This is a genomic window from Marinifilum sp. D714 (assembly GCF_030851345.1).
Taxonomy (GTDB): Bacteria; Bacteroidota; Bacteroidia; order Bacteroidales; family Marinifilaceae; genus Marinifilum.
The window spans coordinates 1-57,671 of sequence record NZ_JALPNU010000009.1; the positions used below are offsets into that span (position 1 = coordinate 1).

General features: G+C 36.1%; 48 protein-coding genes and 2 tRNA genes (1 of these 50 running past the window's edge). 30 read left to right on the plus strand and 20 right to left on the minus strand.

What is annotated here, in order from left to right:
- Window positions 1–213 precede the first annotated feature (213 nt).
- Window positions 214–287, minus strand: a tRNA-Arg gene (locus tag M0051_RS10220).
- A 200-nt stretch (window positions 288–487) separates the two neighbouring features.
- A tRNA-Arg gene (locus M0051_RS10225) sits at window positions 488–561 on the minus strand.
- Window positions 562–894: 333 nt separating this feature from the next.
- Between M0051_RS10225 and M0051_RS10230 the strand changes: the two genes are divergently transcribed.
- The 3 genes from M0051_RS10230 to M0051_RS10240 all read left to right on the plus strand — a co-directional run bounded on the left by M0051_RS10230 (window position 895) and on the right by M0051_RS10240 (window position 3,450).
- Entirely contained in the window at window positions 895–1,494 is a 600-nt protein-coding gene (locus M0051_RS10230; protein ID WP_306741436.1) for a YceI family protein, read from the plus strand.
- A 162-nt stretch (window positions 1,495–1,656) separates the two neighbouring features.
- Window positions 1,657–2,841 carry an alpha/beta hydrolase-fold protein gene (locus M0051_RS10235; RefSeq protein ID WP_306741437.1) on the plus strand — a complete coding sequence of 395 codons (1,185 nt, stop codon included), beginning with the start codon at window positions 1,657–1,659 and terminating at the stop codon, window positions 2,839–2,841.
- Window positions 2,842–2,895: 54 nt separating this feature from the next.
- Entirely contained in the window at window positions 2,896–3,450 is a 555-nt protein-coding gene (locus tag M0051_RS10240) for a heme NO-binding domain-containing protein (protein ID WP_306741438.1), read from the plus strand.
- Here M0051_RS10240 and M0051_RS10245 read toward each other — a convergent pair.
- The 6 genes from M0051_RS10245 to ligA all read right to left on the minus strand — a co-directional run bounded on the left by M0051_RS10245 (window position 3,442) and on the right by ligA (window position 9,713).
- Window positions 3,442–4,854, minus strand: a complete 1,413-nt coding sequence (locus M0051_RS10245) for a COG3014 family protein (RefSeq protein WP_306741439.1) — start codon at window positions 4,852–4,854, stop codon at window positions 3,442–3,444. The genes M0051_RS10240 and M0051_RS10245 overlap by 9 nt on opposite strands.
- Window positions 4,855–4,902: 48 nt before the next feature.
- Complete coding sequence (lpoB, locus tag M0051_RS10250) at window positions 4,903–5,487, minus strand: penicillin-binding protein activator LpoB (protein WP_306741440.1); 585 nt, start codon at window positions 5,485–5,487, stop codon at window positions 4,903–4,905.
- A gap of 70 nt (window positions 5,488–5,557) precedes the next feature.
- A complete protein-coding gene (dapA, locus tag M0051_RS10255; RefSeq protein ID WP_306741441.1) occupies window positions 5,558–6,451 on the minus strand; it encodes a 4-hydroxy-tetrahydrodipicolinate synthase in 894 nt (297 codons plus the stop codon).
- A 1-nt stretch (window position 6,452) separates the two neighbouring features.
- A complete protein-coding gene (locus M0051_RS10260; protein ID WP_306741442.1) occupies window positions 6,453–6,995 on the minus strand; it encodes a hypothetical protein in 543 nt (180 codons plus the stop codon).
- Window positions 6,996–7,101: 106 nt separating this feature from the next.
- Window positions 7,102–7,689, minus strand: coding sequence for a 3'-5' exonuclease (locus M0051_RS10265; protein WP_306741443.1), 588 nt, complete (start codon window positions 7,687–7,689; stop codon window positions 7,102–7,104).
- A gap of 14 nt (window positions 7,690–7,703) precedes the next feature.
- Window positions 7,704–9,713: an NAD-dependent DNA ligase LigA gene (ligA, locus tag M0051_RS10270; RefSeq protein WP_306741444.1), complete on the minus strand. Its 2,010-nt coding sequence runs from the start codon at window positions 9,711–9,713 to the stop codon at window positions 7,704–7,706.
- Window positions 9,714–10,011: 298 nt separating this feature from the next.
- Here ligA and M0051_RS10275 point away from each other — a divergent pair, with 298 nt between their 5' ends.
- From M0051_RS10275 to M0051_RS10335, 13 genes are all read left to right on the plus strand, one after another.
- A complete protein-coding gene (locus tag M0051_RS10275; protein ID WP_306741445.1) occupies window positions 10,012–10,350 on the plus strand; it encodes a hypothetical protein in 339 nt (112 codons plus the stop codon).
- Window positions 10,351–10,382: 32 nt separating this feature from the next.
- Complete coding sequence (locus M0051_RS10280) at window positions 10,383–11,111, plus strand: LiaI-LiaF-like domain-containing protein (RefSeq protein WP_306741446.1); 729 nt, start codon at window positions 10,383–10,385, stop codon at window positions 11,109–11,111.
- A 5-nt stretch (window positions 11,112–11,116) separates the two neighbouring features.
- On the plus strand, window positions 11,117–12,172 hold the full coding sequence (locus tag M0051_RS10285) for a sensor histidine kinase (protein ID WP_306741447.1): 1,056 nt from the start codon (window positions 11,117–11,119) through the stop codon (window positions 12,170–12,172).
- The gene (locus M0051_RS10290) at window positions 12,169–12,915 is read left to right on the plus strand and encodes a LytTR family DNA-binding domain-containing protein (protein WP_306741448.1); all 747 of its coding nucleotides are present in this window, start codon (window positions 12,169–12,171) and stop codon (window positions 12,913–12,915) included. Before M0051_RS10285 ends, M0051_RS10290 begins: the two co-directional genes overlap by 4 nt.
- A 257-nt stretch (window positions 12,916–13,172) precedes the next feature.
- Window positions 13,173–15,614, plus strand: coding sequence for an outer membrane beta-barrel protein (locus M0051_RS10295; protein WP_306741449.1), 2,442 nt, complete (start codon window positions 13,173–13,175; stop codon window positions 15,612–15,614).
- A 161-nt stretch (window positions 15,615–15,775) separates the two neighbouring features.
- Window positions 15,776–20,437, plus strand: a complete 4,662-nt coding sequence (locus M0051_RS10300) for a hypothetical protein (RefSeq protein WP_306741450.1) — start codon at window positions 15,776–15,778, stop codon at window positions 20,435–20,437.
- 17 nt (window positions 20,438–20,454) lie between these two features.
- A complete protein-coding gene (locus M0051_RS10305) occupies window positions 20,455–24,618 on the plus strand; it encodes a hypothetical protein (protein WP_306741451.1) in 4,164 nt (1,387 codons plus the stop codon).
- A gap of 9 nt (window positions 24,619–24,627) precedes the next feature.
- Window positions 24,628–25,335 carry a DNA alkylation repair protein gene (locus tag M0051_RS10310; protein WP_306741452.1) on the plus strand — a complete coding sequence of 236 codons (708 nt, stop codon included), beginning with the start codon at window positions 24,628–24,630 and terminating at the stop codon, window positions 25,333–25,335.
- A 40-nt stretch (window positions 25,336–25,375) separates the two neighbouring features.
- The gene (locus M0051_RS10315; RefSeq protein WP_306741453.1) at window positions 25,376–26,035 is read left to right on the plus strand and encodes a DNA alkylation repair protein; all 660 of its coding nucleotides are present in this window, start codon (window positions 25,376–25,378) and stop codon (window positions 26,033–26,035) included.
- Window positions 26,036–26,064: 29 nt separating this feature from the next.
- Window positions 26,065–26,397: a cupin domain-containing protein gene (locus M0051_RS10320; protein ID WP_306741454.1), complete on the plus strand. Its 333-nt coding sequence runs from the start codon at window positions 26,065–26,067 to the stop codon at window positions 26,395–26,397.
- Between the two features lie 166 nt (window positions 26,398–26,563).
- Window positions 26,564–27,922: an MATE family efflux transporter gene (locus tag M0051_RS10325; RefSeq protein WP_306741455.1), complete on the plus strand. Its 1,359-nt coding sequence runs from the start codon at window positions 26,564–26,566 to the stop codon at window positions 27,920–27,922.
- Window positions 27,923–28,043: 121 nt separating this feature from the next.
- Window positions 28,044–30,659: a T9SS type A sorting domain-containing protein gene (locus M0051_RS10330; protein ID WP_306741456.1), complete on the plus strand. Its 2,616-nt coding sequence runs from the start codon at window positions 28,044–28,046 to the stop codon at window positions 30,657–30,659.
- A gap of 390 nt (window positions 30,660–31,049) precedes the next feature.
- Window positions 31,050–32,075: a lactonase family protein gene (locus M0051_RS10335; RefSeq protein WP_306741457.1), complete on the plus strand. Its 1,026-nt coding sequence runs from the start codon at window positions 31,050–31,052 to the stop codon at window positions 32,073–32,075.
- Between the two features lie 2 nt (window positions 32,076–32,077).
- Here M0051_RS10335 and M0051_RS10340 read toward each other — a convergent pair whose 3' ends face one another.
- From M0051_RS10340 to M0051_RS10360, 6 genes are read right to left on the minus strand one after another with little or no spacing between them, the layout of a single operon-like run.
- Window positions 32,078–32,383 (minus strand): ASCH domain-containing protein, encoded by a 306-nt coding sequence (locus M0051_RS10340; protein ID WP_306741458.1) that lies wholly within the window; start codon window positions 32,381–32,383, stop codon window positions 32,078–32,080.
- On the minus strand, window positions 32,384–32,950 hold the full coding sequence (locus M0051_RS19785; protein ID WP_373568312.1) for a YIP1 family protein: 567 nt from the start codon (window positions 32,948–32,950) through the stop codon (window positions 32,384–32,386).
- Window positions 32,934–33,389, minus strand: a complete 456-nt coding sequence (locus M0051_RS10345) for an NUDIX domain-containing protein (RefSeq protein WP_306741459.1) — start codon at window positions 33,387–33,389, stop codon at window positions 32,934–32,936. The genes M0051_RS19785 and M0051_RS10345 overlap by 17 nt, the downstream gene beginning before the upstream one ends.
- A 9-nt stretch (window positions 33,390–33,398) precedes the next feature.
- On the minus strand, window positions 33,399–33,824 hold the full coding sequence (locus M0051_RS10350) for a VOC family protein (RefSeq protein ID WP_306741460.1): 426 nt from the start codon (window positions 33,822–33,824) through the stop codon (window positions 33,399–33,401).
- A gap of 2 nt (window positions 33,825–33,826) precedes the next feature.
- Entirely contained in the window at window positions 33,827–35,254 is a 1,428-nt protein-coding gene (locus tag M0051_RS10355) for an SDR family oxidoreductase (RefSeq protein ID WP_306741461.1), read from the minus strand.
- 4 nt (window positions 35,255–35,258) lie between these two features.
- Window positions 35,259–36,278 carry a hypothetical protein gene (locus tag M0051_RS10360; protein ID WP_306741462.1) on the minus strand — a complete coding sequence of 340 codons (1,020 nt, stop codon included), beginning with the start codon at window positions 36,276–36,278 and terminating at the stop codon, window positions 35,259–35,261.
- A 266-nt stretch (window positions 36,279–36,544) separates the two neighbouring features.
- Between M0051_RS10360 and M0051_RS10365 the strand changes: the two genes are divergently transcribed.
- The 4 genes from M0051_RS10365 to M0051_RS10380 all read left to right on the plus strand — a co-directional run bounded on the left by M0051_RS10365 (window position 36,545) and on the right by M0051_RS10380 (window position 42,966).
- A complete protein-coding gene (locus tag M0051_RS10365) occupies window positions 36,545–38,728 on the plus strand; it encodes a GH92 family glycosyl hydrolase (protein WP_306741463.1) in 2,184 nt (727 codons plus the stop codon).
- A gap of 52 nt (window positions 38,729–38,780) precedes the next feature.
- Window positions 38,781–39,605 carry an endonuclease/exonuclease/phosphatase family protein gene (locus tag M0051_RS10370; RefSeq protein ID WP_306741464.1) on the plus strand — a complete coding sequence of 275 codons (825 nt, stop codon included), beginning with the start codon at window positions 38,781–38,783 and terminating at the stop codon, window positions 39,603–39,605.
- A 95-nt stretch (window positions 39,606–39,700) separates the two neighbouring features.
- Window positions 39,701–42,250, plus strand: a complete 2,550-nt coding sequence (locus M0051_RS10375; protein WP_306741465.1) for a phosphoenolpyruvate carboxylase — start codon at window positions 39,701–39,703, stop codon at window positions 42,248–42,250.
- 98 nt (window positions 42,251–42,348) lie between these two features.
- Window positions 42,349–42,966, plus strand: coding sequence for a hypothetical protein (locus tag M0051_RS10380; protein ID WP_306741466.1), 618 nt, complete (start codon window positions 42,349–42,351; stop codon window positions 42,964–42,966).
- An 81-nt stretch (window positions 42,967–43,047) separates the two neighbouring features.
- Here M0051_RS10380 and M0051_RS10385 read toward each other — a convergent pair whose 3' ends face one another.
- Window positions 43,048–43,260, minus strand: a complete 213-nt coding sequence (locus tag M0051_RS10385) for a hypothetical protein (RefSeq protein WP_306741467.1) — start codon at window positions 43,258–43,260, stop codon at window positions 43,048–43,050.
- Window positions 43,261–43,398: 138 nt separating this feature from the next.
- Between M0051_RS10385 and M0051_RS10390 the strand changes: the two genes are divergently transcribed.
- A complete protein-coding gene (locus M0051_RS10390) occupies window positions 43,399–44,103 on the plus strand; it encodes a Crp/Fnr family transcriptional regulator (protein WP_306741468.1) in 705 nt (234 codons plus the stop codon).
- Between the two features lie 120 nt (window positions 44,104–44,223).
- The gene (locus M0051_RS10395; RefSeq protein WP_306741469.1) at window positions 44,224–44,931 is read left to right on the plus strand and encodes a hypothetical protein; all 708 of its coding nucleotides are present in this window, start codon (window positions 44,224–44,226) and stop codon (window positions 44,929–44,931) included.
- Here the strand turns inward: M0051_RS10395 and M0051_RS10400 are convergent.
- Window positions 44,883–45,557, minus strand: a complete 675-nt coding sequence (locus tag M0051_RS10400; RefSeq protein WP_306741470.1) for a Crp/Fnr family transcriptional regulator — start codon at window positions 45,555–45,557, stop codon at window positions 44,883–44,885. The genes M0051_RS10395 and M0051_RS10400 overlap by 49 nt on opposite strands.
- A gap of 187 nt (window positions 45,558–45,744) precedes the next feature.
- Between M0051_RS10400 and modA the strand changes: the two genes are divergently transcribed.
- The 3 genes from modA to modC are packed head-to-tail and all read left to right on the plus strand — an operon-like array spanning window position 45,745 to window position 48,321.
- The gene (gene modA / locus M0051_RS10405; RefSeq protein WP_306741471.1) at window positions 45,745–46,515 is read left to right on the plus strand and encodes a molybdate ABC transporter substrate-binding protein; all 771 of its coding nucleotides are present in this window, start codon (window positions 45,745–45,747) and stop codon (window positions 46,513–46,515) included.
- A complete protein-coding gene (modB, locus tag M0051_RS10410) occupies window positions 46,508–47,203 on the plus strand; it encodes a molybdate ABC transporter permease subunit (protein WP_306741472.1) in 696 nt (231 codons plus the stop codon). Before modA ends, modB begins: the two co-directional genes overlap by 8 nt.
- Window positions 47,204–47,226: 23 nt before the next feature.
- The gene (gene modC / locus M0051_RS10415) at window positions 47,227–48,321 is read left to right on the plus strand and encodes a molybdenum ABC transporter ATP-binding protein (RefSeq protein WP_306741473.1); all 1,095 of its coding nucleotides are present in this window, start codon (window positions 47,227–47,229) and stop codon (window positions 48,319–48,321) included.
- Window positions 48,322–48,370: 49 nt separating this feature from the next.
- Here modC and M0051_RS10420 read toward each other — a convergent pair whose 3' ends face one another.
- Both M0051_RS10420 and mnmA read right to left on the minus strand, forming a co-directional pair.
- A complete protein-coding gene (locus M0051_RS10420) occupies window positions 48,371–48,613 on the minus strand; it encodes a DUF3820 family protein (protein WP_306741474.1) in 243 nt (80 codons plus the stop codon).
- Between the two features lie 56 nt (window positions 48,614–48,669).
- Entirely contained in the window at window positions 48,670–49,767 is a 1,098-nt protein-coding gene (mnmA, locus tag M0051_RS10425; protein ID WP_306741475.1) for a tRNA 2-thiouridine(34) synthase MnmA, read from the minus strand.
- A 178-nt stretch (window positions 49,768–49,945) separates the two neighbouring features.
- Here mnmA and M0051_RS10430 point away from each other — a divergent pair, with 178 nt between their 5' ends.
- From M0051_RS10430 to M0051_RS10445, 4 genes are all read left to right on the plus strand, one after another.
- Complete coding sequence (locus tag M0051_RS10430) at window positions 49,946–51,985, plus strand: M13 family metallopeptidase (protein WP_306741476.1); 2,040 nt, start codon at window positions 49,946–49,948, stop codon at window positions 51,983–51,985.
- Between the two features lie 379 nt (window positions 51,986–52,364).
- Window positions 52,365–53,153, plus strand: coding sequence for an RNase H family protein (locus M0051_RS10435; protein WP_306741477.1), 789 nt, complete (start codon window positions 52,365–52,367; stop codon window positions 53,151–53,153).
- Window positions 53,154–53,611: 458 nt separating this feature from the next.
- Window positions 53,612–54,037 carry a DUF3859 domain-containing protein gene (locus tag M0051_RS10440; RefSeq protein WP_306741478.1) on the plus strand — a complete coding sequence of 142 codons (426 nt, stop codon included), beginning with the start codon at window positions 53,612–53,614 and terminating at the stop codon, window positions 54,035–54,037.
- A 133-nt stretch (window positions 54,038–54,170) separates the two neighbouring features.
- Window positions 54,171–54,896, plus strand: coding sequence for a hypothetical protein (locus M0051_RS10445; RefSeq protein WP_306741479.1), 726 nt, complete (start codon window positions 54,171–54,173; stop codon window positions 54,894–54,896).
- Between the two features lie 83 nt (window positions 54,897–54,979).
- Here the strand turns inward: M0051_RS10445 and purU are convergent, their stop codons facing one another.
- Window positions 54,980–55,843, minus strand: coding sequence for a formyltetrahydrofolate deformylase (gene purU, locus M0051_RS10450; protein ID WP_306741480.1), 864 nt, complete (start codon window positions 55,841–55,843; stop codon window positions 54,980–54,982).
- Between the two features lie 230 nt (window positions 55,844–56,073).
- Between purU and M0051_RS10455 the strand changes: the two genes are divergently transcribed.
- Window positions 56,074–57,024, plus strand: coding sequence for a radical SAM protein (locus M0051_RS10455; RefSeq protein WP_306741481.1), 951 nt, complete (start codon window positions 56,074–56,076; stop codon window positions 57,022–57,024).
- Window positions 57,025–57,402: 378 nt separating this feature from the next.
- On the opposite strand, the gene M0051_RS10460 is transcribed toward M0051_RS10455, so the two are convergent.
- Window positions 57,403–57,671 carry the end of a 6-phosphofructokinase gene (locus tag M0051_RS10460; protein WP_306741482.1) on the minus strand. It continues 973 nt past the right edge of the window, so only the last 269 of its 1,242 coding nucleotides appear in the window; its start codon lies beyond the right edge, outside the window; its stop codon occupies window positions 57,403–57,405.

Consider the following 57,671-nt stretch of genomic DNA (forward strand, 5'->3'; position numbering starts at 1 on the left):
TCGTAGGTTTCGTGATCAGTCATCTTTGTGTTTCAATTTTACTCGTACAAAGATGTGTGTTTAGAAGTTTCCCCACAAGTTTTTTACTTGATCCTAGCTATGCACGATGATGATATCAGCAAATAGCAAAAAAAAATCGCCACCGGATGAAGGGTGACGATTTCTTAACCTGGAAGGGTGGAAGCCCCTTTGCTCCAAGAAAGATTTTTAGAGTGAACACGGAGGGAGTCGAACCCCCAACCTCCACAGCCGTAATGTGGTGCACTATCCAGTTATGCTACGCGTCCGTTGGTCTCTTAAAAAAGAGGCTGCAAATATAGCAGTTTAAATTTTATTGATGCAAACGAATTTGCATTTTTTTTGTCATTACATTTCAGAAATGACTTCTTTCAAAAAGAAAGATTTAAAAATCGTTACCGGATGAAGGGTAACGATTTCTTAACTTGGAAGGGTGGAAGCCCCTTTGCTCCAAGAAAGACTTTTAAAGTGAACACGGAGGGAGTCGAACCCCCAACCTCCACAGCCGTAATGTGGTGCACTATCCAGTTATGCTACGCGTCCGTTTTCCTTAAAGGCGCTGCAAATATAGGGGTTTTAGCTTGTTTTATGCAAGCCTTTTTTCTCTTTTTTTTGAAAGTTTCTTTGGTAAATATTCTAAGCGGTTTGTAAGTAGAAACTTACAAAATAAAATATTTTTTCAATTGACGCCTTATTCTGTATTTACTTTCATTTTTAACATGCCTTTAACAAGAATTTATGCTAGTTGCTCGGGAATATTTCCTTAAATTTATTTGGAATAAAAACAAATAGTGTATTGAGATTGTATTCCATACTGTGAATCTCTCATTCAAATCGATTCAATAATTTTAAATTATCAAATAAAAAACGGAAAATATGAAACGAACCATTTTAAGAAAAACAGCATTCCTTGTGGTATTGGCTTTTGTTTTTACAATTAGTGCTAGTGCTGATGGTGGAAGCAAGAAATTAAATAGTGAAAAAAGTAAGGTTGAGTGGTTGGGTAAAAAAGTAACTGGTGAGCACTCAGGAATCATAAAAGTGTCCGAAGGAAGTTTGATGCTAAATGGAGACAAGCTTGAAAAAGGGAGCTTTGTGGTTGACATGACATCAATTGAAAATACCGATATTAAAGATGATGGCTATAAAGCCAAGCTGGAAGGACATTTAAAATCGGATGATTTCTTTGGTGTAGAAAAATATCCCGAAGCAAAATTTGAAATGCTGAAGGCTAAGAATTTGGGCGATGGAAGTTATGAAGTACATGGTAATATCACCATTAAAGGCATTACCAAGCCAATTAGTTTTAATGTACATATGCATCATCATGGCAACGATTTGCACGTTAGTGGTAAAATTGTGATTGACCGAAGCCAATTTAATGTGAGGTATGGATCGGGAAGTTTTTTCGATAATTTGGGAGACAAAACCATATATGATAATTTTGAATTGACCTTAGATCTGTATTTACAATAAGCGTTTGATAATAATTAAAACCGAATTCAAAATGAATTCGGTTTTTTCTTGATAATATCTCTGCATTAATCATCTTAAATAATTAGTTAATAAAGGAATGCTTTTTTCATATTGTAAATAATTGTATTTTAATAAGGTTAAATCCACTTAAACCCTACTTGTATGAAGCGAAGTATATTTGCTACATTATTATTGATTTTTTGTGTGAGTAGTTTATTTGCAAAGGTTAATCCTAAAAACCTTATTAATGCCAATGTATATTCTACAATTTTAAAGGAAAATAGAGACTTGCAAATTCTATTGCCAAATGAATTCAAAGATACTTATTTTAGTTACCCGGTTATTTATTTGCTGGATGCTGAGTCTAACTTTGCCACAGGTGTTGAGGTGCTGAGTTTTTTGATGGACAATCATTTTATTCCCCCTCATGTTGTAGTTGGCATACCCAATACAGATCGATTTAGAGATATGACACCGGTAGATTCGGTTTTGAATAAAACCATATTTCCGAGCAGGGGTGGAGCCGATACCTTTTTGCAAGTTCTCGAAACGGATATCTTTCCATTTGTAGCAAAGGAGTACCGAGGCAGTTCTCGTCGTTTGGTAATGGGGCATAATTATAGCGGATTGTTTGTAATGCATGCCTTTCTCTCACGTCCCGATATGTTTGATCGATACATGGCTTTTAGTCCAATTCTATGGTGGAATGATACGGCCATGCTTCATGATATGGACCTGTTTTTTACGAAAAACTCCAGCGTACGCAAGCATTTGTTTATGAGCTTTGCCAAAGAGGCTAAAAATATGCTGGAAGCTTGTAAAGAGCTTACCAAATTATTGGAAGAGAAAGCACCTGTAGATTTAAAGTGGAAATATGAATGGATGCCCGATGAAGATCATTACAGCTTGTATAGAAAAAGTTTAATGAGAGGGATGGAAGTGATCTTTAAGGATTACAAATACCCAAGTGTTGAAGATTTGGCAAATGGTGGTGTAGGAAGTGCAAATGGTTTTTTACGAGATGTTATGCTGAATTATGGTAGAAAGGAAAAATTACCATACTCTTTGCTGGAAAGCGTTTGTTTGCAATTAAAGCAAGAAGAAAGATATGATGAAGCCATAAAGTTTTTAACCTACACATCGGTTAATTATCCTGAAAGGGCAGAACCATACTTTTATGCCGGTGAAATTTATGAATCTACAAATAAACCAAAGCAGGCATTTAAGTTTTATGAAGCAGCACATCAGAAGGATAAGGGAAGATGGGATTATGAGCAAAAGTACCTGGCAATTCAAAAACTATTGAAAGAATTGCGTAACAAGGAACAAAACAAAGCTTCACTTTAATACTTTGGATAATAAAAAATATATACTCTCGTTGTAGTAATTAAATTGGATTGAATGAAAGGAATATTTTTTACTGAATTGCTGGAAATGGCAGAAAGAGAGTATGGCTCTCAGGCGGTAGACAAAATCATTCCATTTTTGGAGGTTGGAGATCATGGTGTGTTTAATGCCAATATGGATTATCCTTATACACAATTTCATGATCTAATCCATCGTCTGGCGAATGAAGTTCGAATTGCTTCAACCGATTTGACCAAGCTTTACGGAGAGTATCTATTCAGTCGCCTGATTATAATCTATCGTCCACATTTTGCAGGAAATTCGGATATTTTCGAATTCTTAGAACAGATCGACTATTTTATTCATGTAAAACTTCAAGCCGATTTTCCTCACCAAGGCATTCCTGGCTTTAAGGCAGAAAGGATCAGTCAAAACAAATTTGCAGTAAGTTACCAGTCGAAATATGATCTTATCGATCTGGCTATCGGGTTATTTATGGGCTGTCAAAAGTTCTTTAATGAAGATCTAACGGTTAGCGCCGAAATAAAAACCGAATTCGAAAAGGAATGGGTCTATTTTACCTTAAACAAATCAAATGTCCTAGTTTGATTCCATATTGTGGAAAGTATAGAAGCTGGTTTTTCCCGCTTTTATAATCACCTGTACCTTGTGATTGTTCACGGAACCATCTGGAGAGCTAACTTGTAGGTTTAAGTTGTTCTCACCTTCTTTCAATCTTATTCTTTTGTAATGGATACTATGAGGCAATGTTTGCCAGTTTCTGGTATCGGCTTTCTCGGTTACTGCATTTAAAAGGCCAACAAACATTCCTAATGTGTCATCTTTGCTGCGGGCATAATTTTCCAAAGCTTTTTTAGTTGCCAGGCGCAATAAGGAATTTGCCATTTCTCTTAGCATTCTATCGCGAAGAGATTTAAAGGCAATGGCATTAATATCCTCTGCTTTTTCCAATGGATAATGGATTGTATCGTTCACCAGAATAGAAGCATTGGTATATATTGGCATTCTTTCCCGGTATTTTGGGAATGCGACTCTAACAAATTCCAAATCGTTTAATGAATTTCTCTTGTCGCTGTCCATATTGCCAACATAGAAAGGAAAACTAACATCTTCCCCTTCGTTTACCATGGTAAGGTATCCATCTCTGCTATTTAGCGCACTAAAGTTAATGCTCCATTCATCTTTTACCGGGCCCAAACCTGTAAGCCAAATAAAAATTAAATCCCCTTCATCTTTATTGCTTTTAATAAAATCGAAGCCAAATTTTTCTTTGTAAAATTCGTACTCCTGATTTAAACCGGTTAGGTAAGCAGTTCTTAGCATATCCTCTTTAAGTTGTTGAGGAGCAGGAGTGCCAAAGTTTTTGGTGTAATTTTCTTCGTAAATCTTAAAAGCATTGCGATATGCAATAAAGGCATTGTTATAATCCTTTGAAGAATCATAAATTAAGCCCATTAGAATGTGAGCAAAAGCATCATCGCTGTAGCGGTTTTTATAGTTTCTTGGGTACTTGTCATTTAAAGCATAAAGCTTTTCGTTTACCCTTCGGCATTCAATTAATGCAGATTCGGTATTGCCCAATTCCAAATAGCTTAAAGCTTTGTAGAAATTTAGCATTACATTTTCGAAATCTTCAGGGATGTATGGTTTTGTTGCCGGATTGGTTAGCAATGCCAAGGCTTCGTTGGCAATGTTTTTTCTCTGGTCTTCAATGAACAGGTCAGCTTGATTAAAATAATCCGTAGCCTTTTGGTAATCTTGTTGCATCCATGCAAGAGTACCCTTATTCAAAAGGTATAGAGAACGATTTTTATTTCTTTTGTTTTTTGGATCCTGATCAAGTGTTTTTTCGGCATTGGCAATATCTCCATTAAGGAAGTACTGATTGAATGCCTCGTTTTGTGCATAGTAAGTTGCACATCCTGAAAAGAATAAACTGCTAACAAATAGAATTAAAATAAAGACCTTGTTTGTAGGAAGCATATTGTTCATTGCCGAAGTAGAGAAGAGAAGGGAAGACGAATCTTCCCTTATTAAACTTTATCGATTAACGTATTTCTTGATTTTTTTATCACCCATCCAAACCAATTCGTTTGTTTCAAGATTAGTTAATTCAAGATTTAATTGGTAATATCTTACCTTTTCTTTCTTGTAACTATCAATAATAGAGGTGATGTCTCCTTGAAGGATAAAGTCAGCTCCTAATTCACGTCCCCATTTTTTAATGGTTTCCTTAGAAGCGAAATCTTGTTGATCTGCTCTTTCTTGTCTCAATTCTTCTCTTTTAGCACCAGCTTGAACCAAGCGCACACGGCCGTCGTTCAAAATTGCTTTTTCAATGTCTTTGATATAAGTATCAGCATCGATATGCTCAGAGCTTTTGTTCATGATTAAACCAACGGTTACCACTGGTTTTTTATTGAACTCTTTTTGATAATCAGAAATCCAACCTTGATTAAGTACCTGATCAATTAAAGCTTCGGCAGCCAGTTTGGAATCGGTATCGTTCCAACGGCCACTTAAATCAATTTGCTGATCTGGAGAAACTCTTGTTACTTGTCTTGAACATGAAGCAAAGCTTATCACTGCAAGAGCGAAAACAAATAGGCGAAATGAGTGTTTCATATAACTAATCATTTTTGTTTGTAAAATTCAATTTAAGTGTAACTATTAAACTTTTTTTAGAAAACAATATTTATGCCATACTATTAATCTCTTCCTTTAAATTATTTAGTTTTTTGTAAAGTGATTCGCTTACCGGAACCAGAGGAAGTCTTAAGTTGTTCAATATAATTCCTTTTTGATGAAGTATGGCTTTTACACCTGCAGGATTACCTTCTTCAAAAATACCTTTAATGATATCGAAAAAAAGATAATGGGTTTGTAAAGCTTCGCTTTTTCGTTCTAATGCTTGTGTCACCATGCTGCTAAACTCATTCGGAAAAGCATTACCAATAACCGAAATTACTCCTGAAGCACCCAATTGAATCATTGGATAAGTAAGCGCATCATCGCCTGATATTAGCATGAAATGATCAGGTTTGTTTTTGATGATTTGCATGATCTGTTCCATATTACCAGAAGCTTCTTTAACTGCGATAACATTATTCAATTCATTGGCAATACGAATGGTGGTATCGGCATTGATGTTAACACCAGTTCTGCCCGGAACATTGTAAATGATTACAGGCACCGGACTTGCTAAAGCGATTTCTTTGTAATGTTGGTAAATTCCTTCTTGACTTGGTTTGTTATAGTACGGCGCAACCGATAAAATTGCATCGATTTTGTCAAAAGAATTGAATTGATTGATTTGTTCAACAACTTCTCTGGTATTGTTGCCTCCAAATCCTACCACCAATGGTACTCGATTGTTATTGATTTCAATTACAGAGTTGATTACAGCTGCTTTTTCATCTTTAGATAAGGTTGCTGCTTCTCCTGTAGTTCCCAATACTACCAAATAGTTTACCCCATTGGTAATTTGAAAATCTACAAGCTTGTGTAAAGAATCGAAATCAACATCACCATTGTCGAGAAATGGGGTAATAATGGCAATTCCTGTTCCTTCAAATTTATTAAGTGTCATCTTAGTCTTTTTTTATTAGTGATAGGTAGTTAAGGCTTTCTGTTATTAAATTATCAATGGATTTATTATTTCCCTGATTAATCATTAAATCCAAACGACCACTTTGATCCGATGCAGCACCCACTTTACAAGCCGCAGCGGACAATTCTGCCAGGTATCTAAATGAAATGTGATCCGAATCAGACAAGATAAATAGCAGATCGAATCTTTGGTTCATAAAGTTGATTAACTCTTCAGAAATTGGATGCCCCGACCATTTTACATCCTTATTGGTATAAAAAATGATCTTTTGAGCTACACCAAAATCAGGTAATTCATTTGCATTTATCCAGCCAACAGCTTGAACGTCATACCCTTTTTTGCTTAAATCATCGGAAAACTTCTTCACCCTTGGATAATTCTTATCATCGAGAGTATCGAATAGAATTCCAATGTTTTTTGCACTTTGCAAATTATGAAATTCTTTTTTTCTTGGATTTTTGCTTAGTTTATTATTAATAATACGATTAGCAAGCTTTTCTTTGATATTTTGGATAAAACTCATTTTCAGAATACTAGTTTAAATTCAGACTTGTCGTCAAGAGGCTTTAGTTTACAAACTTATTTGAAATGACAAGTTATGAAAAATTTTTAAGCCTAATTTATGTAGCCTATTTATATTTTTTAGGAGATTGATAACCACCGTTAAAAACTTTCCCAGGCTTTATTTTTATCTCCTTTGCAAGATCATTCATGTTTTTTGCACTAATGCTTTTACAAGCTTTAATTGCAATTTTTGCACAAGCTAAAGTGTCCTCAAGTGCATCATGATGCTTTAAGGGAATATCAAATAGATGTGCTAGAGTATTGAGTTTATGATTGGGCATGCTTGGCCACAAATACTTGCTTATTTGAACGGTACACATGTAATCAAAGTTTGGATTTGGAATCCCATAGGTTTCCAAACAGGCACGTAGTACGGAAACATCGAAACTTGCATTGTGTGCAATTACCATACTATCTTGTAAGTAATCCTCCATTTCGTCCCAAATGTAATTAAAGCTTGGTTGGTTGGCTACATCATCTTCAGTAATGCCATGTATGCTAACATTAATGGGATGAAAGTACATTTCAGGAGGTGAAATTAACCATTCCCGACTGTCAATAATTACACCATTTTCAACTTTAACCAAACCAAGCGAACAGGCAGAATTTCTTTTGCCATTGGCGGTTTCAAAATCAATTGCGGTAAAATTCATATGCTATACCTGACTTAGGATTTGATCTTTTCTAAAAATTCGTCTTCGGAAATCATTGGTATACCAAGTTTTTCAACCTTTGCCAATTTGCTAGGGCCAATTTTTTCACCAGCCAGTAAAAAGCTTGTTTTTTTAGAAATCGAACCAACATTTTTACCCCCATGCAATTCAATTAATTCTTTCAATTCATCACGTGAGTGCTTTTCAAAACTTCCTGAAATAACAATGGATAGGCCTTCCAATTTATTGCTGCCTCCTTCGGAATCAGAAACTTCTTTTTCCAACTGAAGTCCATAAGATTTTAGTTTGCTGATTAATTCCTGATGGTATTCATCCGAAAAATATTCAACAATGCTTTCGGCAATTTTATTCCCGATTTCGTCTACTTCTATCAACTCCTCTACAGTTGATGATGCCAATTGATCAATGGAAGGAATGGCTTTGGCCAGTTTTTTGGCAACAGTTGCGCCAACATATCTTATCCCTAGTGCATACAATACTCTTTCGTAAGGAACTTGCAGTGAGTCTTTAATACTGTTTAATATTCTATCAGCCGATTTATCGCCCATACGTTCCAAAGGAACAATATCTTCCTTCTTTAGGATATATAGATCAGAAATATCCTGAATCAAGTTTTCTTTAAACAGCAGATCAATGGTTTCTTCTCCCAGACCATCTATATTCATCGCTCGTCTGCTAATAAAGTGTTCGATTCTACCTTTAATTTGAGGAGGACAAATTCTGTCATTCGGACAGTAGTGATTTGCTTCTCCATCTTTGCGAACTAGTTTGCTATCGCATTCAGGGCAATTTTCGATGAATTCTATTTTGTCTGCCCCCTTAATTCTACTGGCTTCATCTACACCAACAATTTTGGGAATAATTTCTCCACCTTTTTCAACATAAACGGTATCGCCTTCATGTAAATCCAAATTGTTAATGATATCGGCATTATGAAGTGATGCACGTTTTACCGTTGTTCCTGCCAAAAGTACAGGTGCTAAATTGGCAACAGGTGTAATTGAACCTGTTCTTCCCACCTGGTAAGTAACTTGCTTCAATTGAGTGGATACTCTTTCAGCTTTGTATTTGTACGATATTGCCCAACGTGGTGATTTTGCTGTAAAACCTAATTCTTCCTGTTGGTCAATTGAGTTTACTTTTATAACAATTCCATCGATAGGAACTGGCAAGCTATCACGTTTTTCATCCCATGATTTTATAAAGTCGATTACTTCATCGATATTGTTGCAAAGAGCAGTGTGAGATGGAACTTTAAAACCCCATTTTTTAGCTGTCTGCAGATTGTCAAAGTGTTCTTTTTTAGGATTGTTTACGCCCAATAAATAGTACAGGTAACAATCTAATTTTCTTTTAGCAACAATAGCTGAATTTTGCATTTTAAGTGTTCCCGAAGCTGCATTTCTTGGATTGGCGAATGGTGTTTCTCCGATTTCTTCGCGCTCCTTGTTGAGTTCTTCAAATACTGAAAAAGGCATTAAAATTTCGCCTCTAATCTCAAATTCTTCAGGATAGTCGTTTCCGCTTAACTGCAATGGTACCGATCGAATGGTTTTTACATTTGCTGTTACATCATCACCTCTTACTCCATCGCCTCGGGTAACCGCCTGAACCAATTTTCCATTCTTATAGGTTAAGGAAATGGATGTGCCATCGTATTTTAATTCGCATACATACTTTATTTCATCATCAATTAATTTCTGAATTCTGGTTTCAAAATCGCGAATTTCATCTTCGGAATAGGTGTTCCCTAATGATAACATTGGGTATTTGTGTTCTACCTGATTGAATTCAAGGTTGATATCGCTACCAACACGCTGAGTGGGTGAATTTGGATCCTTAAATTCAGGATACTTTTCTTCCAGCTCCATCAACTCTTTCAATAGCATATCAAAATCGAAATCTGATATGCTTGGTTGAGATAAAACGTAATAATTGTGATTGTGTGTATGTAATTGATTGCGAAGTTCGTCAATACGAAGTTTTGCTTCTTGTTGGTTCATAATCTAATTGTGATCAATTTGTGAATAGCCTTAAAGAATAAATCATCTTCAGGAATTGTAAAAATAGTAAACCTTAAGCTTAATTTTACATGCTTTTGGTGGAATCTTTTATTGGTTGAATTAATGAATTGATGCACAGTTGGGAATAATATCAAATTTGTTGACACAATTAAATTATCTGAAATGTCATTTACCGATTCACATGTTCCATTAACCGATTTGCTATGAAATTAAAAGAACATTTGTAATAATTTAGTGATACGATAAAATTATTGATGTGAAACCTTAATCAAACCATATGGATGAACATAGAAGAAATAAAAGCCTTTTTGTAGGCATTGGATTAATAATAGTTGGTTTAGTTGTTATGCTTGAACGACTAAATTTTCATTCTGATTTTATTTGGACCTGGTTGTATCGTTGGGAGTCTATACTGATTTTAGTAGGCTTGCTATCAATTGTTATCAAAAGGAAAATTTTAGGTGGTTTTGCAGCTATTGCAGTTGGGGCTTATTTTCTGTTGGATGAAATGATTTTTATGCCAGTTAATTGGGAAGTTTGGTTTTTACCGATAGCTTTAATTGTAGCGGGAGTGGCATATATATTCCAACCTGTCTCAAAAGAATGTAAGAAATAAAGTATAAATTAACAGTTTAAAAATATAAAGTTATGAAGCATCATTATCATCATAAAGATCAAGAATCAAAACAAAATAACAGAATAATTTTTGGTGTTTTTCTAATCCTGTTTGGCTGCCTGTTGGTATTGAAAAATCTGGATATCTTTCCTTATTACATGAAGGATGTTATTTTTTCGTGGCCAGCATTGTTATTTGGACTGGGAGCACTCTTTTATGCTGGAAAAAAGGATAAAACTACTGGATTAATTTTAATGGGAGTTGGTGGAGTTTTTCTATTGCCAATTATCTTCGATTGGGGATTCCATTGGAAGGGATTATTCTGGCCGGTAATTCTTATTGTTGTGGGAATCTTTATCATCAGAAAAAGAAATGAATGTATGCCTGGCGGTAGAAATATTGATAGTAATGATACAGGGTATATTGATGAGTTGAATGTGTTTGGTGGAGGTGAGAAGATGATCAATACCAAAAATTTTAAAGGAGGTAAAATTACTTGTTTGTTCGGTGGTTCAGAAATTAACCTAACCAATGCAGATTTGGCAGAAGGAACCAATGTTATAGATGTTTTTGCCATGTTTGGTGGTTGTGTTTTAATTGTTCCTTCCGATTGGGATGTTAAAGTTGAAGTTTCGGCAGTTTTAGGAGGAGTTGCAGATAAAAGAATGCCAACTACAAATTATGTGGTAGAGCCTAAAAAAGAACTGGTTATTAAAGGATTGGTTGCTTTGGGAGGCTGCGAAATTAAATCGTATAAATAATAAAAATGAGGCATCCATTATTACGGAATTATTATGGAATACCAATTTATATTGGTGCGTGGATTTTATTCGTGTTACTTCTCTTTATAATTGGGTGGTATTTTGATGGAAATGACTTATATTCCTCCTTTGTAAACTCGTTTAGCTTCTCGTTGCCTTTGTTTATTCTTGGGGCATGTGTTTGGTATGTAGTTCGTTACATTAGTATGGATGAATCCGGAATTTTGGGTTTTATACTTCATCATTTAACTGCAGGTGCGATTGTAGTTGGGATTTGGGTTTCCGCGGCATATCAAATTCGAATTGGCTTTTTTGGTGAAGATCCAGATGGAATTAACTATTTTATACCAATACATTGGCAGGTGTTTTTCGCATTATGTGTATACGATTATCTAATATTGGTTTATTATTTGATCATTTATTACAGAAACTTTCAGGATAAAACCATTCAGGAATCGGAACTTAAAAACCTGGTGAAGGAAGCTGAATTAAATGCCCTAAAATCACAGATAAATCCACATTTTTTATTTAATAGTTTAAATTCGGTCAGTTCACTTACATTATCAAGTCCGAAATTATCGCGGGAAATGGTTGTCAAATTGTCTACTTTCTTAAGATATTCCTTAGGGCAAGATTTAAAAGAGTTAAATAGTTTATCAAATGAGTTGAATAATATTCGTCTGTATCTTGATATTGAAAAGGTGAGATTTGGTGAGAGATTATTATTAGATTTTAATTCTACCTCTGATTGTGAAAATTTGAAGATACCAAATTTAATCTTACAACCTATATATGAAAACGCAATTAAATATGGGGTTCATGAAAGTATACAGCCTGTTACAATACTTACTAATTGTGAAATGATTGATGATGTACTTAAAATTACAATTAGCAATAATTTTGATCCGGAATCCATTCCTCCAAGAGGCAATGGTATTGGATTAAGAAATATACAGGAACGATTACGTTTAATTTATGGAAGAACTGATTTGATGAAGATTGTTAAAACCGAAAATCAATTTACCGTAAATTTAGAATTCCCACAAAATATACAAGCATGATAAAAGCAATAATTATAGATGATGAATCCCTTGCCAGAGATTTGGTGTCTAACTATTTGGATTCTGAAAGCGATATTAAAATTATAGGAGAGTACTCGAATGGTTTTGAGGGATTAAAGGCGATCAATGATTTACATCCAGACTTGGTGTTTTTAGATGTGCAAATGCCTAAATTAACTGGATTTGAATTGCTGGAATTACTGGATAGACCTTGCAACATCGTATTTACTACAGCTTACAACGAATATGCAATAAAAGCATTTGAACACAATGCCATTGATTACTTGTTGAAACCATTTTCGGAGGATAGGTTTCTTGCTGCTTTGGCTAAAGCAAAAGAAAGAATTTTGAATTCTACTGACAGTCAAGACCAGATTGAAAAAATTAAATTACATAACGATGAATCAGAAGAATTAATCAATAGAGTTGTTATCAAATCAAGAAACAAGATCGATGTAATTGCAGTTGATAAAATTAAATATTTTGAAGCTCAAGATGATTATGTAATGATTTATACAGCTGATGGGCGATACCTAAAGCAAAAAACAATGAAGTATTTTGAATCACATCTGAATTCCAGTGAGTTTTGTAGGATTCATCGATCATATTTGGTTAAAATAGATCAAATTTCACAATTGCAACCATATGAGAAAGACAATTGGGTTGTGATCTTAAAATCAGGAGAAAGTTTAAAAGTTAGTCGTAATGGATTCAAACTTCTTAAAAAACAATTTGAGATTTAATCTGATGAGGACGAAGAAAAATTCGCTATTACATAATTGTAGTAGCGTTTTTTATTTATACCCACAAAACAGCAACAATAAGTGCCTTTTGCTGAATTTGTAATTTTATAAAATTTAAGTGAAATGATTTAAATAATAGATAAGAGTATTTGTTTTTATTATAAATATTAAAAATATTTTTAGATCACTGTTTTCATTTTCAACATAATCATATATATTTGTGTTGCCCAACTACAATTAACTAATCTATAACTACAATGAACCTAAAATTTACTTACGCCAAGAGTGCGTTCATTATTATTTTGATTTGTGTTTTTACTTCTCATTTGGCTTTTTCACATAACCAGCCAAATGAAAAAAGGAATTCGTCACTAAAGGGAAAAATAGTTGAAAACCAATCAAACAAACCATTAGAATTTGCAACCATTTCCATTTACTCTACTGATAGTTCAAAGCTTGTAAGTGGAACAATATCTAATAAGAGAGGCGATTTTTTACTGGAACAATTAAATGCTGGATCCTATTACTTTAAGGTTGAGTATATGGGGTATTCTACTTATAAAAGTAATCTGTTCGATATTAAGAATGGAGAAATTAAGGAACTAACCAATCCTGTGAAGCTTGAGATTAGCACAAAAGCCATTTCAGAAGTTAAGGTTGAAGGAAATAGAGAATTTTCCAAGGTTGAACTTGGTAAAACGGTTTACAATGTTTCCAAATCTCCAGTTGCCGATGGTGGAACCATAAATGAAGTTTTAAATACTCTTCCGAGATTAAGTGTTGATGCTGAAGGAGCTATTCAATTTAGAGGAAGTTCAGATGTTAAGATTTTAATTGATGGTAAAATCAGTGGTCTTCTAGGTATGAATCCTGCAGAAGTTTTAAATAGTATGTCTGCTCATGATGTAGATCGTGTTGAGGTAATTAGTACATCTTCAGCCAGATATGATGCCACGGGGGCTGGAGGAATCATCAATATTATCATGAAAAAGGACAGGGTAAAAGGCTTTAATGGTAGTGTTGCTGCAACGGTAGGCACCAAGGATAAAAAGTCAGGTGGTTTTAGCGGAAACTATCGTACTGGAAAAGTGAACTTCTTTGGTTCCTATAATTATAAAGATGATTGGGCAGGGCGAGATTACAATGTGCAAAGAGAAATTAAGAAGGAAGATGTACATACTCTTCTATTGGAAAATGCAGATGTTGATTTTGGGAATCGATATCATATTGGAAAACTGGGTTTGGATTATTTGATCAATAATAATAACACCCTAACTTTTTCAGCCAAGTACCAAGACGTTCTTCAAAATTGGAATGGAAACTATGATTATACTCGTACAAATGTTATAAGTAGTGCAATGCCAATTGTTGATTATAGAACCAGTGCGGTTGATTTAGATATGAATTCTTGGGTTTACAACGCTTCATATATCCACAAATTTGCCAAGAAAGGGGAAACACTTTCGATAGACCTGGCTTATACTGATAATGCTGCAGATAATTCTGGTAATTATGCAGAGTATCTTAACATCCAATCTTTTGGGCAGGATCTATTATTTGGATCAGATGTGAACGCGACTAGCTTGTATTCAGATTATTACAAAACAGCAAGAAAAGAGGCTGTTGCTCAGGTAGATTATGTGCTTCCAGTAGGGGATAAAGGTAAGTTTGAAACAGGTTACCTATATCGTAACAATGAAATAGATTACAAGGTTGGATCAGCTACTGATGATTTTAATTACGAAGAAAACATTCATGGTTTGTATGCCATGTATTCTGGTTCGAAAGGAAAGTTTGCCTACGAATTGGGTCTTCGTGCAGAATATTCAGATATAAATACCAATAAAGAATTTAAGGATGATTATTTGGATCTTTTTCCGAGTGTTCACTTGTCGTATCAGATTTCGGATAAGAAGCAGTGGCAATTGGCTTATAGTAGAATGATCTATCGACCTAATTCAGGAATGTTAAATCCTTTCCAAAATCTTCGAGATCCTGAAAATCAAAGATATGGTTCGCAAAATATTGAAGCATATTACAATCACAACATTGAAATGTCGATGGCTTTCGATAGAGAAAAGGCCAGTTACAAAACAACTTTATATGTGAATTATTATAAGAATCTAATAAATCAATATCGCTTTATTGATGATGAAACCAATGAATCTATTGTTCAATTTGGTAATTTCGATTCAAAATTTTTCTCTGTATTAGAGTTTGAAGGATCAACCAAGCTAAATAAGTGGTGGAGTTTGAATGGATATGTGGCAGGTATTTATGAGGAAACAAAGCCAGGAGAAGGATATAAATTTGGTACACGAGATATGTGGGAGGTTACTGGAAAAGTAACATCAGTTATGAACTTTAAAAAGTGGTTTAAACTTCAAGCAAGTTTCCGTTATCAATCTGAAATATTGGTTGCGCAAGGAAAATACCAAAACCTGTACTATGTAGATCTAGGCTTAAGTAGAAAAGTCTTAAAAGGAAGAGGACGTTTGTCTTTTACGGCTAATGACATATTTAATACTTTCAGATTTAAGGTTCATACTTCAGATCCTGAGTGCTATAATAAGGAAATTAAATACAGAGAAACTCAAATTGCCAAATTAAGTTTTAGATACTTTTTTGGTAAGCGATATAGAATCATGAGAGCTAAACCGAAAAAATCAGGAATGCGACATTCCGAAAATGACATTTAATACGATTACAAATCAATATAAAGCTTCATCATAAGGTGAAGCTTTTTTTATCATTACTTTAATCAAAATTTATTTATACTCAATAAAAATAAATCTGTTTTCTGCTTGACATTCAGCTCTGTCTTTCTTAATTTCTATTCTATTGGATAAACCGGAGGGATATGAGCTTGAAGTTATTGGATATTAAGAAGCTGAAAAATGCTAGAAGTATTGACAAGAACAATAAACCCAAATCAAGAAGCAGAAGAAATTTTCTGAAAGGTTTGGGATTTGGATTTCTTGCTTTTCAACCTTCTTTAAAGGCATTGGGAAAGGCTGTTGGGAATGATATACAATACAGAAAGAATGGAAAATCGATTACTTTATACTCTCAGGAAGGAAATTCTTGGAATATCAATTTGAATTCTTTTGATGGTAATCCAAAATTGTATTTTCGAAAGAAACAGGAAGATTATTATTTAATTCTTCGTAATGCTTTTTATCCAGGGACCAGTTTGCCAATGGATTTTAAAGCCATTCTCTACAATGATTTATCGTGGAGAATAAAAATCACTTTTACAAAACTTAATATATCGGAAGATCTAAGTCTGACGGATTGGATCAATGGTAATACTCAGCTGAATTCATTTGTTTATCTTCATCAAAGAATAGAATTGAATAATCGGTATTCTTTGGATATTGAAGATCATTATCATTTTATCATTGATAAGTTTTGGAAAATAACTTTACGTGGAAAAGATCTGGCAAATTACAAACTCAATGATTTTTCTGGTACTGCTGAACGAATTTGTTTCAGTTTTCCTGTTAAGGAAGATCTTAGTTATTTTAACTCCAATTTTGAACCAAAACTGAAATTGAGTATCACAACTCAAAATGTAGAACCATTTCTTTCAAATTGGAAAATTATGAATGGTTCAGAATTGAATAGTTGTAGGGATGTACAGCATCATGTTCAAATATTAAAATCTGTGAGGCTTTCAGAAAGATCTTCATCAGTGATATTGCTTGATGAAGAGGATGTTAAGGAGGCAAATGGCTTTTTATTTCATAAGAAAGTAAAAAATGATCTAGAAGAAACTCTTAAACTTTATCGTTCACAACTTGCAATTGAGTTCAATCATGATTTAGAAAATTTAGTTTTCATTGCCAGTATTGCAAATCATGGAATTTGGACAAAATCCTCCGAGGCTTCATACCAACTAATTAATTCAAATGAAAAAGCTGCATTTGAAATGCATGGTACAAATGGTAGAATAAATTCTGTAAACGGATTGGCACATGTAGCTGCTACCAAATACCTCTTACCTGATGCCATTAGTTTGGCAGTTGAATATCCGGAGAAGCCAGTCATTGAAATAGAGTATCAGGATCAGAAATTGCAATCGAAAAAGAAGATTGTAATTGATTCCCGTTTGGGAAAGATTAAAATTAAAGAGAAGGAAATCATACGATTGAGTGTTCTTCGACCTGAGGATATGCTTTTTCTTCAGTTTGAGTTTTACAATTTCAAATACATAAAAAAGGATCAACAAAGCTTTTTAGAAATTAACAATACGAAGAAGCCAGCAACTATGGTGGTGGTTTTTCCTCCTCAACATACATTGGAGCAAGCCTTTTGGGAGAACAATTCATTGCCGGGAGGAGAGGGAAATGAAAATGTAATATTACCTGCAAAATATATACGTAGTGGTAAAAGTAGATTGGTATATTCAGTTCCTTCCAACTTTAAGGGGATGCCAATTATTATGGAGGAATTGTTAAACTGGTCACGTTTTAAGTTAAGGGTAAATTATCGTGCAAGGGTATTGGAGCCAGTTAAACTAGTAATTAATAAATTTCAGAATCTTGGTTCTTTTATTGATAAGAAAAGTACTAGCAAACCAAAAACGATTAGCAAACAGAGCTTAAACATTGCGAAATATTCAAAGAATCGTTTAAGTAGCAGATCTCTTTATAGTAAAGATCAGTTATCAAAGAATTTACCTGCTGAAGTAAGTGGGCAGCTGTATGCAAAGATTAACTATGCAGCATTGAAAGCCAATTTGTTGGAGATGAGAAAACCAAACCTGTTGGAAACCTCTATTGAGGCGCCAACCAGACTATTCATTTCGCCCAATCAATTGGCTGGTTTTGCTCATCAGCAGAGGATTCATTTAAAGGATCATAAAGAAATCCCAAAAGGAAAAATTCAGAATCTACAATTCAATAATCCATTAATAAGCAATAAAGGGGAGTTGTCGGAACTGTGGCATTCACGCATGGGTGTGCGCTTAAAAAATGGGGAGATTGATGAAGATGGAATGGAAGGATTTAGAAGCATTCGTGCACTTTGGGCCAGGGATGCATTCAAAAAATTAACTCCTAAGCCACAAAGAAATAAGCCGTTCCGAACAGCCTTAGATGGTAGGGATCGACACAATATCGTTCATCAGACTTCGAATTTTACCATCAAGTCTTACACGCCAAGAGCTGTGAAGGCCAAGCAATTCATGATGTCATCCTTAGGCGCATGGATTGATTTCAACGCAAACTTTAATTACCCGGATTTTCATGCACAGCCTGATTTGGAGCTTTTGGAATGGGAACATCTTTCCACTTTAGGGAGAGATCACTATGTAAAAGTGGTGGAGGCAGGATTTCTGTTTCCATTTGGGCATACAGCAGCACTGGTGAAAATTACAGAGAGAAAACCAGATAAAGCAACAAGAGCAGCTGTGAATCGACAAAGAATGTACATTGTCATTCTTGAGCCTGTTGTGTACTACCAAATGAGAGATCAGCAGAATGGATTTATTCCTTTTCCTTTCCAAACCGTTGAGTTGCCAGCTACACGCACACCAGATTTGGATGCTCCTGTTGATTTGGTGAATTTGGGTGGTGATTATAACTTCTTGATTCGTAGCGGAGGTACGGATTTAATTTTTGATTTGCTATTGGTTGATCAGGAAGGGCGAGAGCAGAAAATAAAATTGCCATTGATATTTATAGGCAAGTCGGCTGCTTATAATGAAACCAAATCAGAGCAATTGGTAGATGTATACAACGCTGAGATGAATCGATTCAAGGCCGATTTCAACTTGCAAAAGGTGGCCTATTCTCCTTCATTGATAGAAGATGATACAACATTCGAGACAAGAGGAATCGATTTTGGAGCTTTGTCTCTTGAAAATAAAGCAGCTACAGTGCTGAAGTTTCATCCTAAGGTGAAGACTGCTTCGGTTAAGGTAAAGGCAATCGAAGAATTAACCGGAAATCCTGACCCTGTGAATATTGAGTTGCAAGATGATGAAAATGCAGCCAAAGTATTTGCCAAGGTTCTGGACAATTTAAAAGCTGATTTTTCAAGCGGATCAGATAAGTCCGGTGGATTTATGTGTCCCAATACACAGGTTACCTCCCTTTCGAAGTTGAAAGGACCTTTGGGAGGAGCAGTGGATAAGTTACAAAAACTGGAATTTGATCCGGCAGAGTTTTTTGCCTCTTCGGGTGATATGCCTGTTGCCAAGCTGTTTGGTGTGGTGTCCATTTTCGATTTACTATTGGGCAATTTGAATTTTGGGGATCAAGGGAATCAACAGTCTGAAGCCTTAAGTGGAATCAGTCAGCAAATGGAATCCTTAAAGGAGGACATCCTGGAACAGCAAGCCATTTTGGAGACAGCTGCTGAGGATGCTCAGGCAGCGATTGAACAGGAGATTCAGAATTTGAGAAATCAATTGGAGTCGAAAGTCAATGAATTGGAACAGCAATTGACCAGTCAGATTCCTCGAATCCCAAATTTTAATGCATACAAAACCGATAAGGCATTTGTGGTAGAATATCGTTGGATACCGGAAATGGAAGCCAGTAAGTCTTTATTTGGAGGATTTCTAACGGTAAATGTTCAAAAACCAAGTGAAGCATTGCAAGTGTTAAGTAAGCTAAGTAGGCCTTTCGATACTTCACAAAAAACACAGTTTGGTGTAAATGCATCTTTCACTGATTTTTCTGTTGAGATCAAAGAATTGATTCGGGTTAGTTTTAAATCTCTGAAGTTTGGAGGAGGATCGGGTAAGAAAGCTGATGTGAAAGTGGAAATGGCGGAAGACGATTCAATTCTCTTCCTGGGGCCATTGAGTTTTGTAAATCAACTGCAGAATTTGATTCCTTCCAATGGATTTGCTGATGGACCATATATGAAATTATCACCTGCAGGAGTTAAAGCTGGCTTCGATTTGGCTATACCGAGTGTAGAGGTCGGTGTTTGTACCATTGCAAATATGACACTGGGAGCTGGAGTTCATCTGCCATTTACAGGAGCTCCACTTACCCTTTCCTTTAATTTCTGTAAGCGTGAATCACCATTCCTATTAACGGTTTCTGCATTTGGTGGTGGAGGTTATTTCCTGATGAAAACCAGCGTAAAAGGATTTGTTGGAATGGAGGCGGCTTTCGAGTTTGGTGCAGCCTTATCCATGAATTTTGGAGTAGCAAGTGGAGGTGTATCTGTAATGGGTGGTTTCTATTTCAGTATGGAAATCGTGGATGATCATACCGAAACCATACTAACAGGTTACATCCGTTTTAACGGATATTTATCGATACTTGGAATCATAAGTCTTTCCTTGGAAATTTATTTGGCTTTTGTCGCCATGTTCCAGAATGGAAAGGTTGAAAAATTATATGGTGAAGCCATTGTAAAAGTGAAGGTTGAAGTGTTATTCTTCAGCAAAACTGTGACTTTAACAGCTCGAAGAGAATTAAAGGGAGCCGATGCAGACCCAACCTTCCAAATGATTATGGAAGAAAACGATTGGCTGGAATATTGCCAAGCTTACGCTTAAACAATTAACAATTAGCAATGAAACAAAAAATCATATTCACCTGTTTGCCACATCGAATTGATGAACAAGAAAAATTGCGATTTTCGGTGCAGGTAAGTTTGCGCCTCGAAAATGCAAGTTCAAGCACATTAGCTAGTTTTCCTGATATGAAGAATTGGCCTGCAAAGTTGAAGAACTCCAGCTTTAAGCTAAGATTGAAAAATGGCAATGAATATGATATAGATCTGAATTCAAGTGTGCTTGATGAAGATCTCTGGGGGAAGTTAATGCACAAGGATATTCGTGTAGATGGTTTTCAGCAAGAAGATTTAACGTCCAGTAGAATTCATTCCTATCCAATCAAACATGTGCAGAATTTTGTATTGGATACCTACAAAAGGCTTGGTGTTCAAAATCCGGATCGATTGATTGAACCCAAAGACTTGAGCGACCCGAAAAGTTTGGGACAGATTTCGAAATTTAAAAAGCGAGATACACCAAAACCACAGGAAAGCAACACAACGGTTGCTGGTAGAAGGGTATTTAAGGAATCAGATTTTTTAGATGTGGATGAATCTGCTTCCAGACGATTGGATGAACTCAGAAGAAAGAATGGATTCGTTCCTTTCCAGCAACAGGCCAATCCTAAAATGGATTTCGCACAGTTTAGAGATTTTCATAAAACGGATCGCCCAACAAGATATGAGCCTTTGGCTAAGATCAAGAAACCTGAATTCGAGTTTCATGATATTATGGCGGTGGTCAGTACTTATCCGCAAATTCAAAGAAAATTGGGGGTTGTGCTTGACTTTAGTATGGATATTCCCAATGGATTTCCTGCAAATCATTCCATGCGATTGATCATTCAGGATATTGATTTTACAACGAATACGGAAGTTTCGGTTCCTTTAACAGCTTATCGCTACACCGAAAAAGGATTTTATGCAAAATCAAAGGAGGGATCGGATATCAATTTGGGATTTGTGAAAATCAATACCGATAAGTTTACAGCTTTTCAGATTGATACCGATGGGGTTGCCTTGAAGGTAAACCAGATGGTGGATAATAAGATTCAGGAAGAGGTGAAGTTGAAAATTGTGGAGTTGGATCTGGGTAAAAGTGAACGATTCAAAAATGGAGTAATCCCAGCAGATGAACCTGAAAAAGAAGGACTGCCAAGTTTACGATCGGCAGGAATTGGAATTGCACGAAATGGAATGGGACAACACTTAAATGCCAGGTTTATTAAAGCAAAACAACTGCAAGCCAAGATCATCGATCCGTCGAAAATGGATGACAGTTTAAAACTCATCCTTTCTGATGAAAGACTATATGCAGAAGATTTGGTACAAGGCTACAGAATGGATGTTGCTTATTCAACAGAACCAGAGAAGTGGTATTCATTGCACATGAGAAAAGAATCTTATTCCTACTTCGATTCCAGTAATGTTGAGGAGTTTATTGATGATATTAATGCAGATGAGGGATTTATACAAACTGCAGCTGCCGAGGATACTGAGAATGCCAGTGAGCTTTTTGTTGGTGAGAACATGATTCGCTGGGAAGGATGGAGTTTATCGGTTCCCAAACCTGGTTTTGCCATTAATGAAGCTGAGGATGAAAATGTAGATCCATCAAAACGCGTGGACTATGTGAATACATCAAAGAATGTGGAGGCAAAGAAATATGAGTTTGATTCCACCAGGGAGTTTCGACTACATACCAAAACAGAAACGGTTAAGGGAACATTACCAAGATTGCGTTTTGGAAAGGATTATATGCTACGTGTGAGAACCGTGGACATGGCTGGTAATAGTGTGCCGCTCGATTCTCAACCTGAAAAAGTAAGTGAGGCTGTTATCCGTGGTTTTAGATATTATAGGTATGATGCTTTGATGAATCCGGTATTGCTTTTGGGATCGGAATTGAAAGATGGTGAGGCTTTGGAAGAATTGGTAGTTCGAAGCAATTACAATATGAACACCGAGGAGTTCCAGGGGCGTTATGGAAATGTGGATTCAAGTGAAAATACAAAGGCAACAAGACATTTCTTACCGCCAAGAAATTCTCAATTGATTGCAGAACAACATGCCAGGTTCGATAAGGCTTTTGGGAACAATCCTGAACTTGCCAAGGCATTGTATGAATTGATCAGTTCGAAAGAAGTACAGTTGGAAAAAGGAGAAAATGGTAAGGAAAAGGTGTACAAAGGAGATCAGGTGGATCTGGTTTATTTGCCTGATCCTGCAGCTGCAGGTTTAGCTCTATTTCTGGCTGATGGATATGATGATTCGCATTCACAAAATTTTGAGCCAAGACTGTTCAGCTTCTTCGGCAATGATGAATTGAGTCCGAATAATACCAATATCAACCTTTCAGATGAGGAGTGGTATAAAGCCAAATCCTTGCGCATTCAGTTGGTAGAAGGAAGTACTGCGTTTAATTGGAATGCTGCTGCTCGGGTTTTAACGGTAGCTCTGCCAAAGGGTGAAAGAATCAAACTGAGATTTTCTACTTTCTGGAATGAGAAGGATCTGGAGGAGTTTTCCGGGATGTGGCAATTGCTGCAGGAAGACAACCCGGGGAATATTACAAAGCTTAAAGAACTGGCAAAAACAGGAAGACACTGGATGATTAGTCCGGCACGGGAAATTGAATTGACCCATGCAGTTCAGCAGCCTGTAGATGCTCCTCAAATCGAAATCATTAATCCGGATAAGAATTACGACGATACGCATGCATGGCTGCATACAAGGTTTTCAGTTCATGGATTTTCAACTCATAAGATAGAATACAAAGCACGTTGGAAGGACAGAAGAGATGATCCAAGAACGGTTGAGCCCGATTGGGTATACCATTCGGATAATGTGGAAGAAATCGATATTCAATATCACGATAAAACTGTGGATAAAGGAAATCTTCCAGAGAAGAAAGATCTTTCCAAACAAATTGCCATTCAGGGACAAGTCAATCCGGCTAAAAAACAACTAAAAGTGAGTCTGGCAAGCGAATTCAGTGGTGCATTACAGCACAAGTTTGGTGATACCAAGCACCGATATGTGGATTATCATCCTGAAGCCACAACACGATATGCTGAGCATTTCGACAAGCTAATCAAATCGGAAGGACTGGAAATTACCAGGGATGGTGAGTGGTACGAAAAGGTGAACATTTTGAGTTCGGATAGACCGAAAATACCATTTGTTGATTATGTGATCCCAACATTCGAGTGGAGAAAGACCAAAACAGCTATGGCTATGCGTCAGCATCGTTTGGGTGGCGGTTTGCGTGTGTACCTAAAACGTCCTTGGTTTTCGACTGGCGAGGATGAGATGTTGGCTGTAGTGTTGCCGGGATCAGATCCATCGAAGATATCACAGACCATTGCTGCATTAGGAACAGCTGGGTTCAACACCATGTTTACCCATTGGGCACAGGATCCAATTCGTCCATCGAAACCTGGAAGTATGAACTATCCTGGCATCAATGATTTTAGACACAATCCAAGTGTTGACAAGGGATTAATATACCCCGGAAAGGAGAATGTAAAGGTAAATGCAATTACTTATCCTGTAGAGTTTGACAAGGAACGAAAGTTATGGTATGCCGATTTTGCCATCAATCATGGCAAGATGTATTTCCCATTCGTTAAATTGGCTTTGGCCAGATATCAACCACATTCGGTTCGTAAAGCTGGGCGTGATGTTTGTTTGTCTTCCGTTGTGATGGCCGATTACATTCAGTTGGTACCTGAGCGAATTGCAACGCTTACCTTTAAAAAGGACAATATGAATTCTCGATTTACCCTCCAGATTGAAGGAGTGATATCCAATGCATTGGATAGAAATGGAAATACAGGGAATTATTTGGATATTAGTTTCCTCGATCCAGAATTGGTTCAGCCTGTATACGGAAGTGTAAGTGATGGTAGAAATGAGGAGAGTTTGGAAGATGAGGGAGTAAGAATTCCCATATCAGGCAGTGTGGTAAAAAACAATTACTATACAATTGTTCGTGAGTTTAAGTTGAGCAGAAGATATAAAGACCAGCCTTTGCAGGTAATTGTGCAAGAATTTGAAGGATCGCCGCCAGCAAGAGGAAATATAAGTAGTGTTACAAGTGGTGTAAATGAAGAAAACCAGCCGAGGTTGGTTTATGCTGATGTGTTTAAAATTAATGCGCCAAATCTGGATAAGAAATAATAGAATATAATGACCAAAGAAGAAGTTTTCAAAAAGTTGGAATACTACGGAAATGAAGGAACCAAAAATGTACTCATAAAACATGGAGCCCGTGAGCCGTTTTATGGTGTGAAAGTACAGGATTTGAAGAAAATTGTGAAGAAGATTAGAAAGGATTATCAACTTTCTTTGGAATTGTATGATTCAGGGAATTCAGATGCGATGTATTTGGCTGGGTTAATTGCAGATGAAAAGATGATGACTAAAGCAGATCTTCAGAAATGGGTGAAAGGTGCATATTGGTACATGATTAGTGAATACACGGTGCCTTGGATTGCAGCAGAGTCTCAATTTGGTTTTGAATTGGCATTGGAGTGGATTGAATCCAAGGAAGAAAACATAGCAGCTGCCGGTTGGTCAACTCTTTCGAGCCTGGTTGCTTTTAAGACAGATGAAGAATTGGATTTAGAATTGCTAAAGAGACTTTTATTACGTGTTGAAAAGGATATTCATACTTCATTGAATAGGGTAAAATATACCATGAATGGTTTCGTGATCTCGCTTGGTGCTTATGTGATAGAATTAACCGATTTGTCCATGGAGATTGCAAAGAAGATTGGTAAAGTAGATGTGTACATGGGAGAAACATCATGCAAAGTACCTTTTGCACCAGAATATTTACAAAAAATAATAGATAAAGGAAGATTAGGAAAAAAGAAAAGAACAGCTCGATGCTAATAGAAAAGTATAGTTCAGCTTTTGCAAAATCAATATCATTATGCAAACAAAAACCATTAAAATAGTAGAACAATTTAGAACGAACTCCGATGAGGAAAATGCCATAAAAATGTCGGCATATATGAAATATCGTTTCCCTTTTCTGGGATTGCCTAAACCTCAAAGGGATGAATTGAGTAAAGACTTTCTGAGGAAAGTTACCAAGGGAAAAATGATCGATTGGAATTTGGTTAATTATCTTTGGGAATTGCCTGAGAGAGAGTTTCAATACCTGGCGCTTGAATACCTTGGAAAGCTTAAAAAACAACTCAAAAAATCAGAGATCTCAAAATTAGAGCAATTGATTGTTACGAAATCTTGGTGGGATTCCGTGGATTCCTTGGCTCCATTGGTAGGTGTATTGTGTAAAAAATATCCTGAATTAAAGACTGAGGTTATAAGTAATTGGATCATTAGCTCAAATATTTGGTTGAAACGTGTATCAATTATTTTCCAATTAAAATTTAAAGATGATGTTGATACAGAATTACTATCAAAGGCAATCATTGCAAATACCCTGACTAAAGAGTTTTTTGTGAACAAAGCCATAGGTTGGGCATTGCGACAGTATTCAAAATTTAATCCTGATTGGGTCAAAGAATTTATTTCCACCTATCCTTTGTCACCGCTTAGTGTAAGGGAAGGCAGTAAATATTTGTAAATTGCAAACGAATTTAAACTTTATTTCAAATGCAAGACATTTACCCTAATATGATTAAGAATTTGCCTGAAGCAGATATTCCTTTTAATGGAGTGCGCGGTTGGGTAGCACAAGGAGAAAATCATCAGATTGTTTTTTTTGATATTGAACCAATTGGTGAAGTGCCTCGTCATTCACATGGAGCACAGTGGGGAATGGTGATTGATGGAGATATGGATCTAACGATTGATGGTGAAAACAAAAAATATAGAAAAGGTGATCATTATTTTATACCAGATGGCGTTTTACATTCGGCTAAATTTAATCGTAGGACCATAGTTATGGACTATTTTTCGGAAAGTGATAGGTATAAACTGAAATAATTCTTTAAAGATTGACGTCTTTTTTTATTTAACCTTATTTGTATAAGTTTACAGGCAATCAGGTACTTTTTACCTGTTAACTAATACAACTTACCGACTATTAATAAAATTTGTTTGTAATTAGTCTTTGTTACCAGGCATTCTTGGTACATTTGTCCCACTTTCTATGGATAAAAACAGCCAAAACGTATACGAATTAGAGAATGCCAAAATAAGCAGCTTGCTGTGGAAGTATTTTTGGCCTGCATTTACGGGAGTAGTGATCAACTCACTATACAATGTTGTAGATAGAATTTTTATAGGCCAAGGCGTTGGATCAATTGCACTTTCGGGACTAAGTGCGGTATATCCTATCATGCTTATTCTTATGGCATTTGGCATGCTAATAGGATTGGGAGCAGGTGTTCGAATCTCAATTAATTTGGGAAAGAAGGATTTTAAAAGAGCAGAATGGGTTTTAGGTAACTCTTTTATCCTAATGCTTATTGTATCTGCAATAATTACCATTTTAGGTTTTGCCATTAAAGATCCACTTTTGCAATTGTTTGGAGTTTCTGTAGACACCAAGGATATAGCGAATGAATACTTGAATATCATTTTATATGGTGCTGTATTTAATGTGGTTGGTTTTTCTTTGAACAATTTGATTCGTTCTGAGGGAAATGCAAAAATTGCCATGTACTCCATGTTAATTAGTGCAGGAACCAACATAGTTCTCGATCCAATATTCATCTTTCTTTTGGATATGGGAGTTGCTGGAGCAGCTTATGCTACCATTATATCTCAGCTTATATTGTGCATTTGGGTGATCAAACACTTTAGAAGTAATCGATCGGTAATTAGATTGAGTGCCACTAATTTTAAGTTGAATCCTCAAATTATTTGGTATATCATTTCCATTGGATTTGCACCATTCTCTATGCAAATTGCAGGTAGTTTTGTGCAAGGCTTATACAATGTGCAGTTAATAAAGTTTAGTAACGATATTGCCATAGCGGCCATGGGAATTATAAACTCTGTGGCAATGTTAATTGTTATGACCATTGTTGCAATTAATATGGCGGCACAACCAATATTTGGTTTTAGTCATGGTGCAAAACACTACCATAGGGTAAAAGAAACATTGAAAATTTGCATGACTGCTGCCACTGGAATTGCTTTAATTGGTTGGATATTGGTGCAGCTATTCCCGGAAACTATGGTACTGGCATTTAATAGTACGGATAAGGAATTATTACAAGTAGGAGCCAAAGGTCTTCGAACGTTTCTGGTTGCACTACCAATAGTAGGATTTCAAATCATTGTAGGAAACTACTTCCAATCCATTGGAAAAGCAGGTGTATCTACCTTGCTAACTTTAATGCGACAAGTAATTCTTTTGATCCCTATTCTTTTTATACTTCCCAATTATTTGGGACTTGATGGAGTTTGGTTTGCAGGGCCAATTTCTGATGTTGGTTCCGCTATGATAGCGGGAATCTTTATCATCAGAGAGTTCAGAAAGTTGAATACTCAAATTGCATAATTCCTGTTTTGATTCGCAGGTATGATTCGTCATTCTAAATAAGCAGTTTTACGAAATATTAATCTGCTCAATCCCTTGAATTTTTGTATTTTATACTTCGATATGTCAAATAAGGGACAAGATGAGAAGTGTATTGGTATTTCTGTTTTTCTTTTTGCTGTTTGGTTGCTATTCCCAGGATGTTCCACTTGTTAATGAACAACATCCAAGAATAGAATTGAGTCAGGAGCGCTTTGACTGGTTAAAAGCGAATATAACAAGTGGTGAGTGCCAGGAAACTTACCAGCGATTTAAAAGTGCCTACGATAGAAATTGGGTGACCAGTTCAAGAACTTATATGGTTGGTTCGGATTCTACTCAATGGAATTTTGAGTTTGGTTCGAGCGATGCATTTCAAATGTCACGAATGACTGCCTTTCTACTGAAAATGGGAACGGATGGATTGGCTTTGAAGCGTTGCGAATTCATCATTTCGAGATATGTAGAATACCTGAATTCCTTAAATTTCGATAATTACTCTGGAGACACCAAAGAGAATCTGCTAAGGAACAATTGCAATTACGGAGCCATTCTTTTAGATTGGACCTACAATGATGTTCCTCAGTTGAAGAGGCAACAGCTTTCAAGAGCTTTGTTCCGGGTGTTGGAGTACTTTATGGACAATTATGTTTTGACTCCTTCGGGCAATAGCTATGTAACCAGCCATAACATTTACAATTGCGGAATTACTATGCATGCGGCTCTTGCACTTCATGGGGCTGATGGCTTATCATCTGGCCAAATGTCGGATGTTAATTCATGGTACGCTACTTTGGTGGATAAGTGGGAAAATGGAATTCTCCCTGCATTTGCTCACTTTCGTGATGATGATGGTGGTTGGAATTGGGGAGCAGCTTATTCCATGTTCGGTTTGCCACGTCAGTACCAATTTTTTGATGATATGAAAATCGCAACAGGAACCGATTACTATCAGGAGCAAGCCTGGATTAGGGAATCTATTAACCAATACTGGTATTTTTATCGTCCGGATAATTATACCATTCATTTGGGCGATGCTGTAATTGATATCGATCAGGCCAACCGGGTAATGTATCGCCATGCAGCTGAGTTTGGCGATGAAAGAAGTCAGTACTTGGTTCAAAAATATGGAGCAACCCAATACCTGAACAATTCGAACCTGGTATTTCAAAAACTTTTATTTAAAGATTTTGAAGCTGCTACGGTTTCGCATCCCCAACCACCTTTAGATTGGTGGGCCGACAAAACCGGATTGGCTGTCAGCCGAACTTCATGGGACGAGGATGCCACCATGATTTGGTACTACTGTGCTCCAGCTAAACGTGCCGATCACGAACACAGAGACAACAACCATTTTGTAATTATAAAAGACAAACCCCAAATTTTGGATGCAGGTCATTACGACTCTTACGCAACGAATCATTATAACAATTACTATTCGCGCACCATTGCACACAATTCCATTTGTGTATTCGATGGATCAGAATCTTACCGTGCATTTGGGCGATCCGTTTCGAATGATGGCGGCCAAATATGGACCGATCGATTGGAGAATGTAGGTGAGGTTAATGATAGAGATCACAGAAGAGGAGAGTGGCTCAAGTTTGCAGCTGACGATGAGTATGCTTATTATATCAGCGATGCCGCAGATTCCTATGCATCCGATAAATTGGATCGGTTCGAACGCAGGTTATTGTATCACAAGCCTGATCGGGTAATTGTGTTGGATCATTTGCATTTGCGAAATGTATCTTCGCAAGAACGAAAAGCCAAATACATCAATCATTTTGCCAATCGCCCCGATATAAACGGTCAGGTGGTGAATACTGCGGTTGCCAATAATATTATCACCTACAATGGTAGAAATTATAAGGCATCACACGGAAATGGAAATGTAGCCATCCGCACTTTACTGCCGGAATCTACCACCACAACCTTAATTGGAGGGAGTGCATATGAATATTGGGTAAATGGGACGAATTATCCGCCCAATAACAGTCCTGATTTTGAATCGGCACATCCGGGAACGTGGAGAATTGAAGTTGAGCCAACGCAAGTAAGCGACGATTTGGTTTATCTTCATACCATTAAAATTGGCGATAATCAAAACCCATCGAATGCGGGTGGTGAACTGTTTGAAAACGAAAGCACCATTGGAGTGGATTGGGAGAATCATTTGTACCTGTTCCATTCTAAAGGCGATACATTAAATTCTACCTACTCGGTAAATCCGCTTGACGGAAACCGAACCATAAAGATTTTTGCTTTGGATATGCAGGCCAATACTTCTTATGGTGTGTTTTTAAACGATGATTTGGCCAGAACAGGAGACTCTAACGAGGATGGTATTTTTGAGATTACGGTTGATTTGGCTGAAGGAGTTTACAAGCTGGTAGTTCGTGACACCATTGCTGGAGATCCTAATCCCGGTACCGATCCTGAGCCAGATCCTACTCCGGAACCAGGCGATGAGGCAGAAGGAGAGGTGAAGGTATACCCAAATCCAAGTGATGGTATTTTTACCGTATTGATTGAACACGATGAGGTGAATGAGTTTCACTTGAGTGCATTCGATTCTGCAGGGAGGAAGATCATGGAATATTTAAATTCGGGCAATCGTGCTGATTTGAACCTGAATGGACTTTCTTCTGGTGTCTACTATATACTCATACAATATCTCGACAAACAAGTGAAGCGAAAGATTGTGCTTGTTGATTAAATAAAAAACGATTATAAATTGTCTGATATTGATGGCATCGAGCTTATGATAGCCTCAACACGATTTAAACTGTTGGAAAAGATATGACAATGCTCTCGCAGAAATGTAAAGGCAAATTCGCTGCAATAAAGATCTCTCGACAATTTGTAAAGGCAATTTTGGTGCAAAAAAATGCTCTCGCAGAAATGTAAAGGCAAATTTGCTGCAAAAAAGATCTCTCGATGATTTGTAATCAACTAAAATCAGTTGTATGAGTAGGAAGTTCGCCAATGCCCATAATTTTCTCTTATCTTTGAGTGAATTAATTCAAATCTCATGAATAAACCTACAATCTTACTAGCGTTGATAAGCATATTTGCGCTATCATGCAATCAATCAAAAGAGAAGAAAATGACTAAGGCAGTCTATTCCATCTATGTAGGTACTTATACCGATACCGACTCTAAGGGAATCTATAAAATCACAATGAACAAATCGGGAAAATTTGGCGAATTGAGTTTGCAAGCTGAAACCAAGAATCCATCTTTCTTGTGTTTTGCCAATAAAGGTAAAAATTTACTTGCCATTAATGAGATCAATTCATTGGATGGAGTAGGGAGTGTTGAAAGTTATAAGATAGGGGATCAGCTTGAGTTAATTAGTAGGAAATCGAGTGGAGGAGCACATCCTTGTTTTGTTACAGAAAAGGATGGTATTGTTTTAACGGCAAACTATACCGGTGGAAATACGGGTTTACTGCGAGTGGATAAAAAAGGAAATCTTTCTGAATTGCTGGATGTGAATCAGCATGAAGGAACAGGAACCGTTGAGGGCAGACAAGATGCACCACACGCTCATAGCATCTGGTTTCAGTCCAATAAAAATAGAGTGATTGCGGTGGATTTAGGAACCAATGAATTGTGGGCTTCTACCATTTCGGATGATAAATTTAACAATGCAGAGCGCATTGCAATGCCTGAAGGGGCAGGAGCACGACATTTGGCCTTCCATCCCAATGGCAAGTTTATTTATGTGATTAATGAACTAAGCAATACAATTACCATTCTAAACGGAGAAAGCCTACAAATTATTGACAATGTGAATACCTTGCCAAAAGCTTTTGAAGGAAGCAGTTTTACTGCTGATATTCACATTTCATCCAATGGAAAGTTTCTGTACGGTTCTAATCGCGGGCACAACAGTATTGTGATATATGCAGTATTGGAAGATGGAGGATTGGAAATGATAGGACATGAGCCTACACGTGGTGATCATCCACGTAATTTTAGCCTAAGTCCTGATGAGAAATATTTACTTGTAGCGAATCAAAAAACAAACAATCTGGTAAGTTTTAAACGCAACAAAAAAACAGGTTTACTTACTTTCGTTGATGAGGTAAAAGCACCTAAACCTGTTTGTGTGTTATTTGAGCAATAGAATTATAAAGCTTCAAACTCTATTAACATTAAATGGTCTGTTTGTTTTAATTCAGGATAAAATCCAAGCAAAACAGACCATAATTCTTCTTTCGAATCAAAGCCATCCTTCTTGATTTCTTCTAATGTCAGTTCTTCAAAGTTCTTGTGTTTCACTTTCGTGATTTGTATATCAATTGATGGCTTGTCATCAAAAATGGCTTCGCCTTTTCCCAATTGAGGAACAGGTTCATTTACTCTGGCAGTTTGAGTTTTGTTGCCATTTTTAATGGACTCATAAAAATCGGAATGGAAGTGGATTTGGGACATTTATATATATTTGATTGCACTTAAGATGTTTAGGGTGATCCATATGATTAAAAAAGGACTAATATTAATGAGAGCTTTAAAATATCCATAATCATTAAAGAAATTTAACCCTTGGATTAGAATCTTAATAGATAGGATATAGAATGCTAAATTAAATATATTTAGAAAATAAGTGTGTGATTGAATGTTCTCAATGTTAAAATACAAAGGTATAAGTATACAAAGTTTGATTAATGTTGGAATTAATGAATATGCAAAAACAGTCTTTATATCTATATATTCAGCTTGACCCTTCAATAATTTTCCGAAAAGCAAAGTAATGTATGGTAGAATATATCTTCCTACTATTACAGAAACTCCTATGCTTAATAAAATTATAAACAACAAAATTCCCAAACCTGATTCATTGAAATATGGATAATCCTTAAAAACAGAATCTAATCCAATTAGAATACCATAAATCATGAATATTATATCACCATATGCACTTAGTTCATCTGAAAATTTATTGTTAAGCTTTTCATAGGTCATTTTAGTGTTAAAAAGAATACTAAATACAGTCGACATGGCAATTAGAGTTATTTATTAATATCTGATTTACCACTTCAAAAACCAGGTTTTGAATATCAGGATAGGTTAAATCCTCAGGCAAATCTTTAAAGAAACGAATCTCTGCAATCTCAGATTTAGGCAATTCTGCCAAATAAGTAATATTGGCAAAGAAGATTCGTCCATAATTGATTTCGCCTTTCCAATCACATGAATAGTCTACAATCAGTTTAAGGCTAAATTCTTTAGCTCCGGTTTCTTCGTACAGCTCTCTTCTGGCTGCCTGTAGTGCAGTTTCATTCGCTTCAATATGACCGGCTGGCATTTCCCAAGTCTCACGCATTCTATGACGCACAAACACCCATGTATTTTGATATTTCGAACAAACTATGGAATACTTTAAATTTTCTTCCGGTATGCTTAAGGGATCTAAAAAATTAACGATTGGTTTTGTCATGTGTATATTTTACTCAGAGGTTGATTTTCCTTTGTACATCTCACTAAATGGACCTTCAATGGGTTCCCAAAGTTCTACTTTATTTCCTTCCGGATCAAGAATCCATCCAAATTTTCCATATTCGAATACCTGCATCTCTCCAACAATTTCAACACCTTCTTCTTTCAACACATTGAGCAATTCCTCAAGGTTCTCAACACGATAATTGAACATGAAATCTTTCTTCGAAGGCTGAAAATATTCAGTGTTCTCATCAAATGGCCCCCAAATGGTAAATCCAGTTTCTTCAGGTTTACTGGTTTTCTGCCACTCAAATACACCACCATATTCATCAGGACATTGAATGCCCAAATGCTTGTTGTACCATTCTCTTGTACCTTTGGGATCTTTGGTTTTGAAAAAGATGCCGCCTATTCCTGTAACGCGTTTTTTCATGATCATTTATTGTAATTTATAATGCCATTAATCATTCCTTTAAATATAAAAACATGGAATGGGTAACTCAAATACCAATACAGTCTTCCAGCCAAGCCTTTGGGTCTGAAAATGGCTTTTTGTTCTAGGTGGTTTTGCTTCAGTGAAAATTCGAGCCAAGCTTCTCCAGGTAATTTCATTTCAGCATAGAGCAATAACCTTTTATTTTCTTTATCAGCCAATAATACTCTCCAAAAATCCAGCGAATCTCCAATCTCTATCTCTGTAGGATGTCTTCGTCCACGGTTTAGGCCAACACCACCAAACAGCTTATCCAAAAAGCCACGAAATTGCCATAGCCAATTTGCATAATACCAGCCTCTATTCCCACCTAAAGCCCAAACATTTTCTAAAACCAATTGCTTGTTCTCTACTGGAAGAATTTTGGTGTCGAAATAGCAACCAAAACTTGGAGGCTCTACATACTTAAAGTTTTTGTTCGATAATATTCCACTACTTAAGGCGTCTTTCCAGGATGAAATTACCATCTGTTGTTTGATTTTACCCATAGCTTTTTCAATCGCTTCTTTGTATGAAATTGGATGAATATCAAGTTTTTGGGCAAAATCATTAGGTCGGCAAACTACTTCCACTTTCATGCTGTTAACCAGGTTTATCGCCAGGTTATAGGACGTTGAAGTAATAAAAAATAACCAGTAGGAAGAAAGGCGAGGCGTCATTATGGGTAAAGTGATTACCTTTCTATTCAGTTTTCTAACCTCAGCATATTGCAGCAGCATTTCCTTATAGCTTAGAACCTCGGTTCCGCCAATATCAAAGGTCTGGTTCATACAGTGTTTGTTGTAAATCACCTTATGCAAATACTCAATTACATTGCGAATGGCTATGGGTTGACATTTGGTTAATAACCACTGTGGAGTTATCATTATTGGTAACTTTTCAACCAAATCGCGAATAATTTCGAATGATGCACTGCCAGAACCAACTATAATTCCTGCTCTTAAAATGGTCACATAGCTGCGACTCTCTTTTAGGATGTTTTCAACTTCTTTTCTCGATTGTAAATGCTTTGAAAGTTTTTCTTCATTGGCAATGCCGCTTAGGTATACAATCTGTCGATTCTCCGTTTTCTTTAGGCAGTTTACAAAGTTTTGTGCACATCGTTTTTCCAGAACATCAAATCCTACAGTACCATGAAGCATTGAATGGATCAGGTAGTAGCTGACCTGGATATCTTTAGGGATTTTCTCTAAAGATATTGGATCTAGAAGATCTACTTCCAATACCCTAATGTTTGGGTGAAAATATTCTTTATGCGTAAACCTTTGTTTGTTTCGAACACAGCAATACACAGTATGACCTTGTTCCAAAAGAACAGGAAGTAATCGTTTACCTATATAACCATTGGCGCCAGTCAATAAAATCTTCATAAGCCTACTGTTTGTTCTGTTTTGCTAACGCTTGTTTCCTAAGATCTTCTATAAAATCGGTTTTTATCCAATACAAATCAAGATTTCCATTTTGAGGAGAAACAGCATTTTGCTTTATCTCCTTAAGGTTTGGTTTTTCCTGACGTATTTGCTTGTTATTGGAAAAGATAAAATATTTTCCATCAGGAGACAAAGAAGGCGACAATGCAAATGTGTTTGGGAAATTTACTTTATTCCCCATATTCATTAAAGGAGTCCAATTATCATTACCCAAATTAAAGCTGATATAATAATCAGCTCTGCCAATGCTATTTCCTTCAATCAAGGTACAAACAATAATATAACTTTCATCAGGTGCAATCAGCGAGTTGTATTGCATATTGGTGGGATTCACTTCTTTTGGAAGACGCTTTGGCGTTTGATATTTCCCATCAATCAATTTCGATCGATATATGACTTGCACATTTTTACTTTCTTCGTGTGTGTAGTAAATGGTACCATCATTGGTTAATGTTGGGTAATATTGTCCTGAATCAGTATTTATTGGTCCTTCCAGTTCATAAGGTTCCGACCATCCCTCAGTTGTTTTGTCCATTACCCAAATGTTTTGATAGAACCATCCATCTTTTTGTTCTTTTCCTTTTGGTGGTCTTGTAGACATGAAGAACAATTTCTTGCCATCGCGGGTAATGAATGGTTCAAGATCTTTGTATGCAGGATTACCTGAAAAAGAAGCAAATTCAGGTTCTGTCCAAACATCATTTACCATTTTAGAAGTGGTAATGTAATAGTCAGCTCCATTTCTAATGGTATAATATATTTCTTTACCATCAGGACTCATTGTAAAGTCTCTTTCATGCAGATGACTTGATACGAAGTTAGGTGCAAATAACCTGGCGGTGCTATCCGGTTTTATTTCTCCTAAATATTCTCCTTTTCGGATATTTTTAATACCTGATTCTTTTTGTTGAGTGCATGAGCAAATAATTACAAGAAGGAATGTTGCGTAAATTAGTTTTTTCATTGAGTTTTAGGTTAAAATTTGGTAGTTATCTAATTTACTAAAATATTTATTCATTTATATCTTAAAAATCAACGGCGGACAATATAAGAGGTGATTAATGAATATTGGAAGTACATTTCTTAGAATTAAATTAAAAAAATGAAGCAGCTTTTGCACGAAATGTAGGATATGAATGCTTGTTTTGTTTATATTTGGAGCATATTTCCAAAAGCCAATTTACTATTTACATTTTCCATTTTATTTGGAAAATAAACTATTTACTTATTATGAGATTATTAGCCTTTTGTTTGGCAATGATTGGTCTCTTTGCATGCAATAAAAAGCAGGCAGAGCCTCGGAAATTAACTAGCTATGTAAATACTTTCGTTGGTACCGATGGACCAGGTAATACTTACCCTGGAGCAGTAATGCCTTTTGGTATGGTACAGCTTAGTCCTGATAACGGTTTGCCAGGTTGGGATAGAATCGCAGGGTATTTTTGGCCTGATTCAACCATAGCTGGATTTAGTCATACACATTTATCGGGAACTGGAGCAGGGGATATGTATGATATTCTTTTGATGCCTTTAAATAGTCGTTTTACTGATAATTTAACACCAGAAGGAGATTATCGTCCATATTCAAAATTTTCTCATGATAAGGAAGAAGCTTCACCTGGCTATTACAAGGTGGAATTGTTGAGTTCAGGAATTACTGCTGAGCTTACCACTACAAAGCGTGTAGGTTTCCACAGATACAGTTTTCCTAAAGATTCTGACTCCAAAATCATTCTGGATTTGGGATATAAATTGAATTGGGATAACCCATATGATACTAAAATAATTGTTGAAAATGATTCGACCATATCGGGACACAGAAAATCCAATGGTTGGGCAAGAGATCAACATCTGTATTTTACGGCACAATTTTCAAAATCTTTTAAATCTGTAGAATTGTTCGAAGGAGATAATAAGTCAGCAAATATGATGGTTAACTCTCCTAAAACAAAATTGATTGCAAATTTTGATACTGAAAATCCTGAAGAAATTTTGGTGAAAGTTGCCTTATCTTCCGCTTCCATTGAAGGAGCAAAAAAGAATTTAAAGGCAGAGCTAAACCATTGGGATTTTGATGGTGTAGTAGAGAAAGCTGATCAAGAATGGGAGAACTTATTGTCTCAAATTGAGATTGAAGCTGACGAAGAGCAAAAAGAATTGTTTTATACCAATTTGTATCATTTGTATCTTACTCCTAGTTTGCACTCAGATATTGATGGAATGCACAAAGGTGCAGATGGAAAATACAGCAAAGCAGAGGGATTTGATCGCTATGATACCTTTTCATTATGGGATACCTACAGAGCTGCACATCCATTATACACAATTTTATGTCCTGATAAAGTAGAAGATTTTATCAAATCTTTTCTAATTCATTATGATGAAACAGGCTTGTTGCCTGTATGGTCTATGGCAGGAAACGAAACCAATATGATGATTGGATATCATGCGGTTCCGGTAATTGTAGATGCTTATTTTAAGGGGATTGAAATGGATGTTGAAAAAGCATACAAAGCTTGTAAAGAATCAGCAATGGAGAAAGGCCGCCAGATTGATGAGTATATGCATTTGGGCTATGTTCCTACTGATGAAGAAGGAGAAAACTGGTCTGTTTCAAAGACATTGGAGTATGCTTACGATGATTGGTGTATTGCACAGTTTGCAAAAGCTTTAAATAAAGAAGCGGACTATAAATATTTCTTAAAACGAGGAGAAAATTGGAAAAATCTATACGATCCGAAATCAACTTTCTTCAGACCTAAAGATCCTAAAGGAAATTTTGTTTCACCATTCGTACCTAAGGAATATACCAATTACTTTTGTGAGAGTAATGCTTGGCAGTATTTCTGGTATGTACCACAAGATGTGCCAGAGTTTATAAAAACAGTAGGCGAGGAAAAGTTTTCAGCGAAATTGGATTCCATGTTTACTTATTATCCTACAGCTGATGATAAGTTGCCAATATTTAGTACGGGCATGATTGGTCAATATGCTCACGGAAATGAACCAAGTCATCATGTTGCCTATTTGTACAATTATATCAATCAAGCAGAGAAAACACAGGAAATGGTTCGCAGAATTATCAATACCCAATACACTACTCAACCAGATGGATATTGTGGTAATGAGGATTGCGGTCAAATGTCTGCTTGGATGGTATTTTCATCTCTAGGAATCTATCCGGTAAATCCGGCGAACGGAGTTTATGATATTACTTCACCTTGGGTTGAAAAGGCTGTGCTTCATTTACCAAATGGTAAGACTTTTACCATTTCAACCGAAAATCAGGGAAAGGAAAATCACTACATCGAAAAGGTATTGCTAAATGGTAAAGAGTACAAGGAATTTACTATTACTCATCAGCAAATAATGCAAGGAGGAGAATTGCATTTTGTATTAAAATCAACCAAATAGTTTAGTTAGGCTGTGCTTTAAGTACAGCCTTTTTTCAAATTTGAAAAGAAAAATGAAGAAAGTAATATGTAATATCATAATAATATTGGGATTACTAACGAATTCTTTGTATGCCCAAAAATTTATGACCTATAATCTGCGATACGACAATCCCAATGATGGCATAAACAAGTGGGAACTTCGAAAAGAAAATATCATTGACCTAATTTGTGAGTATCATCCGGATGTATTCGGTACGCAGGAAGGTTTGTGTCATCAACTTGAATTTCTAGATAGCAACTTGACAGGTTATTCATATGTTGGAGTTGGAAGAGACGATGGGAAAAAGAAAGGTGAATACTGTGCTATTTTTTATAAACATTCAGTCTATAAAATTGTAAAAGAATCAACATTCTGGTTGTCAACCACTCCGAATGAAATATCGGTTGGTTGGGATGCTGTTCTTGAGAGAATATGCACATATGCTTTATTTGAGGATAAGAAATCCGGAAAGCAATTTTGGGTGTTTAATGCTCATTTCGATCATGTTGGGGAAAAAGCTCAATACGAAAGCGCTAAGTTAATCTTGAGGAAAATTCAAAAATTGAATCAAGGAAATTTACCTGTTGTTTTAATGGGTGATTTGAATCTAAAGCCAAAAAGTGAAGCCATAAAGTATTTGGCCGATAATATGATTGATTCTCATCTTAAAGCAGAAGCAAAAGCTAAGATTGGAACCTTTAATGCTTTTAAACATGATGAACCAGTAACGGATAGAATCGATTATATCTTTGTGGATAACTCAACAAAAATAGTCAATTATAAAATTATTGATCTTAAAGTAGATGGTAGATATCCATCTGATCATTTGCCTGTAATGATTGAAATAAAAAAATAAATCTTCAAGTTTCTGATTGTATCTTTTATACCAATTCACTCTTTTTATTATCTTGAAAGAAGAATTAAAGGGGGAGAATAAAAATTTAAAGGCTTATGCAATCAGAAACATTTCAAAACGAAGTTGAACTTCGGTACAAATTGTACAATAGTATCTTTCTAACGCTTCCGTTGGATGGTATACATGGAACAGGTATTCTTATTCCCCTTATGAAGGATACTTGTCGTAAGGGATTAGAGGATGGAAAATCTCCTGTTGAGATTTTAGATCATTTTTTCGAAAAGCAAACCAATTTTAAAACAGAATCGGAACAGTTGGATTTCATGTTTCGTGTGATTAGCTATATTGAACGTCAAGTAGTATTGCTGGATGCCTTGGAAGATGCTGCTTTTTTAGATTTGCATGATCCGGAAAGAAGAGGAAAGATTGAATCGATAAAAAACCGATTGTCAAGTAGTGAAAGCAAGGAAAAAATTGGTGAGGCATTAAAAAGTCTGGCAGTTCGAATTGTATTAACAGCGCATCCAACACAGTTTTACCCAAGTACGGTATTGGCAATTATTAACGATTTAATTGATGCCATTCAAAAGAATGACCTACTCCAGATAAAAATGTTATTAACACAGCTTGGTAAAACTCCTTTCTTTAAAAAGGAACGACCAACGCCTTATGATGAGGCCAAGAGTTTAAGCTGGTATCTCGAAAATATATTTTATCAATCGGCATCCGAATTGTATGGAGATCTGATGAAAGAAGTGAGCAACCCGCAAGAACAGCATGGAAATGTACTTACTTTTGGATTTTGGCCTGGAGGCGATCGTGATGGTAATCCTTTTGTAAAGGTAGATACTACTTTAGCTGTGGCAGATAGATTGCGAAGTATTCTTCTGTCAAATTATCACGATGATATCAGGAAACTGCGAAGACGATTAAGTTTTAAAGGCGTTTACGAAAAAGTACTAGCTCTGGAAGAGAGAATACTACAGGCGGTTAATGGTGAAGATACCTCATCCAGGATTCAGCAGGAAGAAATCCTTCAATCCTTGGCTGTGATTGAAAAACAATTGAAAGAAGAGCATGATGGTTTCTTTGTAGAATTATTGCATGAATTTAGGAACAAGGTCTTGTTGTTTGGAACCCATTTCGCTGGAATAGATATCAGGCAGGATAGTAGAATTATAAAGCAAGCCTTTGATGTGCTTTGTTCCACAGCTCCAGAATTGAAGGATCGAAATTCTAGTTTGGAGTTTGAGGATTTAACCAAATTGAATACCCCAGTTTCTTTATTTCAATCGGATGATGAAGTTGTAAAAGATACTTTGAGTCTTTTTGGAACCATTAAGGAAATTCAGAAAAGAAATGGAGAAAAGGCTTGTAATCGTATAGTTATAAGCAATTGTAGGGGTGAAGATGACGTAGCAAGAGTTTTTGCTATGGCTAAAATGTGTGCTTGGCAGGATGAAATTCCATTGGATATTATTCCACTGTTTGAAACCATAAATGATTTGGAAAAAGCGGCGATTACCATGCGTAAGCTTTATGAGAATGAAGAATATTCGGAGCATCTTGTAAGCAGAGGAAAGAAACAAACCATTATGCTCGGATTCTCTGATGGAACAAAGGATGGAGGATATTTCTCGGCAAACTGGAATATCTACAAAGCGAAGGAGAATATTACCAAACTATCTCGTGAAATGGGAATTACAGTTGCATTCTTTGATGGTCGTGGGGGGCCACCTGCAAGAGGAGGTGGAAATACGCATAAATTCTATTCATCATTGGGAAATACGATAGAGAATCGTGAAATACAAGTTACCATTCAAGGACAAACCATTAGTTCTAAATTTGGAACCCGAGATTCGGCAAGATTTTACCAGGAGAGATTAATTTCTGCAGTTTTGGAAAACAGCTTATTTGATGACTCGGACAAGTTGTTGAGTGAAACAGATAGATTAGTGATGGAAAAGCTTTCGGAATATAGTTTGACCGAATATCAAAGGTTTAAGTCATCAGATAAATTTGTTGCTTACCTGGAGAAGATGAGTGCTTTAAAATACTATGGTAAGGCAAATATTGGAAGTCGTCCGGGAAAAAGAAAACAATCAGAGAAGCTGAATTTCGAAGATCTTAGAGCAATTCCTTTTGTTGGAGCATGGAGCCAAATGAAACAGAACGTTCCTGGCTTTTTTGGAGTAGGATCATCATTAAAAAAGCTCGAAGAGGAAGGTTTACTTTCTGATTGTAAAAACTTGTACAATTCATCTTTGTTTTTCCGAACACTGGTAGCAAATAGCATGCAATCCATATGTAAGTCATACTTTAAACTAACCGAGTATATGAAGAATGATGAAGAATTTGGTGAATTTTGGACGTGGATCTTTAATGAATATCAATTAAGCATAGAAATGTTGCTGAAGGTGTCTGGTCAGGATGAGTTGATGCAAACCGCTTTATTCTTAAAAGATTCGATTAATCTTAGAGAAGAAATCGTATTACCATTAATAACAATTCAACAGTATGCCTTAATAAAAATTAGAGAATTAGAGCAAAAAAATGTAACAAACGCTACAAAATACAGTATATTGCAAAAGTTGGTCATCAGATCTCTTTATGGTAACATAAATGCAAGTCGAAATTCTGCCTAAAAAATAGTTTAAGAAAAAATGAACATTTGGCAATTTTAAGGCATGTTGATCGTTTAATTGTAATCAGAGCTTAAATTAATAATAGAAACCAAATTAAAATGCACAAATCAATTCTTACGTACTGTTTACTGTTTTTATTTTCGTTAACATTATCGGCACAGGAAACTGAATCGACTCAACAGGAAGCGAAACCATCTTTGGATAATGGAACAATAAGTAGTCAATTTCAATATCTGACAAAAAAATCGAGTAATTGGCAAGGTCATGAAGTGATTAAGGTTGAGATGTTGAGTAAGTACCAGTCAAATGTTCAAGATTCTCTAAAACAATTAAAATCATTTCTTAAAAAATCTGAAACTAAAGTAGATAATCAGGGAAGCGAGATTGATAATCTTAATACTGAAATTCAGAATTTAAAAAAGCAGTTGGATGAAACTATCCGTATGAAGGACAGTATGAAATTTTTAGGCATGGAATTGTCTAAATCTACATATAATACTTTAATGTGGATACTTATTCTAGGTTCGTTGGTCGTAGCTGGTGTGTGCTTTATGATGTTTAAACGAAGCAATGTTGTAACCGTTGAAACCAAGCAGACTTTGGAAGAGGTTAGAGAAGAGTTCGATACTCATAGAAAAAATGCATTGGTAAGAGAACAAAAACTAGCTCGTCGTCTTCAGGATGAGGTAATAAAAAATAAAAATTTGGGATTGTAAATATTCCTTGAAAAAATAAGAAAAAACAAGGCTGTACACCATTGGGTGCAGCCTTGTTTTGTATATATGAGATGCCTGAATTTATAAAACCTTATGCGTAATTTTCCAAGAGTAAAAAAATCCTCCAAGAACAGATAAAGCAATTAGGCTTAAAGCAAACTTGCAATAAAAACCGCAGTAAAATCCTTCTTGGGCTCCACATTTAAATGCAGAACAACCTACTGCTATTAAAATCAGGTAATCTATAAACAGAATACAAGCTAATAGTAATGTTGAAAACAACAATTTTTTCATTTTTCTAATTATTACGTTTCTTAATCAAAATGAATGGTTCCCATTACAAAGTTACGACAGCCTATTATGCATATATGCAGTGAATGATGTGAATGTTTTATCTTATCTTTGTGATATATATCACATTACTAATTAAGCATGATAATTCAGCCTGATTATAAGATTTTTTCTAATTGTCTAACCTGTGACGATCGCTCATGTGCTTCTCAAGCTCTATCGGTATCTGAATTAGAATTACTGAGTAAAAACTGCAATGAAGCCAAGTTTGAACAAGGAGAAACGATATTGGCTGAAGGTTCCAGAACTTCGAATATTATTTATTTAAGAGAAGGTTTGGTAAAGGAGTATGGAAAGAAGCGATTACAGGAAGAGTATATTTTACAGGTTATTAAGCCTCATTCCTATTTGGGATTGCATTCCATATTTAGTGATAACAACAATCATTATTCCTATGCTGCATTAACCCCAGTGCGTGTTTGTTACATTGATTTGAATGTATTCACTCAATTTATTAAAGAGAATGGACGTTTTGGATATAAAATACTTTCTTCGGTATGTAACGATAGTTTGAACAATTACCATCGCTTTATTGATAAGCATCAGAAGAAAATTTACGGAAAGCTGGCAGATGCAATACTCTATTTTGCGCTAGTTATTTTTGGGAAAAATGAATTTGATTTGCCACTGAGTCGTAAAGAACTTGCATACCTAATTGGTATGAGCCGAGAAAGTGTTTCTAAGCAAATAAGTGTGTTTGTACAAGATAAAATCATATCAGTTGATGGTAGAAATATAAAAATTCTGGATATGATACGTTTGAAGAATATTAGTAAGATGGGATAGAAAACCTCATTTTTGAATGCAATAAATACCAACATGTAGGTATTTACATCCTCAATAATAAATCCCAATTTTGAGCTATTCTAAATAAATTAGGAAAATTTTACAAGTATAGTTCGTATTATGAGTTTATTGCAGAAGAATTGGTCGTGGTTGATTGTATGTGTGTTGGCATTATTTCCTTTGATTAAGATTTTTTCATTAATTAGTTTCAATTTTGAATATCCTGAATTCGACTTTATACTTTTTGATGATATGGAATTGTCGGAACAAGTTGCCCTAAAAACAGGAAGAGACATTATTCCCGGAATTGAGGTAGCAATAGAAAAAACTGGTGAATGGGCTATACGGTGGCTAATAGCTGTTTTAATGATTACGCCATTTAAGATTGTATTTGGCACAAAAAGTAATCTATTTGTTAGGCAAGCAATGGGAATATCATGCGGTGTTTATGTATTTTTGCATGCTTTCTTTTTTATGTATCATGAAGGATTATTTTCGATTTTTTCAGATTTACCTTTGATCCTTTCAGGAATTTCTGCGGTAATAATATTCGCATTAACAATTACTTCAAATCGTCGATCGATGAAGTTTTTGAAACGACATTGGAAAACATTACATCGATTCATTTATTTTGCTGCAATTTTGACCATAGCTCATGTTGTTCTTCTAAATAAAGATTGGGAATTGTATTCAAGTTTATTCTGTATTGGATTAATTGTAAGGTTTGGTCCGGTTCGTCAGTTTTTCCAAACGCAAAACCTAAAAGAAGTATTGTTGAATCAATTTAAGGCAGCCGGATTTCTTACCAAGATTCGTCGTCTGTCATAGGTAATTACTCCATTTCGTTCTAACTCATTAAGTGTTGTTGTTACTGTTTGACGAGTTGTAGCTGCCAAACTAGCTATGTCTTGATGCGTAAGATTTAAACGGATTTCCCTTTCATCACCAATTTTAATTCCATGTTCCTCAATTAAATCGAGTAATAAGCATTTCACTCTTTCGGGTGCCGATTTAAACCATATTCGCTCCAATCTGCTTCGGACTTTTTTCAGTCTGAAACCAATTAGCTTGGTAACCTTTAAACTAAGGCGAGGATGTGATGCCAGAAAATGCTCAAAATCTTGAATATTTACATAGCAAATTTCAGCATATTCTGTTGTTGCGGCAATTTGTTCTCGTTTGCTCTGTCCTGTAATTGCCAATTCTCCAAATATTTCACCAGGGCCAAGAATGGCATAAATTAGCTCTTTTCCATCATCCGAAAAGGAAGAAATTTTAACCTTGCCTTTTTTAAGAAAGTATACCGAGTTTGCCTCATCATTTGGAAGATAAATGGTCTGGTTTTTAGTAGCCTCTAGCATTTTTACCTTTTTTCTTAAATCCATTTTTTCAAGAATGGATAGCGAGCCTAAAAAATTGAAGTTTTCGAAATACCATAGGATTCTGTCCTGCATAACTGGTTGATTTTGTGGATTAGTCGGCATTATGAAGATACAAAAATTATTTAAAATGAATCAAAATAATAATAGCTAAATATGTGTTAATTATAAGTTAGAGAATATGATTTTGGAGTCGTATTGTTTTAAGTAGTTCAGTATTCTTTAAAAATTACTATTTTCAGGTTTTGCTAAGTAATTCTGCATGAAGAAAACTGTAATTATAATCATATTATCGATGTTTGTTTTTTCTTGTTCAAATAGAAAGAATAGAAAAAATGAAATTACCTTATTTGCTGCTTCCAGTGTAACAAATGTTGCTCAAGAAATATCCAGAAATTTTGAGAAGGAAACTGGCATTAAGATCAAACTTAATATTGCTTCGTCGGGAATATTGGCCAGGCAAATTGAAAGTGGAGCCGATTTTGATTATTACATTTCTGCCAATAAAAAATGGATGGATTATATAAACAGTTTGAACTTGGTTGAAAAGGCCACAATAGAGAACTTGGCCACGAACCGATTGGTTGCGATTGTTCCTTTAGGAAATAATAAAAAGTCAAAAAAAGAAGAGGTTGAAAACAATTTGCCAGACTTATTTGCGGGGCGTTTATCAATTGGTGATCCGAAACATGTTCCAGCGGGTAAGTATGCAATGCAGGCGATTAAATTTTATGGATGGGAAAAAGATCTTGCTGATAGATATTTACCTGCAAAAAATGTAAGAGATGCATTGTTAATGGTTGAAATGGGCGAAGCCGAAATGGGAATCGTTTATGAAACAGATGCCATGAAATCTGAAAAGGTCAATATCATTTATCGATTTCCAAATACTGCATGTGAAGTCATTGCCTATGTTGGTGCTACAAAAAAGGAGAGATCCGAAAGCTTAAACTCATTTTTGTTGTACCTTCAGTCGGATGATGTGAAAAGTATATGGAGAACAAACGGATTCAAGCTAGATGAATATGAATGAACTGCTAAACTTTAGTGAAGATGAATTGCTGGCAATCGGACTTTCGTTTCGTGTTGCTTTTTGGTGTGCTGTTTTCATTCTTCCCCCATCGGTATTCTTGGCTTGGTGGTTGGCTCGTAAACAATTCAGAGGAAAATCAATAGTGGAAGGTTTTTTGAATTTGCCTTTGGTCCTTCCGCCTGTTGCAACAGGATTTATATTGCTTTTGTTATTGGGAACAAATGGATTACTTGGGAAGTGTTTGAACGAATGGTTTGGAATAAAGTTGGCATTTAGTTTCTATGCAGCTGTAATTGCCTCAATGGTGGTTTCATTTCCATTGGCAATTCGAGCCATTCGCCTGTCAATCGAAATGGTGGATCCAGGCTACGAAGAAGCAGCGAAAACCCTTGGGGCAAATTCGTTACAGACTTTCATTCGGGTTACTTTGCCATTGGCGCTTCCTGGAATTATAAGTGGTTTTATTTTGGCTTTTGCCAGATCATTAGGAGAGTTTGGTGCCACCATAATTTTTGCCGGAAACATATCTGGTGAAACCCAAACCATACCCTTGGCGCTTTTTAATGAAATTCAGGTTCCCGGACATGAAACAGCAGCTTTCCGATTGCTATTGGTGGCTGTGGTATTTTCATTTGCAGCCATGTCTTTTTCCGAGATTTTGGTAAAAAAACTTCATCATCGTAAATAATCAATCAAGATACATCACACAATATGCACGCATTATCGGCCAGATTAAAAATTCAAAAAGGAAATTTTTCCCTCGATGTAGAGGTTGATTTTTTGAAGGGAATTACTGGAGTTTTTGGTCCTTCGGGATCGGGAAAAACCACTTTAATGCATTTGATTTCAGGATTGGAAAAACCAGATGAAGGACATATTGAGATTGATAACAGCTTGATATTGGATACCTCTAAAAATTGGAATGTAAAATCCCGTAAAAGGAGGATTGGATATGTATTTCAGGAAGGAAGATTATTCCCTCATATGACTGTTAGAAAGAATCTCTTGTTTGGAAGTATTTATGCCAATAAAGATCAACAAATCATACATTTTAATGAGGTAGTGGACCTATTGGAAATACGTGAATTATTGGAGAAGAGACCCAAGAATTTATCGGGAGGTGAAAAGCAACGTGTAGCCATTGGAAGAGCTTTGTTAAGCGCTCCCAAATTACTTCTTATGGATGAGCCATTCTCTTCTTTGGATGTTGCCTTAAGAAGACAGATTATACCCTACCTGATTCGAATCAATATAAAACTGGGTATTCCAATGTTGGTGGTAAGTCACGATTTACCTGACCTATTAAGTCTGACGCAAGAGTTGTTTCTACTTCGCAATGGTAGAGTGGAAGGACATGGCAATTATTTTGATTTGATACAGTCCGAAAAATCGCTGGATATCATGCGTGGTGCCGGTTTAATGAATGTAATTCCTTTTAAAGTGGAATCGCATGATGTGGAGAATGGATTAACCCATTTAATTAATCGCGATGCCAGTCATGAAATTAATGTGGAACGCGAATTAATTAACGACTGCTGTAAAGTGGGAGATGAGTTAAATGTTTCTTTACGTCCTGAAGATATAGCGATTACCTTGAATGAAATAAGTGACATTTCTATTCGCAATCAACTAAAAGGAAAAATTACCAAAATCATAAAAAAGGAGAACAGAACTTATTGCCTTGTGGATGTGGGATTCCTTTTAATTGTTTCAATTACGCAGGCCTCTCAACAAAAGATGAATCTGGATGTAGACGAAGAAGTGTATTGTCTGTTTAAATCGATGGCCTTGCAGATAAACATTTAAATGTTCTGGGTGTAGAGACGCACGGCCTTGCGTCTCTAGTAAAGTTATACTATTGATATTTTTTACACAGCGGACGCAACATTCCTTCCAATCCATTCAATTTAATTTCGTACATGGATGCCAACATTTCGCCCAACTTTCCAGGAGGAAATCCTTTTTCGCGAAACCATACCAAATAAGGTTCTGGCAAATCGATAAGGTATCGGCCTTTGTATTTTCCAAAAGGCATACGCATTTGAATCAATTTAATCAATTCCTCGTTTAGTTCTGTTTTATTGATTTCGTCAGTCATTTAAAATATCGTTAGTACTGCAGAGACGCAAGGCCTTGCGTCTTTACAAATAGTGATTAATCGTTATATTCGGCAAACCCACCGCCAATAAGTTTGTTGCCAATGTAAAAAGCAACTGGTTGTCCGGGAGCCATAGCCCAAGCTGGGTTTTCCAAATCAACCAATAGTTCATTATTGTCCAAAATTGTAATCTTTGAATAGCCATCAGGATTTAATCCAAGACCTCTTACCACTGTGGTAATATTGTTTTGCGTGATATCCTCGATATTATGGAAATAGTAGCCAGATATTTTAAGCTGTAGCTTATTTAAATCGGCTTTTTTCTCCAGAATTAGGGTGTTGTTCTTGGCATCAATTCGACTAACCATTAAACCCGTTTTTTCTTTCAGTTCAATACCACGCTTTTGACCTACGGTGTAGTATGGATAACCATCGTGCGTTCCCAACACTTCACCATTTACATTCATAGCTTTACCAGGTCCAATTTTTTCATTCAAACCTGGAATCATTTCCTGAAGAAAGTCACGGTAATCTTTTCGATCCATAAAGCAAACGCCCATACTTTCCTTTTTTTTGGCAACTTCTTCGTATCCATAAGATTTTGCAATTTCTCTCACTTCAGGTTTGGTATATTTTCCAAGTGGAGTTAGCGTTCTGGAAAGAATATCTTGTTTCAGATTCCACAAAAAGTACGATTGATCTTTAGCAGGATCTTTCCCTTTGTTGATGTAGAACAATCCGTTCTCATTCTCAATGGTAATATAATGTCCTGTTGCAATGTAATCACATTGTAATTCATCAGCTTTTTCCAGCAATAACTTCCATTTCAAATTAGGATTGCATTGAATACATGGACTAGGTGTACGACCTGCCAAGTACTCATCCAAAAAGAACTGAATGATAGTATCTCTAAATTCTCTACGGGCATCAATTACATGATGTTCCAGACCAAGTTTATGGGCAAGCTTTTGAGCATCCAAAATAAAATCAGGATACTTGTCATTTTCATCATAAGAATGATTGTTGGAGTAAAACCAAAGTGACACTCCAATTACTTCATAACCCTGATCTTGTAGCATCATTGCTGTTACCGAAGAGTCGGTTCCTCCACTCATTCCCAATATTACTTTTCCCTTGCTCGCTTCCTGATTCATCCTGTGTAGTTCTAATTCCGAATGCAAACATATTGCTTTCGCAGAAGATAAGCAAAGGGTCTTATCCCGAGATTTGTTCTGCTTATCGAAAAAATAGGCGTATTGTTCTTAATTTTTATAAATTCGGCAGTTTAAAGAAAACCAAAGAATCAAAAACTAAATTATAAAAACAGTAAACATGAAAAAACTAGCATGGGGAGCATTAGGCCTTGGAGCCGCTCTTGCTATTACAGTTGCATGTTCACAGCAAGCACAAAAGGGCATTGGTGTGATCAAAAAAGAGGACATGAACTTATCTGTTAAACCAGGTGAGGATTTCTTCGAATACGCGAATGGAACCTGGATGAAAAACACTCCAATTCCTGCAGATAGAAGTCGTTATGGCGCTTTTGATATCCTTGGTGAAAAAGCCAATGAAGCAGTTCACACTTTGTTGGAAGATGCAGCAAAAACTGAAAATGCAGAAGAAGGAAGTAATCTGAAAAAGATTAAAGATTTCTATGCTACAGCAATGGATGTAAAGAAGATTGACGAAGTTGGTATCAAGCCATTGTTACCAGAGTTTGAAAGAATTGCAAACCTAAAGAATGCAACAGATCTTCGCAAAGAACTGGTTCATCTGCACCAAATGGGAATTAGTGCTTTATTTGGCGCTGGTGTTGAGCAGGATATGAAAAATACAGAGGTAAATCGCATGTATTTGTCAGAAGATGGTCTTTCATTATCTGATCGTGATTACTACGTGGTTGATAACGAAACCAACCTGAACATCCGTAAAGAGTTTGTGAAGCATATTGCCAAAATGTTCGAATTGATTGGCGAAGATGCTGATGTTGCTGCAAAAAATGCAGAGAAAATCATGAAGTTTGAGACTCGCATGGCAGCTAAATTTAATACTCGTTTAGAGAACAGAAACTATCCTGCAATGTACAATCCTAAGCCGGTTGAAACATTGCTGAAAGAATATCCAAACTTCGATTGGGCAAGCTATTTTAAAGAAAGAGGCGCTGATATCAAAGAGTATGTTATTACAACTCATCCAAGATATATGGCTGAATTGAACCAGATGTTGGTTGATGAGAAAATGGATGACATTAAGCTTTACCTAAAATGGAAAGTATTGGATGATGCTGCAGGTTCGGTTGGAACTGAATTGGAGAAGCAAAACTTTGCTTTTTATGGCACTGTTTTAACTGGTGCTACAGAACAGAAACCACGTTGGAGACGTATATCGGATGCTACAGGTAGTGTTTTGGGCGAAGCTGTTGGTCAATTGTATGTAGCAAAATATTTCCCACCTGAAGCTAAAGAGAGAATGGACAAGTTGGTAAACAATTTGAAAATTGCTTTGCGCGGAAGAATTGAGAAATTGGATTGGATGAGCGATTCAACAAGAACACAAGCATTGGCTAAGTTAGATGCTTTTGGTGTGAAGATTGGTTATCCTAGCAAATGGGAAGATTACTCAAAGCTGGAAGTTAGCACAGATTCTTACATCCAAAACTTATGGAGAGCTGCAAAATTCTACGATGCTAAAAACATTGCAAAATTAGGTCAGCCTGTTGATACAGAAAAATGGGGTATGACTCCTCAAACGGTAAATGCATACTACCACCCATTGTTGAACGAAGTAGTATTTCCAGCTGCAATTCTTCAGCCTCCATTCTTTTATTTGGATGGTGATGATGCAGTTAACTACGGTGCAATTGGTGTAGTTATTGGTCACGAAATGACCCACGGTTTCGATGATTCTGGTCGTAGATTCGATAAAGATGGTAACATGAGAGATTGGTGGACTGCTGAAGATACTGAGAAGTTTAATGCAAGAGCAGAGAAGTTGGTTGAGCAATTCAACGGATTCTACGCATTTGAAGATCTTCACGTTGACGGTAAACTAACTCTTGGCGAAAATATTGCTGATTACGGTGGATTAACTGTTGCTTTGGAAGCATACAAAATGGCTTTAAATGGTGATCAACCAGCAGATATCGAAGGTTTCACTAACATGCAGCGTTTCTTCTTGGCTTACTCGAAAGTTTGGAGAGGTAACACTCGCGATAAGTATCTTAGAAAATTGATTAAGGAAGATGTTCACTCACCAGGTAAATACCGTGTAAATGGTGGATTGTTCAATATTCCTGAATTCTACGAAGCATTCGAAATTGCTGAAACAGATCCATTGTACCGCACCGAAGAACAACGTGCAGTAATCTGGTAAAATACACCTGCCAGAGTCTATAGACCTGCCAGCGTTTTAAAATATAGCCATCTCCATTGTGGGGATGGCTTTTTTATATCATGAACTTGGTACATTTTCCATAGTATGAAATAAACTAAAACTTATTTAGCCTCGAAGAGGCGTTAGCAATAGAGTAGGGCAACGCCCTACTTTGGAGTTAATATGAGAATAGAAGCCCTGAAAGGGCGTAAGCTTACGCCCCTCAGGGCTAGAAAAAATGAAATATATCTGGTCAAATGGTGATGCCCTTTGCTATTGCTGTAAGACTTTCAGTCTTAATTTATAAAAGACCATAAATGCCGCCCAAAACACAAGCTATATCAATCCTAAAGCTTAAATTGCAGAAAAAGCATTCAAATTGGAAGTAATAAAAATCAACCTACAGGTAAAGTCCATACAAGAAGATCGAGTGGAATGTTTTCTTTCCGATGAAAATGAACATCTTCGCTTGTTTTATGATTCCGAAAAGGGAGAGATAGAATTTGAAGAAGAGTTGAATTTGGCACAGACCATTCTTAGTTTACAGTTTCAGTTCGAAAAGGTGATGCGCTCTGCCATTAAAGGAAATTTGAGACCCAATCAGACCATCAACTGTGTGTTTATAGAAGATTTCCGATTTTTAGAAGAGGTCGATTTTAACGCCTACATCAGGGTTGACAGAAGAACGGATGAGCTACAAATTACTACCAGTAAGACCGAAACAAAAAGCATTCATAAAATTTATGCCGATGGATCACATTCATCGGAATTCAATCAATCGGCTTATGGTGGATTTACTGAAGATCCGAATGGTACGCAGCAAATCTACTCCCGGATGATTAAAGGGGGAAGCAGCAATATGATGGAGCTACTTGCCATACTGGACGGATTACAGCGCTTAAAAATGGTAGAGAAAATACAGATCAATACCGATAGCCGCTTTGTAATTCGTGGCCTGGTGCAATGGGTGCATTTTTGGCAGCACAACCATTGGAAAACCGTATTTGGTCGCGATGTTCAATTTGCAAAATACTGGAAAGAGGTAAACGAACTTTGCAAAGGAAAACTGATGGAGTTCAACTGGATAAAAGGACACTCCGGAGATGAGAAGCAAGATTTCTGTCATCGCTTGGCACGTGAATTGGTGAATGTAAATAAAAAAGCCTGACTCAATTGCCAAGAAAACTCATGAAAGACTCAAATGAATTGCAATAGCAGAGAAAATACTCATGAAATGATCGTTTTTGTGCAAATATGAGTGTTTCAAGAGAGGAAATCTGCATATTTGTGCAAATACCTGCATTGAAATAAAATAAATTGATGTTTTTGTGCAAAAACATGCATTGAAAGACAAGAAATGAGTGATTTTCCAACAAAAATGAGTATTTCAAATGAGTAAATCATCATATTTGCACAAATACGGCCTTTTCCAGAGGTGAAACGCTCATATTTGTACAAATATGGCTTTTGAAAGAGGTGAAAAGCTTGTATTTGTACGAATACAAGGATTTAAAATAATTCAACGCCTCTTTTAGTGCTGATTTTGATATTTAAAATAAAATTAATAGGGTATTTGTCTTAAATATACTCATCTAAAGAGTTGAAACAGTCAATTAACACACAAGAATGAAAATAAAAATAGTTGATTACGGAATTTGCAAAGCCATAGGGAAGACGAAGAAAGAATATGTTCCTGGCAGCTCAACAGGTTACTTTTTGCATTCCGACGATATGGAGTTTCAGGAAAGAACGCATATTATTTACCCTGAAAAAGGCTTGAGTTTTGGAATCAGCTATCGCTTCGAAACAGGTTCTGAAATTGCAGAACGTGTTGATTTTGTATGTAGAATCAGACATCCCAAATTGGTTAATCCCGAAACCCATGAAGCATTTATCGAAACCACCGAGGAAAAAGACGAATACAGCGATGAGTTAGGCTTCGATTTTTACACCTTCGAGTTCGATTGGGAAATGCAGCTGGGCGAATGGATTTTTGAGATCATCCATGAAGGTGAGGTGATGTGTAGTCAGACTTTTGTGCTGAAAGAATAATTTATTTGATGCTCTCACTCTGAGTTATGGTATCAATTAGTCTAATGAGAGCTTCACGGAAAGTGAAACCCTCATGCAATTAATTCGGATTTCCACTTAAGAATTTTAACGTTATAAAGATTTGTTAGTTCAAATGCATAAAAAAATTGAAAATGTAAGAGCTCGATTAGAATTTGTTAATAAACTCACGACTGTCAAAGAAGCTTTTAGAGGAACAGAACTAGTGAGGAAGAGCGAAAATGGGGATTTTATACATCCATATATTCATTTTGATGGCCTGAGATTCTATTTAATTTTAACATGTTTTGATATTTTGGGATCCACTACGGAGTATTTACCCTTTTCAAATTGGTTAACTTCGTCCTCGACTAAAAATGAAAGAGAAGAGATTTTTGGTCAAATTAATAATAGTGAACTTACTCCAGAAAGTGTTAATAATTTATATTTACACTATAATAAGATTTATGGCGTTACTAAAGGGTTTAAGCGCTTTATAACAGAAATTCTTTCAGACGAGAATAGAAAACTATTACTAGATAACATTATGATACGTAAATTTGATAGTGTATCTAAAATTCAATTAGAATATGCGCCTTCAGATAGTAAAAAAATCAATTTTTTATATCAAATTAGAAATTCATTTACCCATACCGGTGAGCCATATGCAACACCTGCTTCAGGAATATTTGATATAATTGAAGATGGAATCATAATGGACGGTGTTAGGAAATGGGGATATTACTGTATTCATATTGAAAAGAATAACAAATTTTATTACGAATACTATGTTCGAAAATGGCCTTTAGTGTTAATTGAGATTTTAAATAATACCATTGAGACTATAAAGTTAAGTGATTAACTAAATCAATTGTTTACCTCTTTCTATACAAACTGAGAGCATCACTTAAAGTGATACCCTCAGGAAATTTTTTAAGTACGGAATTAATCAAAAACAATCGTCCTGGTACCATCCACAATAATACGATGCTCGGCTTTATAGCTAAGTGCACGAGCCAGAACAATACGTTCCAGATCACGACCTTTACGGATTAAATCGGGAATGGTATCCTTGTGGGTAATGCGCATGATATCTTGTTCGATAATTGGTCCTTCGTCTAAATCTTCTGTTACGAAATGGCTGGTTGCACCAATCATTTTTACACCACGTTCGTAGGCCTGTTTGTATGGGTTTCCACCCACAAATCCCGGAAGGAAAGAGTGATGAATATTAATGATTTTATTTTGATAGGCCTCGATAAAACCTGGCGATAATACCTGCATGTAACGAGCCAATATTACCAAATCGATATCATGCTCTTTTAAAAGTGCAATCTCTTTGGCTTCCTGTTCCTGTTTGTTTTCCTTCGTAATTGGGAACACATGGTAAGGAATGTTATGAGCATCGGCAATATGCTTTAAATCGGGATGATTGGAGATGATCAATGGAATTTCAATCTCGTATTCATTCATATTGTATCGCCATAAAATCTCCTGCAGGCAATGATCGTATTTCGATACAAAAATGGCCACGCGTTGTTTCTGTCCGGAAAACTCTATTCTCCAGTGAGCCTTAAACTCCTGTGCAAGCGGCTCGAAAGCTGCATGCAACTCCGACGCAGGAATGCTTGAGTTTTTCATGTTCCAAACCACACGAAAAGAAAAGAATTCCTGATTTTGATTTACATGCTCATCCAGCGCAATGATATTGCCACCACTTTGGTAAATGAACTGGGTGATTTTAGCTACAATCCCATTCTGATCGGGACAAGTAAGAAGTAAATAAGCATTTACATTATTTTCAGACATATTCGTGCGTTTAATCGGATATTCCCGATGGTTAATTACTTAAAATTTACGAATTGTCCGTTAGAATTTGATAGGTGTGTCATGCAAAAATAGAAATTTTGTCGAAAAGAGAGAAAATCCTAAGAAACAGTTTAAATTCTGAAGGGTAATTTTAATCACTTTCTAATATATTTCATTAGGTTTGCTATGTAAAATCACAGTTCGAAAGAGAACTGTAAGCATAGCGAAAGATGACAAAGGAAAGAATGTATAAATATTTGTTTGGGCCAATCCCATCAAGACGTTTAGGCATGTCGTTGGGTGTTGATTTGGTGCCAAAAAAAGTGTGTTCAATTGATTGCGTGTATTGCGAAGTTGGAAGAACAACGCAATTATCGGTTCAGCAGGAAGATTATATCGCTGCAGATAAGATTAAGGAAGAGTTGAACCATTATTTGCAACACAATCAGGCTCCCGATTATGTGACCATTACTGCATCGGGTGAGCCAACCTTAAATGCCAATTTGGAAGAGATTATTGCCTTTGTAAAGCAGAATGAGGCAAATATTCCAGTGTGTGTGATCACCAATGGAACCCTTTTACATGATAAGAAGGTAAGAGAAGCGCTAAACAAAGCAGATTTGATTCTGCCATCATTAGATGCAGCAACAGAGCCTGTATTCAGAAAAATCAACCGTCCGCACAAAGAGATCAATTTTGAAGCTTACATTCAGGGGATGATCGATTTTAGTGCTGAGTTTACAGGTGAAATTTGGCTGGAAGTATTCATCTTGCCAAACTATAACGACAGTAAGGAGGAATTGTTGGCCTTAAAGGAAATCATTTTGAAGATTAATCCCGATATCGTTCAGTTAAATACTTTGGATCGTCCGGGAACTGTGGCTAATCTTCGAGGTGCAACCCAAGAAGAATTGCAAGCAGTAATGGATTTGTGGCAATTGGATAATGTGAGAATTATTGCCAAAGCCAAGCAGTCCAAACAAACCCAATTCCGATCGGATACTGAAACGGCAATCAAGGAAACCATATCTCGCAGACCATGTACGGTTGAAGATCTAATTACAATGCTGGGACTGTGTGAAGAGGAAATTGATCGTTGTCTGGCAAATTTGGCAAGCCTAAAAGGATTTGAAAAAGTAGAACAGGAGAGAGGTGTGTTTTACCAAATAAGGGAACAGTAAAATTTCACGCAGAGTTCGCAAAGAATTTATACGGGAAGAACGCAGAGTGTTACTTCGACGAGAGTCGTTCATTTAATACTTGAAAAGCAATAGAAAGGTTTGTTTAGGAATTCTTCCCTTCTAGGGAAGATGGCAACAGCCAGAAGGGTGTATTTTTAATTATATTATTCTTATTTCACCCTTTTCCCTATCGGGATTTTCCCTTGAAGGGAAAAACACAGCTTGAAAAGTGATAAGGTTCATCATTGTCTAATTAATAAAGTTATTTTAACCTTTGATTGGCATATAATTATAAGAACAAAGGCAGTTGAATCATTTCAACTGCCTTTGTTATATCCTTACAATTATTAATTACTCATTATTAATTGTACATTAATTTTAGTTCCAGTTCAAAATCTTTTTGAAGATGTAGTTCTCTGGATCTGGAAGATACTCCTTAGCCGCTTCCATATCTTCTTCGGTTAGATAATGCAAGTTGTAATTCATTATATTTTGCACTTTTTCGCTGTTTACATCAACCAAACGAGGTTTTACTTTTCCGTTTTCATCTTCAACATCTTTCAAGAAAAGTGGAGCAACATCACCTTTAGGATCAACAGTAACCATACATTTCGAGTGACCTTGCTTGAATAGGCTGTAAACGCCAT

Coding starts and splice junctions, on each gene's coding strand:
- M0051_RS10340 (WP_306741458.1), bottom strand. CDS start 32,383: ATGTCCCAAATCCACTTCCATTCCGATTTTTATGAGTCCATTAAAAAT.
- M0051_RS10320 (WP_306741454.1), top strand. CDS start 26,065: ATGCAAGACATTTACCCTAATATGATTAAGAATTTGCCTGAAGCAGAT.
- modA (WP_306741471.1), top strand. CDS start 45,745: ATGAAGAAAACTGTAATTATAATCATATTATCGATGTTTGTTTTTTCT.
- M0051_RS10455 (WP_306741481.1), top strand. CDS start 56,074: ATGACAAAGGAAAGAATGTATAAATATTTGTTTGGGCCAATCCCATCA.
- M0051_RS10380 (WP_306741466.1), top strand. CDS start 42,349: ATGCACAAATCAATTCTTACGTACTGTTTACTGTTTTTATTTTCGTTA.
- M0051_RS10235 (WP_306741437.1), top strand. CDS start 1,657: ATGAAGCGAAGTATATTTGCTACATTATTATTGATTTTTTGTGTGAGT.
- M0051_RS10240 (WP_306741438.1), top strand. CDS start 2,896: ATGAAAGGAATATTTTTTACTGAATTGCTGGAAATGGCAGAAAGAGAG.
- M0051_RS10300 (WP_306741450.1), top strand. CDS start 15,776: ATGAGCTTGAAGTTATTGGATATTAAGAAGCTGAAAAATGCTAGAAGT.
- M0051_RS10375 (WP_306741465.1), top strand. CDS start 39,701: ATGCAATCAGAAACATTTCAAAACGAAGTTGAACTTCGGTACAAATTG.
- ligA (WP_306741444.1), bottom strand. CDS start 9,713: ATGAACCAACAAGAAGCAAAACTTCGTATTGACGAACTTCGCAATCAA.
- M0051_RS10325 (WP_306741455.1), top strand. CDS start 26,564: ATGGATAAAAACAGCCAAAACGTATACGAATTAGAGAATGCCAAAATA.
- M0051_RS10285 (WP_306741447.1), top strand. CDS start 11,117: ATGAGGCATCCATTATTACGGAATTATTATGGAATACCAATTTATATT.
- modC (WP_306741473.1), top strand. CDS start 47,227: ATGCACGCATTATCGGCCAGATTAAAAATTCAAAAAGGAAATTTTTCC.
- M0051_RS10335 (WP_306741457.1), top strand. CDS start 31,050: ATGACTAAGGCAGTCTATTCCATCTATGTAGGTACTTATACCGATACC.
- M0051_RS10390 (WP_306741468.1), top strand. CDS start 43,399: ATGATAATTCAGCCTGATTATAAGATTTTTTCTAATTGTCTAACCTGT.
- M0051_RS10385 (WP_306741467.1), bottom strand. CDS start 43,260: ATGAAAAAATTGTTGTTTTCAACATTACTATTAGCTTGTATTCTGTTT.
- M0051_RS10280 (WP_306741446.1), top strand. CDS start 10,383: ATGAAGCATCATTATCATCATAAAGATCAAGAATCAAAACAAAATAAC.
- M0051_RS10355 (WP_306741461.1), bottom strand. CDS start 35,254: ATGAAGATTTTATTGACTGGCGCCAATGGTTATATAGGTAAACGATTA.
- M0051_RS10315 (WP_306741453.1), top strand. CDS start 25,376: ATGCAAACAAAAACCATTAAAATAGTAGAACAATTTAGAACGAACTCC.
- M0051_RS10365 (WP_306741463.1), top strand. CDS start 36,545: ATGAGATTATTAGCCTTTTGTTTGGCAATGATTGGTCTCTTTGCATGC.
- M0051_RS10265 (WP_306741443.1), bottom strand. CDS start 7,689: ATGAATTTTACCGCAATTGATTTTGAAACCGCCAATGGCAAAAGAAAT.
- dapA (WP_306741441.1), bottom strand. CDS start 6,451: ATGACACTTAATAAATTTGAAGGAACAGGAATTGCCATTATTACCCCA.
- M0051_RS10350 (WP_306741460.1), bottom strand. CDS start 33,824: ATGAAAAAACGCGTTACAGGAATAGGCGGCATCTTTTTCAAAACCAAA.
- M0051_RS10290 (WP_306741448.1), top strand. CDS start 12,169: ATGATAAAAGCAATAATTATAGATGATGAATCCCTTGCCAGAGATTTG.
- M0051_RS10260 (WP_306741442.1), bottom strand. CDS start 6,995: ATGAGTTTTATCCAAAATATCAAAGAAAAGCTTGCTAATCGTATTATT.
- M0051_RS10345 (WP_306741459.1), bottom strand. CDS start 33,389: ATGACAAAACCAATCGTTAATTTTTTAGATCCCTTAAGCATACCGGAA.
- mnmA (WP_306741475.1), bottom strand. CDS start 49,767: ATGAATCAGGAAGCGAGCAAGGGAAAAGTAATATTGGGAATGAGTGGA.
- M0051_RS10360 (WP_306741462.1), bottom strand. CDS start 36,278: ATGAAAAAACTAATTTACGCAACATTCCTTCTTGTAATTATTTGCTCA.
- lpoB (WP_306741440.1), bottom strand. CDS start 5,487: ATGAAACACTCATTTCGCCTATTTGTTTTCGCTCTTGCAGTGATAAGC.
- M0051_RS10275 (WP_306741445.1), top strand. CDS start 10,012: ATGGATGAACATAGAAGAAATAAAAGCCTTTTTGTAGGCATTGGATTA.
- M0051_RS10440 (WP_306741478.1), top strand. CDS start 53,612: ATGAAAATAAAAATAGTTGATTACGGAATTTGCAAAGCCATAGGGAAG.
- M0051_RS19785 (WP_373568312.1), bottom strand. CDS start 32,950: ATGTCGACTGTATTTAGTATTCTTTTTAACACTAAAATGACCTATGAA.
- M0051_RS10305 (WP_306741451.1), top strand. CDS start 20,455: ATGAAACAAAAAATCATATTCACCTGTTTGCCACATCGAATTGATGAA.
- M0051_RS10310 (WP_306741452.1), top strand. CDS start 24,628: ATGACCAAAGAAGAAGTTTTCAAAAAGTTGGAATACTACGGAAATGAA.
- M0051_RS10370 (WP_306741464.1), top strand. CDS start 38,781: ATGAAGAAAGTAATATGTAATATCATAATAATATTGGGATTACTAACG.
- M0051_RS10445 (WP_306741479.1), top strand. CDS start 54,171: ATGCATAAAAAAATTGAAAATGTAAGAGCTCGATTAGAATTTGTTAAT.
- M0051_RS10330 (WP_306741456.1), top strand. CDS start 28,044: ATGAGAAGTGTATTGGTATTTCTGTTTTTCTTTTTGCTGTTTGGTTGC.
- M0051_RS10230 (WP_306741436.1), top strand. CDS start 895: ATGAAACGAACCATTTTAAGAAAAACAGCATTCCTTGTGGTATTGGCT.
- M0051_RS10245 (WP_306741439.1), bottom strand. CDS start 4,854: ATGAACAATATGCTTCCTACAAACAAGGTCTTTATTTTAATTCTATTT.
- M0051_RS10295 (WP_306741449.1), top strand. CDS start 13,173: ATGAACCTAAAATTTACTTACGCCAAGAGTGCGTTCATTATTATTTTG.
- purU (WP_306741480.1), bottom strand. CDS start 55,843: ATGTCTGAAAATAATGTAAATGCTTATTTACTTCTTACTTGTCCCGAT.
- modB (WP_306741472.1), top strand. CDS start 46,508: ATGAATGAACTGCTAAACTTTAGTGAAGATGAATTGCTGGCAATCGGA.
- M0051_RS10430 (WP_306741476.1), top strand. CDS start 49,946: ATGAAAAAACTAGCATGGGGAGCATTAGGCCTTGGAGCCGCTCTTGCT.
- M0051_RS10395 (WP_306741469.1), top strand. CDS start 44,224: ATGAGTTTATTGCAGAAGAATTGGTCGTGGTTGATTGTATGTGTGTTG.
- M0051_RS10400 (WP_306741470.1), bottom strand. CDS start 45,557: ATGCAGGACAGAATCCTATGGTATTTCGAAAACTTCAATTTTTTAGGC.
- M0051_RS10420 (WP_306741474.1), bottom strand. CDS start 48,613: ATGACTGACGAAATCAATAAAACAGAACTAAACGAGGAATTGATTAAA.